This window comes from Rathayibacter tanaceti (assembly GCF_009834165.1).
Lineage (GTDB): Bacteria > Actinomycetota > Actinomycetes > Actinomycetales > Microbacteriaceae > Rathayibacter > Rathayibacter tanaceti.
The window spans coordinates 452,571-509,788 of sequence record NZ_CP047186.1 but is presented as its reverse complement, the minus strand read 5'-3'; the positions used below and the strand labels follow the sequence as shown (position 1 = coordinate 509,788).

Genomic DNA, 57,218 nt, shown 5'->3' with positions numbered 1-57,218 from the left:
GCCTAACCGTGACGCTCGCATGGCTGACACCAATTGAGCCGAGCTCACGCAAGTACCGAGGAGTAAAGCTCACACTTAAGGATCCGGACACAAATATTATCGGGGCGAGCGCCTCACAAGCCGATTATTGGCCCAGCCTAAACGGCACCGTCCAACAACATGTACTGGACGGATCTGCGGGTGTGAACTTTGGCGAGAATGGAGTCATTCGGCTAGACGTTGACGCGCATTCAGACGCTATTAAAGATTCGACTCCAGTTCGCTTTGCGCTCGTTACCTCCCTTGAAGTGGCGCCCAGCACATCCGTCAATGTATTTGACCAAGTTCGTGCGGGCTTACGAATTCAGGCCTCGGCCCGGACCGCCGCTCAAGTTCGCACGCGGTAGACCACCACCCTCGACTATTGACACGCGTTCGAGCAAATGGTTGCCGTCAGTTTTTGAACCAAGTGAAAGCAGGGCGCCCGTTCGGCATTTCCTGACTTAGCTCCAGAAGCCAAAGCGGAATAGGTTGCCCTTTAGCGTGTAAAACGGAGACCCAGAGTTGCGCTGCTGCGACCTCATATTCTTCGGCCATGATTCACCTACACTCGATGCGGTTCACGCACGCCGTTAGTCTCTTGTGGGGTCGTACAGCTAGCCTCGGCGGCACTGTCTTACTATCCGCCGTAGTCCTGTTTGCGGATCGGAGAAAGCACGCCGTCAAGTTGTCTCTTGCGTTCTGCGCCTGCTCGACCCCGCTCCTCAGCCTTCAGTCGCGCTGCCGACCGAGGACGCACACCCTCGTCTCGCATCGCCTTCGCGGCTCGACCGACGGCCCCGCTGAAATCGGTGAGGTCGAGGAGCGCCAGCGATGGCAGACCGGCGAGGATCACCTCGATGTCCGGCTCGTCGCTTAGTAGCGCCGTCAACGCGTCGACGTTCGCCTGTCCGTACCTTCGCGGAATGCCCTGAGGCGTCGCCTCCTGCGCTCGCGCGAGATCAGCCATGACGGGGCGCGGCTGGTGGAAGCGATGGGCGTATGCGGTCAGCAAGGCCCGCAGATCAGTGCTCGCCCGAGCGACCTTGTGCGCGTCGGATACGGACATCCGCAGCAGGTCCTGAACGTCACGTGGCTTCTTCGGCCAGACGAGGCCGTCCAGATGCTGCCCGTTCCGCAGGATCTTGCGGTTCAGCGCATGCACGGCCTCCACGACAGGAACGGGAACAAGTCCCCACCCGCCGAGTGGCTCCGAGTCATCGAGGTCCGCCATGCCTCCAGTCTTGCGCACGCGCATCGGGTTCGCACATCGGATCTTGCTTCGCTCTTGCGCTTGACATACACAAATGTGTACGTTGGCCGCAGCGGCGACCCGGTTGGACGGCCTCGGATCCATGCGTGCCGCTGATCCTCGAAAATTTCCGGCGCTCGACCGGTCAATCAAGAGATCAATCAAGGGTCGCTGAGGATCGTCGATCCGGAACCCAGAGCGTGCGCACCCCGCGCACCGAGACCAGGAGGAACAACATGCCCGTCAAGAAGACCGGACTTCCCGTCATCAGCGAGACCTACTTCGGAGGACCCGCCTACGCCGTCGGCGAGGTCGAGCAGCTGATGGAGTTCGAGAACGGCCAGGCCGTCAAGCAGCAGCACGACCCGAGGACCAACAAGCCAATGTGGACCGTGCGCGTCTTCGATGCCGATCCCGAGGCACCGAAGGGCCAGGGCGAGGTCACCGTGAAGATCGTGTCGGCCACCCACCCGACACTCCCGCCCGAGCTGCCGGGGCTCCCCTTCCGCCCTGTCATCTTCGATGACCTCGTGGTCGTCCCGTACGTGAAGGAGGGGGCCGGCCGCCCTCGCGTCGCCTACTCGCTCCGAGCCGGCGGGATCCGGCCCGCCATCGTGAAGAAGGCCGGCGACTCGTGATCGTCGCCGAGCTGCGCAACTACGCCTTGGCTCTCTGGGCACTGGTGCGGCGGCACAAGCGCATCACGCTGCTGCTCGCGGTCCTCGGGCTACTGCTCGGACAGTGGCGGCCGGTCCAGGGCCTCTTCGCGATCGTGGCCGTCGCACTTGTGAGTGCAGGACTCGTGTGGCGTTATCGCGACGGGAGGTCGCTCGAAGCCCACGAGTTCGGCAAGTGGCAGCGAAGGAGCCGTGCCTTCATCCGCTCCGCCTGGCCCGAACTCATGATCCGCCTCGGACTCTCGGTTCGGTCGGCAGCAGCGTCCTCGGAGATCCCCGCCATCAGCGCGGCCGAGTGGAACGGGTACTCCGTGTCGCTGCTGGTCCGCTTCCCGCTGGGCATGACGAGGGAGAACATCACCGCTGCTGGGCCCGCCATCGCGGAGTCCTTCGGCGCTGTGTCCGTCACCGTCGATGCTGCACCAGGTGGAGCGCTCGTCGTCGTGAACTACGCGGATCCTCTTCGCGAGCCGATCCCACTCGGAGATCCCGGGGATCACGTCGACCTCCGTGCCGTGCCCATGGGCGTGCAAGCGTCCGGCGCTCCGTGGGCCTTCCGTGTGGGGCCGCACACCCTCGTGGCCGGGTCCTCGGGCTCGGGCAAGGGCTCGATGCTGTGGAGCCTCCTCATCGGGCTGGGACCGGCGATCCGTAAGGGGCTCGTGGAGGTCCGTGGCATCGACCTCAAGGGCGGCATGGAGTTGGCGATGGGCGAGGGCCTCCTCACCCAGTACGCAACCGAGCCGGAGGCCGCGGTGATCCTGCTCGAGCGCGCCTGCTCGGACATGCGGGAGCGCGCCGCCCTCCTGGCGGGCAACGTTCGCGAACACACCGTGAGCATCGAGAGCCCCCACGTCCTCGTCGTCATCGACGAGCTGGCAGCACTGACGGCTTACCAGACGGACCGCGATCTCCAACGTCGAGCGAATGCGGCACTCGCGCTCCTGTGTTCGCAAGGTCGCTCTCCCGGCTTCACGGTCTTCGCGTGCTTGCAGGACCCCCGCAAGGAGACGTTGCCTGTTCGCGGACTCTTCACCCAGACCATCGGCCTCCGTCTTCGCGACGCATTGGAGACCTCGATGGTCCTCGGCGAGGGCATGCGAGAGAAGGGCGCGCTCTGCCATCAGATACCGGCGACGCTGCCCGGCGTGGCCTTCGTCGCACCCGAGGACGGCGGGGTCCCCATTCGCGTCCGCGCTGCTTATGCCTCCGACGACGTCATCCGATATGCCGCCGCCACATACGAGGCACCGCGGCATGAACTCATTCGGACTCCCGCCCCGGCAACCGCCGAGACGGACCACACGTCGCCGCGCTCGCCCCGAGCGCGACGCAACCGTAAGACAGGAGAGGAATCATGAAGATCTCGACCCGAACTCGTCTCACCGTTGGCATCGTCGGCGGAGTAGTCGCAGTCGCCGCCGCAGGAGCGGTCGGCTTCGAGGTAGCAAGCACGACAGGTGAACCGTTCTCGCGTGGATACGAGGCGGGCATCACCACGACCCGGTTGGACTTCTGCAACCTCCAGTTCAGAGGAAAAGCCGGGAAGCCAAGTGCAGACGATCCGCGCACCTATAGCGGCCTGCCCGCGAACCTCATCGTCGCGGATCGCGCATGCTCCCCGGAACTCGTGAGCGCCTGGAACCAGGGGCAGGAGGACGCCGGGTCAGACAAGCGCGCATGCACGCTCGATGACCAGCTCACCGCACTAGTCGGTGCCTACGTGTGCACCGTGACGACGACCACGAGCTACTGATGCCGACCCTCGCCGACACCGTCACCGACCGCGTGCGGCGCCCCGACTTCGAGGAATGGATGAAGGGCGCAGCCGCCACCGGCTACTGCGCCAACCCCGTCCGCCTCGTCGGGTCGTCTCACGTGGTCGATGCGGTGTCCGGCGAGGTCGTCTCGTCGTACGAATCCGCGCGGCAGCCGGATGGAATCACCTACGTCCGTTGCGGCAACCGCCGCGCCGTCCGGTGCCCCTCGTGCAGCCACGAGTACAAGGGCGACATGTGGCACCTCGTGGTCGCCGGGGCTGCCGGTGGGTCCAAGGACGTTCCCGAGTCGGTGGGCACCCACCCGCTCGTGTTCTTGACCCTCACGGCTCCGTCCTTCGGAGCGGTCCATGCGTCGAAGAAGGCACGGGGATCCGGCTCGACGCGCTGCCGCCCCCGGTCGAAGAAGGAGCTGTGCCCGCACGGCCGACCGGGCGGATGCATGAGCGTGCACGATGCCGACTCGCCTCTCGTCGGAGAGCCGATCTGCCGTGAGTGCTACGACTACGTCGGGCACATCGTCTGGCAGTGGCACGCGCCTGAGCTGTGGCGGCGCTTCACCATCGCGCTCCGCCGTCGAATCGCCCAGTCGCTCGGTCTCAGTGAGTCAGCGACGCGGAAGCTCGTGCGGGTGCAGTTCGCGAAGGTGGCGGAGTTCCAGAAGCGCGGTCCCGTGCACTTCCACGCGCTGATCCGTCTCGACGGTGACGCTCGCCCGGATGATCCGTATCCGGTTCCGTCGGTGCTCATCTCCTCGTCCGATCTGTCGCGCATGGCCATCGAGAGCGCGGCAGCGGTCCAGGTGACGGCCGCCCCTGTCGTCCCCGGCGAATCCCCTCGCTCCCTCCGGTTCGGTCGCCAAGTCGATGCTCGCGCCGTCGTTCGCCACCACGCGGAGAACGATGGCGAGCTCACGGATCGAGCGGTCGCGGCCTACATCGCGAAGTACGCGACGAAGGCCACCGAGGAGGTGGATCCCTCGGCAGTCGCAAACGGCCCTCGCCCGCATGTCGCGCAGCTCAAGCAGACCATCGAGGACCTCGCACGGATCACGCGCCTCGGCCCCGAGGACGACTACGCGCTCCTCGGCAAATGGGTCGGGATGCTCGGATTCCGCGGCCACTTCGCCACCAAGTCCCGCCGCTACTCGACGACGCTCGGGAAGCTCCGCTCCGCCCGCCGTCTCTGGCAGAAGCGCATCTCCGCCAAGAGGGACGCGACCCATGGCGTGGAGAGCGACGAGGAAGACGACGAACTCGACGACGAGACGACCCTCGTCGTGGCCCAGTGGAGCTTCGCCGGGATGGGCTGGCTCACCAACGGCGACGCCGCTCTCGCAGCAGAGGCAGCCGCTCGCGCGCGCGAATGGAACGACCAGCGCCGCGAACAGATGAAGACCAACAAGAACAAGGAGAGGTGAATGTCATGGAGAAGCTCATGCTCACTCCGGAGGAAGTCGCGGACGCACTCGGTGTGGGTCGTTCGACCGTCTACGACCTGATGCGGCTCAAGATCCTGCCGAGCGTCCGCATCGGCCGCTCGCGTCGCGTCCGCGTAGAGGATCTGCGCGCCTACGTGGGCACGCTCATGGAAGCCCCGGTGCCGCAGTGAGCAAGCGCGCCAACGGCGAGGGATCCGTCTACCAGCGGAAGGACGGTCGGTGGAGTGGGGCGACGTACGTTCTGCAACCCGATGGAGGCCGCCGCCGTCGACAGGTCTACGGCGCCACTCGCACCGAGGTCTCCAAGCAGCTCGCGGAGTTGAAGGCCAAGACCGACCGGGGCATTCCGGCCTCGATCAGCACATGGACGGTCGAGAGCTACTCCGCGCACTGGCTCGCGAACACCGCGCACGGGTCGTTGAAGCCCGCGACCGTCGCGAACTACTCGTGGATGATGCGGAAGCACATCGTTCCCGCGCTCAGCCGCGTTCGTCTCGACAGCCTCACCCCTGCGCACGTCCGCGAGCTGCACACGAAGGTCGGCGCGGCCGGCGTCTCCTCCCGCACCGTCCAGCTCGCCCATGCGGTGCTCCGCACGATGCTCTCCGAGGCCATGCGCGAACAGGTCGTGGCGCGGAACGTGGCGTCGCTCGTCCGGACCCCACGCGTCGAGAGGACCGACGTGTCTCCGTGGACGCCCGACGAGGCCGCGGCCTTCCTCGATGCGAACCGCGGCGATCAGTACGTCCATCTGTACTCGACCGCCCTGGCTCTCGGGATGCGGAAGGGCGAGCTGCTGGCGCTCCGCTGGGCCGACGTGGACCTCGATGCCCGGGAACTCCGCGTGCGCCAGACCGTGCAGCGTCTCGGAGCCGGTCAGGGCATGGTCATCGGCACCCCCAAGACCGCCCGCTCACGCCGGACGATCCCTCTCCCCCAGCTCGCGATCGACTCCCTCATGGCTCGTCGACGAGCGCAGCTCGTCGATCAACAGCTCGCCGGTGACCGATGGACCGACAACGACCTCGTGTTCACGACCAGCATCGGCACCATCATCGAGCCGACCAACCTGCGACGGAGCTTCGATGCGGCCATCGCGCGGGCCGGCGTCCGCCGCATCCGCTTCCACGATCTGCGGCACACGTGCGCGTCGCTCCTGCTCGCCGAGGGTGTGCCCATGCGCGTGGTGATGGAGATCCTCGGGCACTCGGCGATGGCGATCACCTCCGACATCTACTCGCACGTGATGCCCTCGGCGCTGACGAACGCCGCGGCCGCCATCGACAAGGCGTTCACGAGGGCGGACTCATGACGGGACCCGGGCCCTACGAAGCTGCGGAGAGCTACCGATGCGGCGCAATCAGCCGCGAAGAACTCGTGCAGATCCTGACCACCTGGCGCTACGTCCCGGGCGAGCAACGCACCGCCGGGCTCCACGACGACCTGCTCAACTTCGTCCCGGGCTCCTTCGACGAGGTCGCGGCGGCCTTCGACGGCGAACTCATCGACGGAGAGCTCTACGACATCGCGCACGAAGCGCTGCGCTCCCAGAACGCGCCGCCGTGAGACGAGAACCGGGGGCGTTGCTGTCGCGGTTGCTGTCAGCGTCCCGCCACGACCGAGATCGGCAGGCCGACGCCGTCAGCTCGTCCCTCCCAGATCCACCCGCCAAGAGAGGAAAACCCCAGATGAAGCACCAGAAAAACGAAAACGGCCCGCTTTCGCGGACCGTTTCATTCTGTCTCAACCAGAGTGCGCCCGGAGGGATTCGAACCCCCAACCTTCTGATCCGTAGTCAGATGCTCTATCCGTTGAGCTACGGGCGCAGTGCATCGCGTGGCCTGGGAGGGCACGCAACGAGGTACGACTATACATGGCGCCGACCGCGTCCGCGAATCGCCGGGAGCGTCCGGCCGGCGCCGAGCGAGTCACCCGTCCGCGCCGGCTGGCCGTCCGAATCGGCCGGTCGACTCAGGCAGTCCGAAGAGCCGCACCGGCCCGGCGCGGTCACGGAAGCGACCCCCGCGGAGACGCGTACCGTTGCTCCCATGGAGGCCGCAGCGATCGAGCTCGAGCGATTCGTGGTCTCGCCACTGCACCGCTACGAGGGCCGACCCCCTGACGGGCCGATCACCTTCGAGGGCAACGAGCAGCCCGAGCGCATCGAGGTCCGTGCCGGCCTCGGGATCGTCGGCGACCGCTTCTTCGCCCAGCGCGCCCACCGCTCTGCAGCGATCACCCTCTTCGCGATCGAGACGCTCGAGCGCATGGCCACCGATCTGCGGACCGATCCGTTCGACCCCGCCGACACTCGGCGCAACATCATCGTTCGCGGCGCCGACATCGATGCCCTGGCCGGCAGAACCTTCGCGCTCGAGCAGGACGGAGAGCGGATCGAGTTCCAGGGCGGCCGGCCGGCCAACCCCTGCGCCTGGATGGACGTCGTGCTCGACCCCGGAGCGTTCCACGCGATGCGTCGTCACGGAGGCGTCCGGGCGGCACCGCTGACCAACGGCGTCCTCCACATCGGCCCTGCGCGTCTCCTCCTCCACAGATCCGACGACATGCTGATCTGACCCCGACGGCGAGCGCCTAGGCTCTGTGCGACCGACCACCCTGAACGAAGGAGGCCCCGTGCTCCGCCCGAGCGACCTCCTTCCCACCCTGGCGTCGACCCTGCGCCGCGGCCTGCGCGATGTGTTCGCAACCACACGCTCCCGCCGCCGCGATCCGCGCCGCCGCTACCGCAGCACCGACGTCTCGGTCCAGCGCGTGCATCATCGCGACGTCTGGGCCCGGGTCAGCACCGTCGGTCGCGAGGGCGAGCGCACGTTCGTCCTGGTGCCCGGCATCGGAGTCGCGGCGACCTACTTCGAGCGTCTCGCTCCAGCGCTCAACGAGTTCGGCCCGGTGCACGCCCTCGACCTTCCCGGCTTCGGCGGCGTACCGCACCCGGTCGACGCGCGGCGGATGGACATCGGCGACTACGCCGAGCTCGTCGGCGCTGTGATCGACGAGCTGAATCTCGACGACCCCGTCGTCCTCGGCCACTCGATGGGCACGCAGGTCGTCGCCGAACTCGCGTCCCGGCGTCCCGAGCTGACGACGATCGTCCTGCTGGGCCCGGTGATGAACCGCCACGAACGGCGCATCCCGATAGCGGCGCTCCGATTCGCCCAGTCGAGCGTGCGCGAACCCGTGAAGGTCGCCGTGATCGCCGCCGGCGCGTACCTTCTCTGCGGACCACGCTGGTTCTCGCGCGTCCTCCCCGAGATGATGCAGTACCGGATCGAGGACACCGTGCCCCGGATCCTCGCCTCGACGCTGATCATCCGCGGAGAGCACGACAGGCTCGTGCCGCGCGAGTGGGTGGAGGAGATCGCCGACGCCGTGCCGCATGCCCGCGCCTGGGAGATCCCCGACGCCTCCCACTCGGTGATGCACGCCCACGCCGAAGAGGTCGCCCGCCTCTGCGTCGAGCACGCACGCGCTCCGCGACCCGATCGAGAGGAGGCAGCCCTGCGCCGCTACCCCGACTCCGAGGTCGACCGATCCGAGGAGGATGCACCCGTCGAGGATCCGATCGGCGCCCTCCGCGGCCGCCTCACCGAGCTCGCCGGCATCCTCGTCGACGACGACTCCCTCATCGCCGAGGGCAAGACCCAGCACGCCGAAGCGAGCGACCCCGCAGCGCTGCGCGAGGTCGCTCCCGACCCGGGCGAGGGCGAGATCGTCGACGACGGGCGCACCGAGCACTAGACCCGGAAGAAGGAGGAGACGTACCGACGACGTCAGTGCCGAGGCCGTCGCGGTTCAGGACTCCTCGCCCAGAATCTCCTCGCGGATCCGCCGGAGGTCCTCCGCCAGGGCGCCCAGCAGGATCCAGTGCTCCGGATGCGGAGCGACGATCACCAACGGCGCGGTGAGGGCCGGCAGCTCGTCGGTGATCGCCTCCGGCTCGGGCACGGCGACGGAGGTCTGCACGAGCAGCCGCAGGTCGTGAGCTGCACGATGCAGCTGCACGGCGATGTCCGCGATGGTCGGCTCGCCGACCAGTTCGTCGTCGTAGAGGTCGTGCACCGTCCGGGTCATGCCGCGCACCCGGGTGACGATGCGCCCGAGGCGAGGCATCACGGAATCGAGCGCCAGCAGCCGATCGCGGTGACCGGAGCGGCGTGGATTGAAGCGCAGCGACTCCTCGCCGGTCGCGATCGCCTCCTCCGCCTTGCGCTGCATCGTCTGCAGGAGCCGCGCGTTGATGAGCATCTCGTCGAGGCGCCGCCGCGGGACCGGGGACTGCAGCGCATCGGCGAGGTCGTCGAGACCGGCCGCGAGCTGCGCAGTGAGGTCGCCGACCGCCCGCTCGGCCGGGGCGAGCGCGACAGGGGGCACGATCGCAATGTTGACGACGACTCCCACCGCTGCGCCGACGAGCGTCTCGAGGATGCGGTCGAGCGCGTAGTTCGGGGTCACCGCGCCGACCGAGAGCACGAGCATCGCGCTGATCGGGATCTGCACAGCGGAGGCGGGAGTCAGCCGGACAACCCAGCCCACTGCGATCGCGGCGACGATAGCGAGCAGCACGATGAGGCTGTCACCGCCGAGGACCGTGCCGATCACCGACCCCACGATGACGCCGATGATCACGCCGACCGAACGCTCCATCGCCTTCGAGAACGACTGATTCACGCTCGGCGCGACGACCAGCAGCGCAGCGATCGCGCCGAAGACCGGCAGCGTCCCGGGAAAGATCAGGGCGGCGAGGAGCCAGGTGACGACCGTGGCCGCCGCCGTCTTCACCAGTTGCAGCACCGGCGGCCGCGAGGGCACGGTGAAGCTGGAGGTCAGGCGCATGCACCCACGGTAGCGATCCCGTCCGAGCTCACCGGTGCGCGGCCGTCTCGACGCTCGCGAGGACCGCGCGCAGCGAACGGGACGCCTCCGCGCCGCGTTCCTCGGACACGCCGGCCAGCAGCTCCCGTTCGATCGCGAGCACCTCGGGGAAAGCCCGGTCGACCAGCTCCTCCCCCGCCTCGGTAAGGGCGATGAGCGTGCTGCGGCCGTCGGCCGGATTCGCCGAGCGCCGCAGCAGACCACGTCGCTCCAGCGAGTGCACCCGCTTGGTGATCGCGGGGGCGGAGGCGAGAGCGATCGTCCGCAGAGACGTGGGCGATTGAGCGGTTCGGGCCCGGCGCAGGGTGGTGAGGATGTCGAACTCGCCGCGGGTCAGCCCGTGCTCCGCGAGAAGCGCTTCGGTCGCCCGCACGATCAGGGCCGATGCGCGGATCACCCGCCCGACGACGTCGATGGCGGAGGTGTCGAGCTCGGGCCGTAGCGCCGCCCAGCCAGCGCGGATCTCGTCGACGGCGTCCACCGGGCGACCCTCGGAGTCATTCATGGGTAAAGTATATCTGCTTCACGCGTGAAGCATGTTTCCGGCCAGAGCCGCTCGGATCGTCCGCCGATCAGAGGAACCGATGCCCGCCACCACCTTGCCGCACCCCCGCGAACTCGTCGCTTTCGGACCCCATGCGGGCGCCCACCGTGTCGCCGTCCGCGCTGGGATGTCGATCGCCGCGCCCCTCGTCGCCCTCTGGGCCGCCGACCGCACCGACCTCGCCCTCTACGCGACATTCGGCGCCTTCACCGCGCTCTACGGACGCCAGCACACACACCGGCCGCGCCTCGGGATGCAGCTCTCGGCCGCAGCTTTCCTCGTCGCGTCCGTGACGATCGGCTCGGCTGTCGCCCTGTCACCTCAGCGGGAGTGGCTGATCATCCCCGTGGTGGTCGCCGTGACGGTCGCCGCCGCCTATCTCAGCGACGCACTGCACTGGCACCCGCCCGGACCGCTCTTCCCCGTCTTCGCTGTCACGGCCTGCGCCTCGGTGCCGACCGAACCCGCGCGCATCCCGCTCGCCTTCGCACTCGCGGCCGGTTCCGCCGCGTTCGCCCTTCTCGTCGGAGCGAGCGGATCCGCGCTCCCCCGTGCGCGACGACTCACGCCGACTCCGTGGCGCACCTCCTTCCGCGCCGCCGCGACCCGCCCCGCCACCCGGTCCGCGATGCTCCGCTTCGGATCCGTCGTCCTCCTCGCCGGCACCATCCCGACGGCGACCGGCCTGGGCCACCCCTACTGGGCGATGGTCTCCGCCGTGGCTGCGGTCTCGGGAGTCGACGCAGGCGCCCGCCTCGTCCGCGCCGGGCAGCGGATGCTCGGCACCGTTGTCGGGGTCCTGATCGCGGCCGGACTCCTCGCCCTCCCCCTCCCGCCGCTCGCCGTCATCGTGGTCGTCGTGCTGCTTCAGATGACTGCCGAGCTCTTCGTGGGCCGAAACTACGGCCTGACCCTCGCGTTCGTCACCCCGCTCGCGATCCTGATGGTCGAACTCGCGCACCGCACCGACGAGCTGGTGCTGCTGCGCGACCGTGCCCTCGAGACCGCGCTGGGAGTACTCGTCGGAGTCGCATCGACCCTGATCGCACACTCGGCGTCGCGGAGAGGCCAGCGGATCGCTCACGGGGAGGCAGAGAAGCCCGGAGGACAGTGAGCGCCCCGGACGGATGGCGACCCGATATGAACGGGTGCAGCCAGCGACGGAGACGACACGACGTCGAGTCGGTGCCGCCGCTCGATGCCAGAACAGGTCCTCTCAGCACGAGCCGAGGCGGCGGTCCCGGAGGACAGCGAAGGCCCCCTGCTTCCACGAAAGCAGAGGGCCTTGTCACTGGCGGTACCGGTGGGATTTGAACCCACGGTGGACGCAAGCCCACACATGTTTTCGAGACATGCTCCTTCGGCCGCTCGGACACGGTACCGGGGTCGAGTGTACGCGACGGCCTGAGGTCGCGCCAATCGGCGGACGTCAGGCGGGCAGCAGGAAATCGAGCACGCGCCGCCACTCAGGGACGACCAGCAGGTGGCCGCGGCCGGGGACGAGTTCGAGGCGCGAATCCGGTAGACGCTCGGCGTACCACTCGGCGTGCCGGCGGCCGATGAGCGCGTCCTCGGCGCCGTAGAGGAGCAGCGCGGGCGATGCGACCGCCTCGACCGCGAATCCCCACTCCTGCACGCCGTAGCCCACGAGATCGGCGGCCAGGCCGAGAGTGCCCTGCTCGACCGAGCGTTCGAGCATCCGCTCGAGGCGCTCACGCGTTCCAGGCGTGTCGAGCACGGATGCGTCCGCCTCACCCGTCGAGAGCATCCCGAGCAGCGCATCGAGCTCCGGCGCGCCGCCGAACGCCGCATCGAGCGTGGTCGTCAGCGAGCGGACGGCCTCGCCGGGAGGAAGCCCGGCGAGCGCGTCATACGCGACGCGGTTGTCGCTGCCGACCCAGGGAACCGCGTCGTCGGGCGCAGGGGTGGCGATCACGGCCAGGCGCTCGACCAGCCCTGGGTAGTTGGCCGAGAGGGCGAGCGCGACGCGCCCCCCGGCCGACCAGCCGGCGGCGCTGACGGAGGCGATTCCGACGCTCGCGAGGTACTCGGCGATGTCGGCGGCGGCTTGCTCGGGATTCGCGCCGGCTCCGGCGCCGGCGGGATCGAGGTCGGTGAGGAGGGACGACGCACCGTAGCCCGGCCGGTCGAACGAGAGGAGGCGCACTCCGTCGCGTGCGGTGGTCAGCGGATCGGGATCGAAATCGGAGGAGCCGGGAGCCGGATGAGCGAGTACGACGGTGTGTTCTGCAACCTCGGCGCCCGACCAGCTCACGCCGAGCCTGCGACCGGACTTGAGGACGTGCACTGTCGAGGGCATGGCTCCAGTCTTGCTCAGACCACTGACACCGACGCGGCGGCACTCGGATCGAAACACTCTCCACAACCGACGCCTCGCCACATCTCTCCCCAGAGCTGGCGTGGCCGGACGTCGACGTCGGGGGTCGACGCTACAGTCGAAGACACGTTCGAACGAACACCCGTGTCGGGGGTCACCCGTAGCGTCTCGCTCATCGCCCCCTCCCGCCTCGAAAGGACCTCATGGCCTCCTCCAAGACGCGCACAGCCGCATACCGATGCTCGGAGTGCGGGTGGACGACCGCGAAGTGGGTCGGCCGCTGCGGCGAATGCCAGCAGTGGGGCAGCGTCGTCGAGAGCACCGAACGCACGGGGCTGGTGCGCGCGGTCGCCGCCGTCGCTCCTGCCGCCGGTCGGATCGCCCGGCCCATCACCCGGATCGAGACCACCTCCGCCGCGCACCGGCCTACAGGAGTCGGCGAGCTCGACCGGGTGCTCGGTGGAGGCATCGTCGCCGGTGCGGTCGTTCTGCTCTCGGGCGAGCCGGGAGTCGGCAAGTCCACACTGCTTCTCGAGGTCGCGAGCAGAGCTGCAGCCGAGGGCCAGCGCGTCCTCTACGTCAGCGCGGAGGAATCGGCTGCGCAAGTGCGCATGCGGGCCGAACGCACCGGCGCGATGCACGACAGCCTCTTCCTCGCGGCCGAGACCGACCTCGGCACGGTACTCGGCCAGATCGACGAGGTCCTGCCGGACCTCCTCATCGTCGACTCGGTGCAGACCGTCGCGAGCGACACGATCGATGGACTTCCCGGCGGTCCGAGCCAGGTCCGCGAGGTCGCGGCGACCCTCATCCGCGTCTGCAAGGAGCGCGGTCTGCCCCTCGTGCTCGTCGGCCACGTAACGAAGGACGGCTCGATCGCGGGCCCCCGGCTGCTGGAGCACCTGGTCGATGTGGTCTGTCACTTCGAAGGCGATCGTCAGACCGCCCTGCGCTTCGTCCGATCGCTCAAGAACCGCTTCGGCCCGACCGACGAGGTCGGCTGCTTCGAGATGACGGCCGAGGGCATCGCTGAGATCCCCGACCCCAGCGGTCTCTTCCTCAGCCGCACCCGCTTCCCCACTCCGGGGATCTGCGTCACGGTGGCTATGGAGGGGCGCCGCGCACTGCCCGTCGAGATCCAGGCGCTCGTGATCGCGAACGACGGCGAGCATCCGAGACGCGTCACGAACGGTGTCGATGCGTCCCGGGTCGCAATGATCCTCGCCGTCCTCGAACGCCAGGCGGGCATCCCCCTGCGCCGCTGCGATGTCTACGTCTCGACCGTGGGCGGGGTGAAGCTGATGGAGCCGGCGGCCGACCTCGCCATCGCGGTCGCCATCGCCTCCGCCCACGCCTACACGCCCCTCCGCCCCGGAATCGCGGCATTCGGAGAGATCAGCCTCTCCGGCGACATACGCCCCGCCTCCGGTGCGAAGCAGCGGGCGAGCGAGGCGACGCGGCTGGGGCATGCCTCACACCTCGACTCCAGCGCTTTCACACTCTCGAGCGCCATCACCCACGCGCTCGTCCCGGTGCCCGAGCGGATTCCCGCAGGCTGAGCATGCGGATTCGCACCGGCACCCGCCCGCTGACGCCGTCAGCGACCCCTTCATCACAGACCGAGCACTCCTTCGCGCGGCACGCTCAGACGCCGAGCCGGCCACAGGTTCCCAGCGGACGTCTACACGCCTCCACCACCGCCACCGCCTCCGCCACCGCCCGAGCTGCCGCCGCCCCCTGCGCCGCCGCTCGACGAACTCGCCGACGAGCATACGAAACCGGCTGCAGACGACGAGAACGACGACACACTCCCCGCGAAGACCGCTGCTTGGAAACCCCCGCTACCCGAGTACCAGACCGGCGCCTGCCCGGTCTGCTCGTAGGCGGTCGCGAGCGCCCGCGCCCACTCCTTCTCGAGCCCGAAGAGGACGGCCCACGGCAGCAGCCGTTCGGTGACCTCCACCACCTCGACCGAGCCGAGCATGCGCCGATCAGCCCCGCGGGGAGACTGCAGCATCGCGAGCCGGTCGGCTTCGGCGAGCCGGATGTAGAGCTCCAGGCCGCGGAGGTGATCGCGCAGCTCCGCGCCCGCGCGCGTCATCGGGACCTTCGCCACGAGCGCCACCGCGATGACCGCAGCAGCGAGCGCCATCAGCATCAGCAGCACCGGCAGCAACCCGCCGAAAGAGTTGCTGAGCAGCACGACACCTCCCACGAATGCCGCGGCGAAGCCGAGCAGTGCGGTGACGGCCACCGCCACACTGCCAACCACCGTGCCCGGCCGCGTGAGGCCCGCCTCCGCCACCCGCTTGCCGAGCCCCAGCTGGAACTCCGACACCAGCTTGCCGAAAGCCTTGTCCTTCGACGACAGCACCCGCACCGCGCCCGACTCCGTGCCGAAAGCGATGTCGAAGAATCGGCGGTCGTCGGAGGCGACCGGCCGGGGTCTACCCGCCCGATGCGGCGGTGCGGCGGCCGGGTCGAGCACTCGCACCGCGTAGTCCGGCTTGCCGTCGTCTCCCGTCTCCTCGATCCGGACGAGCCCGCGGACCGCAGCGTCCAAAAAGGCGGCGGCAGGGGCCTTCGGCGCCTTCCCGAGCAGAGCGGCCGAGAGGAACAGACCCTCCTCGGGCGGGTCGTACTCGGCGACCACCGCCGGTCGACCGGGGGCGTCACGGAGTACCGTCCGCCGCCGGAGCGAGGCCAGCACCAGCGCGATCAGCACGAGCACCGCGCCCGAAAGCTGCACCCAGGACCAGGCCGAGGCGGTGTAGCGATCGTCGCGCGGGGTGAAGGTGCCGGGGGCGAAGCCGATCGCGACCGTGACGTTGTCGCCCGGAGCCAGGGACTCGCCGGAAGCGGAGATGACCGCGCCGTCGCGGTCGATCGCGCACTCCTGCGTCGACGTCTCGGGGCCGCGATAGCACCTCATGGCACCCGTCGCCGCAGAGGACAGACCGGCCCCGAGCTCGACGCGGACGTCGTAGCGGTCGAACGGCTGCCCCCAGGCAGTGCCATTCGCGTCCCAGACGAACTCATCCTCGCCGCTCGTCGTGACGGAGCCGGGGAGCGTCACGTTGTGCTGCGTGTAGGTGAAGACGTAGGTCTGACTCCCGCTCACGAACCCGTCAGCGGCCGACGTGACGACGAGGAATCCGTCGTCGGTGTCGGTGTCGACCGGTCGCGGCGCACCGTCGCCGTCGGTGACCGACACCAGCTCGACGTCGGTCGGGTGGCCCTCGTAGTCGAGCGGGATCGCTCGCCGCATTCCGCGGTTCTGCTCGGGCGGGAACTCGGCGACGAACGTCTCGACGGTCGTCAATGTCGAGCGGCCCTCAGCGTCACGATCGAGCCGGAAGGCGGCAGAGTACCGCGAGAAGCGGTAGTCCTCGACGTCGATCCGCACCATCGCACGCGAGGCGAGGACGGCATCCGCAGCGTCCCCGGCGCCAAGACCTGCAGTGTCAGGACGGCCCCCTTCAGAACGGCGGGAGTCAGAAGCGCCAAGACCGGAATCCGCAGCTCCTCCCATGACCGCACCCGCACCGGCAGAGACCGCACCGGCACCGGGCATCGGCACGGACACTGCGGCGCCAGCTGCCGGCACCGGCAGCACGAGCACGGTCACCAGCGCCACCACCAGCGCAACGGCAACCCGGCGCCACCGCTTCACCACGTGCCACCCGCGAACCCCGAACACGGTCGAATCGTCCATCCCCACATCCCCGAGATGTTACGGGCGGGCCGCAGCCGGCGCGTCCTCCGAGCGGCTACTCCAGCACGAACTGCGTGGTCGAGCCCGACGCGATTCCCGCGACCGACACAGAGAGGTCATAGGCTGCGCCGCCGGCGGCGGCCGACTCCCGACCTCCCGAACAGGTGTCGGCGGAGGACCGGGTGCGGTCCCAGATCAGCGCGCTGCCGCTCACGGAGCTGCCCGCCTGGAGGAGGACGTCCAGATCGGCGGCGGCGGTCTGGCAGTCGGTCGAGGTCCAGATCCGATCGGAGCCGCTCGAGATGGTGAAGACCTGCTGGCCGGTGCCGGCGTTGATCACACAGTCGGCGCTAGAGGTGTTGGTCAGTGAGAGCGAGAGCTGCGGATCCACACCGCGCGCGTAGCTCGAGGCGTCCGCGACGGCGGTGACGGACACGGCCTCGGCGGTGCACCTCGGAGGAGCGTCCGGCGCGGAATCGGGCGACGTCGTCGGGTAGAGGGTCTGCAGCGCACTCGGTGTCGGCGTCGCGCTCGGAGCAGAATCGAAGGCCCCGGCCCACGGCTCCAGGGAGACCAGGGTCACGATCCCTGCGACGATGACCGCCAGCGCCAGAAGGAGCCCCGCTCGCCGGCGCCGGTAGACGCGGGGCGGCAGACGGGGCGGCGGAGTCACCCCGACAGGCTACGACGTACCGGCTGTCAGAGCATCTTGAGCATACGAGTGTTGCCGAGGGTGTTCGGCTTCACGCGCGCGAGGTCGAGGAACTCGGCCACACCCTCGTCGGGTGAGCGCAGCAACTCCGCGTACACCTCGGGATCGACGACCTTCTCGCCGATCGGGTGAAAGCCGTGCCGGGCGAAGAAGTCGATCTCGAAGGTCAAGCAGAACAGGCGGGACAGCCCGAGTTCACGGGCGTCGTTCTCGAGCCGTTCGAGGATGTGGTGACCGACCCCCTTGCCGAGCCACTCCTGGGCGACCGCGAGAGTACGCACCTCCGCGAGATCGTCCCACATCACATGCAGCGCGCCACAGCCGATGGCGTTGCCCTCGCCGTCCTCCGCGATGCGGAACTCCTGGACGGCCCCGTAGAGCACCACACGATCCTTGCCGAGGAGGACGCGCTCGTTGACGAGCGGCTCGCTCAGCTCCTGAATGAAGGGGACATCACTCGTGCGCGCCCGGCGCACCGGGTACTTCCAGTCAGTCACCCCACCACCCTAGGCCGCCGGGCAGACCGGAGCAGCACTACCCGTCGCGCAACGACCATCACGCCCTGCTCCGCCTGCCGGACGACCACGGCCCCGCCTCGAACGACAGCGTGCCCGCCCCTCCGAGGAGGGACGGGCACGCCGGGCAACGGACTGCTACGCCATCAGGTCGGGCGTCGCCGGGCCGGCCGTGGCCGCTCCCGACGTCGCGCCGGCGCTGATCGAGATCAACCGCGGCGTCGTCGTGAAGACGAAGGCGCCCTCGGCGAAGTCCACGTGGATGTGGTCTCCGGCGCCGAGCTCGCCGTGCAGGATCCGCTCGGACAGCTGGTCCTCGATCTCTCGCTGGATCGCGCGACGCAGCGGGCGTGCTCCGAGCGCCGGGTCGAACCCGACCTCGATGAGGCGCTCCTTCGCCGACTGCGTCAGCTCGACGGTCATGTCGCGATCGAGCAGACGGTCGCCCAGGCGCTTGATGAACAGGTCGACGATCTGGAGCAGCTCCGGCTTCGACAGCTGCGGGAAGACGATGACGTCGTCCACGCGGTTGAGGAACTCGGGCTTGAAGTGCTTCTTCAGCTCCTCGTTGACCTTGCCCTTCATGCGGTCGTAACCGGTGGCGTTGTCGCCCTCGATCTGGAACCCGACGGGGCCACCGGCGATGTCACGCGCACCGAGGTTGGTGGTCATGATGATGACGGTGTTCTTGAAGTCGACGACGCGCCCCTGGCCGTCGGTCAGACGACCCTCCTCGAGGATCTGGAGGAGCGAGTTGAAGATGTCCGGGTGGGCCTTCTCGATCTCGTCGAAGAGGACCACGCTGAACGGCTTGCGGCGCACCTTCTCGGTGAGCTGTCCGCCCTCCTCGAAGCCGACGAACCCGGGAGGGGCACCGAACAGCCGCGAGACCGTGTGCTTCTCGCCGTACTCCGACATGTCGAGCGAGATCATCGCGTTCTCGTCGTCGAAGAGGAACTCGGCGAGCGCCTTGGCCAGCTCGGTCTTGCCGACGCCCGTGGGGCCGGCGAAGATGAACGAGCCGGAGGGGCGCTTGGGGTCCTTGAGGCCCGCGCGGGTCCGGCGGATGGTGCGCGAGAGGGCCGCGATGGCCTCCTCCTGGCCGATGACGCGCTGATGAAGCGCCTTCTCCATGAAGACGAGCCGCGACGACTCCTCCTCGGTGAGCTTGAAGACCGGGATGCCGGTCGCCTGGGCGAGGACCTCGGCGATCAGGCCCTCGTCGACCACGCCGGTGGCCTTGACGTCTCCGGACTTCCACTGCTTCTCGAGGCGCAGGCGCTCACCGAGCAGCTGCTTCTCCTCGTCGCGGAGGGAGGCGGCCTTCTCGAAGTCCTGGTCCTCGATCGCGGCCTCCTTCGCTGCACGGACGACGGCGATGCGGTCGTCGAAGTCGCGGAGCTCCGGGGGCGCCGAGAGGATCGAGAGGCGCAGACGCGCGCCGGCCTCGTCGATCAGGTCGATCGCCTTGTCGGGGAGGAAGCGGTCGCTGATGTAGCGGTCGGCGAGGTTGGCCGCCGAGACGATCGCGCCGTCGGTGATGGACACCTTGTGGTGCGCCTCGTAGCGGTCGCGCAGCCCCTTGAGGATGTTGATCGTGTGGGGCAGCGACGGCTCCGCGACCTGGATCGGCTGGAAGCGGCGCTCGAGTGCGGCGTCCTTCTCGAAGTGCTTGCGGTACTCGTCGAGGGTCGTCGCACCGATGGTCTGGAGCTCGCCGCGGGCGAGCAGCGGCTTGAGGATCGACGCGGCGTCGATGGCGCCCTCCGCGGCCCCTGCGCCGACGAGGGTGTGGATCTCGTCGATGAAGGTGATGATGTCGCCGCGGGTGCGGATCTCCTTCGTCACCTTCTTCAGGCGCTCCTCGAAGTCTCCGCGGTAGCGCGAGCCGGCGATGAGCGACCCGAGGTCGAGCGTGTAGAGCTGCTTGTCCTTCAACGTCTCGGGCACGTCGCCGCGCACGATCGCCTGGGCGAGACCCTCGACGACGGCGGTCTTGCCGACGCCGGGCTCGCCGATCAGGACGGGGTTGTTCTTGGAGCGGCGGGAGAGGATCTGCATGACCCGCTCGATCTCCTTCTCGCGCCCGATGACCGGGTCGAGCTTGTTGTCGCGCGCCGCCTGCGTGAGGTTGCGTCCGAACTGGTCGAGGATCTGCGATCCCCCCTGAGGCTGCTGCTGCTCACCGCCCACCGCGACCTGCTCCTTGCCCTGGTAGCCGGAGAGCAGCTGGATGACCTGCTGGCGCACGCGGTTCAGGTCGGCGCCGAGCTTGACCAGCACCTGGGCCGCGACACCCTCGCCCTCGCGGATGAGGCCGAGCAGGATGTGCTCGGTCCCGATGTAGTTGTGGCCGAGCTGCAGCGCTTCGCGCAGGGACAGCTCGAGGACCTTCTTCGCCCGGGGCGTGAAGGGGATGTGGCCGGTCGGCTGCTGCTGCCCCTGGCCGATGATGTCCTGCACCTGCTCGCGGACGGCGTCGAGCGAGATGCCGAGGGACTCGAGCGCCTTGGCGGCTACTCCCTCGCCCTCGTGGATCAGACCGAGCAGGATGTGCTCCGTGCCGATGTAGTTGTGATTGAGCATCTTGGCCTCTTCCTGGGCCAGGACGACGACGCGCCGCGCGCGATCGGTGAATCTCTCGAACATGCTGTCACTCCCTACAGAACCCGCAGGGGTGGGCTCCGATACGACGACTGTAACCAGCGGTCACCCCGCTGCGGAGGCCTGTTCGCCCTGGGCGTGAGAGGGGATCGGACGAAGGCCGTCCGATGGTCGGGACCGTCGGGAGACGACTGGTGTGCGGAGCCAGGAGAGTCGGGGTCACGGACCCGCCGTCTCGTCGCCGCAGGCCGGAGCGGCTCCCGAGCCGGCCTGCGGCGTCCCCTGACCCGCCCCGACTTCATGCGAAGGCATACACTTCGCGCATGAGCAACCTGGAGGAGCACCCGGACGAGCTTCCCGTGACAGACGAGCCGCGTCCGCGCCCCCGGGGCGGCGTCGAGGTCCTGGAGGCGCGCCTCGTGCCGCTCGGCGGGCCACGCGCGCTCGAGGTGCGCCGCACTCTCCCTCAGCGCTCGCGCTCGACCATCGGGGCGTGGTGCTTCGTCGACCACTACGGTCCGGTCCGGGTCGACGAGGGGGCGCGGATGGACGTCCCTCCGCACCCGCACATCGGCCTGCAGACGGTGAGCTGGCTGTTCGAGGGAGAGATCGAGCACCGCGACAGCGTCGGCAGCCGGGCGCTGGTGCAGCCCGGCGAGCTGAACCTGATGACCGCCGGGCGCGGGATTTCGCACTCAGAGGTCTCGACCGGCTCGGTGCCGGTGCTGCACGGTGTGCAGCTGTGGGTCGCGCTGCCCGAGGAGGCGCGCCGTGCCGATCCGATCTTCGAGCATCACAGCGGGGTGCCGGTGCAGCTGCCCGGCGCGCTCGTGCGGGTGTTCGTCGGCGGCATGCTCGGCGCAGCCGTGCCCGCGAGCGTCTTCACTCCGCTGGTCGCCGCCCAGATCGACCTCGAGCCCGGAGCCCGGGTGGAGCTGCCGGTCGAAGCGGGGTGGGAGTACGGCGTGCTCGTCGACGCTGGGCCGGTGGACGTCGAGGGGCATCCTGTCGATCGTTTCGCGCTCGCCTTCCTCGCTCCGGGGAGGGAGCACATGGTGCTGACCGCGGGACCGGAGGGTGGACGCGTCGTGCTGCTGGGAGGTGAGCCGTTCGCCGAGGACCTGGTGATGTGGTGGAACTTCATCGGCCGCAGCCACGACGAGATCGAGGCAGCACGCGACCGGTGGCAGTCGGAGGTGATCGCGGGCGACGACGCGTCCGGACGATTCGGGACGGTCGTCGGCTACGACGGGCGCCCGCTGCCCGCTCCCGTGCTGCCGACCGTGCGCCTGCGCCCGCGCGGTCGCGGCTGACTCGCCTCCTCGGGGCTGACCGCGGCGAGTGCACAGAGGTCGCGGTGGTCGCGATCGACTGCCGCGACGTCTGAAGGCAGCGAGGCGGACGCACACAGGAGGGACCTCAGGCGGGGTCCTTCTCGGCAGCCGCAGCGGCGGCTCGATCGGTCGCTTCGGCCGTCTCGCGGAAGGCGCGACGCGGATCCTGGAGAGCGCTCATCGGCGAGAGGTCGCGCGGAGCGATAGCGTCGGCGAGCCAGCCCGTGATGACCCGCCACTTGCGGTCCAGGGTCGGCATCGCCGCTCCGTGGTAGGCGCGATGCGCGAGCCAGGCCGGGACCCCGCGCAGCTTCACGCCCTTGATCAGGCCGGCACCCTTGCCGATGCCGTACTCGGCGACCGTGCCGACGGAGGCGTGGCGGTACTCCTCCACCGTCCCGCCCGTGAGATCGGCGACGATGTTGCGCGCGAGCAGCTTGGCCTGCCGAACGGCGTTCTGAGCGTTCGGCGGGTAGTAGGCGGGCTGCCGGGCGGCGGTGAGGTCCGGCACCTGCGCACCGTCGCCCGCCGCCCACGCGCCGCCGACCGGCTCGCCGTCGTCGCCGACGACCCGGAGGCGAGCATCCGCCGTCACGTGGCCCTTCGGCCCGCGCGGCGCGTCGGTCTCGTCGAGGATCGGATTGGGCTTGACGCCGGCGGTCCAGACGATGGTGGCCGAGGGAATGCGCTCACCGGAGGAGAGCTCGACGACGCCGCCCTCGCACGAGGGCATCGTCGTCTTCAGGTGCACGTGCACGCCGCGGGAGCGGAGGTGGTCGAGGGTCCACCTCGAGAGCTCGTGGCCGACCTCGGGCGCCACGCGGTCGAGAGCCTCGACGAGGTGCCAGGTGACATCTCCCATTGAGAGCGAGGACTGGGCCGCGAGGGTGCGCCGGCTGAGGTCGAGCAGCTCGCTCAACGCCTCGACTCCCGTGTAGCCGCCGCCGACGAAGACGAAGGTGAGCAGGCGGCGGCGTTCGGCGGAATCGCTGGTGAGCGCTGCCTTCGCAATGGTCTCGATGACGCGGTCGCGCAGGTGCGCCGCCTCCTCCACCGTCTTGAAGCCGATCCCGTGCTCGGCGAGCCCCGGAGTCGGGAAGGTGCGGGTGACGGCTCCGAGCGCGAAGACGACCTGGTCGAACCCGATCGTGCGAGTAGAGCCGTCCATCGCGGCGACCGTCGCGGTGCGTTCGGCGAGGCTCACTCCCGCGACGGATCCGCGGATGACCCGCGTGCGCTTCAGCGCCGAGACGAGCGGCACCGTCACGTGCCGCGGCTGGACGTGGCCGCCGGCGACCTCCGGGAGAAGCGGCTGGTAGGTCATGTAGGGGTTCGGCTCGACGAGGGTGACCTCCATCGGCGCCTCCCCCCGTCTCTTCTCGAGCCCCCAGGCGGTGTAGAGGCCGACGTAGCCGCCGCCGAGGATGAGGATGCGCGTCGCACGGGATGCCGTCATGTCCGTTCCCTTCTCGGACCCGGAGCCGCGCGGGCGGGACCGGGTGGTTCTGAGGACGGTCCGACGCTACGCGCGGCTCCGGCGTGCGACCAGGCCCTTGCGGGCCGCGGCCGAGGGCGCAAGCAGCACGGTCGGAGGAAAGGCCGGCGAGGCTGCTCAGCCTGCTTCGAGGGTGCCCGGATGCAGCCGGCGCCGGTACTCGGTGGGCGAGAGGCCGGTCTCGGCGGCGATCGCCCTCCGGAGCCGATCGGACGAGGAGAAGCCCGCACTGCGGGCGATGTCGGCGAGGGGGACCTCGGCGCCGGCAGCGGCGACCAGACGAAGCGCGTTCTGGGTGCGCACGGTCGCGATGAGATCGCGCAGCGTCGTCTGGCGCTCTTCGGCCATCGCCCGCTGGAGCGAGCGGAGGCTGACCCGGCAGCGGTCGGCGACGGCACCGGGGTCGAGCAGCGGGTCGGCGTAGTCGGCGAGGATCACCTGCACCGCCGCCTCGACCATGTCACGGATGCCGACCCGCGTGAGGCCGTCCTCCTCTCGCTCGGCCCCGAGCAGCCGGCCGAGGCGGAGCACCGTGCCCTGCAGGTACTCGGACTGCACAGGATGCTCGATGTCGAGATCGGCGAGGAACGCGCGGAGGACGGTGCGGGCGGTGGCGATGACCGAGGACGGCGGGAGGCGGCGCGAGATCTCGACGCGGTGCATCCGGTCTCCTCCGGAGGCGTCGATGCAGAGCAGGAGGAAGCGTGAGGGTCGTACCGACCGGACCACGACGGCCTCGTCGGCGGCGAGCGCCAACCCGCCGTCGGAGACGGTGAAGCAGCCTCGCGACGACTCGAGCGCGAGCGCCCCCTCCATCGGCAGGAGGAACACCGAGGAGTCGCCCGTGCACTCACCGGGCCAGCGCACGGCGAAGTCGGAGCTGACGACGTGCATCACCCGGACCCGGTCGGTCGAGCCGATCAGCAGGTCCATCCGGAAGCCGAGGGGGAGGTCGACGGAGAGATCGACCGTGCGGCGGACCGCCGCCAGACCGTTCGTCCCGCGCAGGCGGACCGAGCGCAGCCCGGCGATCAACGGAACGCTCACAGGATTGAGAAGGGTCGGGCGTAGGACCACGATGACGACTCCGTTCGAGACGCGGAGCGTCACGCCCCGTGGGCCGAGCCTACAAGACGTGAGACATACTCGTAGGCACCTCGTTAGGGGGACAGCTACCGCAGGGGACGGCTACTGCAGCGCCGAGGTGAGCCGCGCCAGGTTGTCGAGCAGTGTCGAGCGGAATGGCTGCTGCCGCCACTCGCGCAGAGTCAGCTCACGGGAGTGCTCGCGGTAGTCCTGCTGCACCTGTCGCAGATCCTCGACGAACTCGGCCCCCCGCACCATCAGCGAGACCTCGAGATTGAGGGTGAACGAGCGCATGTCCATGTTGCTCGACCCGATCACGGCGACGTCGTCGTCGATCGTGAAGTGCTTCGCGTGCAGGATGGTGGGCGTGCGGTACATCCAGATCCGCACACCCGCCGTGAGCAGCGTCTCGTAGTACGAGCGCTGCGCGTGGTACACCACGGCCTGGTCGCCGATCTCGGAGACGAACAGCTCCACGTGCACCCCCCGCCGGGTCGCCGTCGTGATCGCGTAGAGCATCGCCTCATCCGGCACGAAATAGGGGCTCGTGATGATGATGGACTTCTGCGCGGAGTAGAGGAGCGTCAGAAACAGCCGCAGATTGTTCTCGCCGTCGAACCCGGGGCCGCTCGGCACGACCTGGCAGTCGATGGTGTCGCGCTGCTGCAACGCCTCCATCGGCTCCGATTCGCGCAGGAGCAGCTCGTCGGTCTCGCTGTACCAGTCGGTGATGAAGATGGCGTTGATGCCCTGCACGACGGGGCCCTCGAGGCGCACCATCAGGTCGTGCCAGTGCAAGCCGCGCCGGATGTTGCCGCGCTTGTTGTAGCTGGAGTCGACGACGTTCTGGGAGCCCATGAAGGCGGTGTTGCCGTCGACGATGAGCAGCTTGCGGTGATTGCGCAGATCGGGCCGCTGGTACTGGCCCCGCCAGGGCCGCACGGGCAGCATGTACGACCAGGACGCTCCGGCCTCCTCGAGCGCGCGGAGGCGACGGTGGGTGCCGTGGTAGTAACCCGGCACCCGGATCGACGCGATGTGGTCGAGGAGGATGCGCACCGTCACTCCCCGGCTGACGGCGCGGTCGAGAGCGTCGAAGAAGGGGGCCGTCGTCGTGTCGGCGGCAAGGATGTAGAACTCGCAGTGCACGTAACGCCGAGCGCGGTCGATCTCGGCGGCCATCGCATGGATCGTCTGCTCGTAGTCGCCCTGGAGACGTGCGTCGTTGCCTCCGACGAGCGGCATCGCGCCGAGGTTGCGGTTGAGGGTGACGACCGACTCCAGCCACTGCGGCCAGGAGTGCTCGCGGGCCACCCGCTCGACTCCATCGGTCGAGTCGAGAATGAAGCGGTTGATCTCCTGCTGCTTGCGACGGCGCTTGCGCGGCAGCCGGTTGCTCCCGATGAAGAGGAACAGGAGGATACCGACGTAGGGGATGAGGAAGATCGCCATCAGCCAGGCCAGGCCGGTGGTCGGTCGGCGGTTGCGCGGAACCACGATCACAGCGACGACGCGGATCACGAGCTCGACGACGACAGCCGCGATGGGCAGGATCACCGACCAGTCGGGCACCGCGCCTCCTCGTGCGTCGTGCGGGGCAGGCCGCCGCTCGAGCGGCCCTCCCTCGGGGCGGCGGTGGTCAGGAGGCGTCGCGCGGCGGCAGGCCGCGGCGCGCTCGCTCGCGCGCCTCGATGCGGTCGTAGGCGCGGCGCTCGTTGCGGTCCGAGCGGAGGACGGCGCGCATCACGAACCAGAAGATCAGCCCGACCGTCACAGTCGGCAGGAGGGCCCACAGCCCCTGATTCCACAGCTCCCAGTCCATGGGGCGATCCTACCCGTGGCAGCAGGGAGGCCGCCCCTGGTCGGCGCCGCGGTGCGCGGAAGGCTTCGGCGTCCTGCTATCGGCTCTGGACCGATTTGTTCAGGGCCGCCGCATCGGCGTTCAACCCCTCGAGCTCGGAGCGCAGCGCGTCGTAGCCGGCGATGTCGGCGTCGATGGCAGCCCGGGTCGCATCGACGGCCCGGCCGCGCTCGAGCAGATCGGCACGCTCGGCCTCGAACTCGGCCGTCGAGCCGAAGTCGCCGCTGTCGGCCCGAGCATTGAAGGCATCGATCTCGACGTTGAGCGCGTCGTACTCGGCGTTGTTCGCGTCGACCCGCGCCGTCAGGTCTGTGTAGGCGCTCTCGATCCGGGCGACGAGATCGTCGATCCGGTTCTCGAGGCCGGTGAACACGGCCTCGTAGCGCGCGTTCAAGGCGACGACGGCGGAGCGGTCGTCGAAAAACTCCGCGTAGTGCTGCTCCAGCGCCGGCGGCAGATCGGCCACCTCCGTGCCCAGAATGGAGTGCAGCTCGTTGACCCGCTCGCCCAGCCCGCCCGTGCGGTAGAGCTCGAGCCGCTCCGCGATCGGACCGTCCTGCGGGAGGGTCGCGTACACGGCCTCGAGCTCGGCGCCCAGCGCTGCCTGCTCGGCGGAGTCGAGCCGCACCCACGCGGCGTGCAGCATCTCGTGGGCCGCGGTCACGTCGCGCACGCCGTCGAGGTCCGGGTTCGAGACGTCCGAGATGAAGATGTCGGTGCCGGTGTAACAGCCGAGCACGATGTCGTCGGACGCGCCGTAACCGCATCGATCGTTGAATCCAGTGGTCGGCTCGACCGAAGGACTCGACGCGTAGTAGAGGGCGCGGCCCCGCTGCGACATGCCGGTGCGCTCGGCGAAGCCGGCGATCGTGTCGTCGGGCGTGAACGCCTCCGCTGCCCGCCGGTCGGCCAGTGCGGTGCCGACATCGCCGGAGGAGGTGAGGACCGAGGCGGCGATCGAGGCACCGACACCGAACTGCGCGGCCGTGAGGATGCCCGCCGCGACGACCGCGACGACGCTCGATGCCCTGGCCATGTCTCTCCTCGCAGGCGGAGCCGCACGCGTGCGGCTCCTGCGACCCTACTTGACGAGCGGGAACAGGATCGTCTCGCGGATGCCGAGGCCGGTGACCGCCATCAGCAGGCGGTCGATGCCCATCCCCATCCCGCCGGTCGGGGGCATGCCGTGCTCGAGGGCGCGGAGGAAATCCTCGTCCAAGCGCATCGCCTCGTCGTCGCCCGCGGCGGCCTGGCGGGCCTGCTCGACGAAGCGCTCGCGCTGCACGACCGGGTCGACCAGCTCGGAGTATCCGGTCGCCAGCTCGAAGCCGCGGACATAGAGGTCCCACTTCTCCACGACGCCAGGGATGCTCCGGTGCGCGCGCACGAGCGGCGAGGTGTCGACGGGGAAGTCCATGACGAAGGTGGGGCGGCTGAGCGAGCCCTTCACGAAGTGCTCCCACAGCTCCTCGACGTACTTGCCGTGGGTGGGCACGTGCACCTCGACGCCCTCGCGAGCGGCGAGCGTCTCAAGCTCGACCAGCGGCGTCTCGGGAGTGATCGCAAGGCCCGCCGCGAGCGACAGGCTCTCGTACATCGAGATCCGGTCCCACTCGCCTCCCAGATCGAACTCGGTGCCGTCGGCCCACATGACGACATGCGAGCCGGCGACCGCCTGCGCAGCGTTCTGGACCAGCTCCTGCGTGAGATCAGCGATCGCGGTGTAGTCGCCGTACGCCTGGTAGGCCTCGAGCATGGCGAACTCGGGCGAGTGCGTGGAGTCGGCGCCCTCGTTGCGGAAATTGCGGTTGATCTCGAAGACCCGGTCGATGCCTCCGACGACCGCGCGCTTGAGAAAGAGCTCCGGCGCGATGCGGAGGTAGAGCTCGGCGTCGAACGCGTTCGAGCGGGTGGCGAACGGGCGGGCGGAGGCGCCGCCGTGCATCACCTGGAGCATGGGGGTCTCGACCTCGAGGAAGTCGTGGGCCGCGAAGGTGCTGCGGAGGGAGGCGTTCACCCGCGCGCGCGCCACGACGGTCTCGCGGGCCTGGGGTCGCACGATCAGGTCGAGGTAGCGCTGACGCATCCGGGTCTCGTCGCCCAGCTCGTTGTGCAGGTTCGGCAGCGGCAGGATCGCCTTCGCGGCGATCGTCCACTCCGACACCCAGACACTCAGCTCGCCGCGCTTGCTCGAGACGACCTCGCCCTCCACGAAGAGGTGGTCGCCCAGGTCGACGAGCTCCTTCCACGCCGCCAGCGACTCGTCACCGACGTCGCCGAGCGAGACCATCGCCTGGATCCGCTCGCCGTCGCCCGCCTGGAGCGTCGCGAAGCAGAGCTTGCCGGTGTTGCGCTGGAACACGACGCGTCCGGCGAGGCCGACGCGCTCGCCGGTCTTCACATCGGGCTCGATCCCCTCATGGCGGGCACGGACGGCGGCGATCGTGTCGGTGACTCCGACGGCGACGGGGTAAGCACCGCCGCCGAGGTCATCACCCGCGAGCTCGAGCAGACGCTCGCGCTTGGCGAGGCGGACGGCCTTCTGCTCGGACGCCTCACGGTCGGCGACCTGCTGCTCAGTGGGCGTCCGCTCGGCCTCGGGCTGCTCGGTCGGGGGCACGGGGGCGGCGGAGGTGTCGGCCATGGCGGATCGCGATGCTTTCGGTAGGAGACGGGCGGCCGGGATCAGTCGAGCAGGATCGGGCCGTTGTCGAGGAGGCGGGTGGTGCCGACGATCGCGGCGACGAGCACGAGGGCCGGACCGCGATGGTCGGCGTCGACCGGGAGGAGTGTCGCAGGGTTCACGACGACGAGGTAGTCCAGCTTAACAAGCGGTTCGGACTGCGCGACGGCCTCGGCCTCCTCGACCGCGGCGGCGGCACCGCGGTCGGCGGCTCCGGCGGCGGCGGCGAGGAGGCGCGGCAGCGCGAGACCGGCGCGGCGCTGCTCCTCGTCGAGGTAGCGGTTGCGGCTGGAGCGGGCGAGTCCGTCCTCCTCCCGCACGATGTCGACGGCCTCGATCACGACGGGCAGGTCGAGGTCGCGGACCATGCGGCGCACGAGGAAGAGCTGCTGCGCGTCCTTCTGCCCGAAGAGCGCGACGTCGGGCTGCGCGATGTTCAGGAGCTTCGCGACGACGGTGAGCATCCCATCGAAGTGGCCCGGCCGCGCGCGGCCCTCGTAGAGCGCGCCGACCTCCCCCGCGACCACACGCGTCGACGACGGACCATCCGGGTACATCTCGACGGCTCCCGGGGCGAAGACGACGTCGACGCCCGCCGCGTCGAGCAGCGCGGTGTCGCCCGCAAGGTCGCGCGGATAGCGGTCCAGGTCCTCGGTGGGACCGAACTGCAGCGGATTCACGAAGATCGACACGATGACGAGGTCGGCGAGCTCGCGAGCCCGCTCGACGAGCGCGAGGTGACCGGCGTGCAGAGCGCCCATCGTCGGCACAAGGGCGACGCGGGACCCGACTCGCCGCGCCTCCTGGACCGTCTCGCGGAGGACGTCGATGCGCTGGAGGGTCCTGATCACCCGTCGATGCTACCGGCGCAGCGGAGGCCCCGGGCGGGAACGCCTAGAGAACAGGGACCCTGGCACCACTCCGTACGGGGACTCCTGTCCATGAACGATCGGACGTCCGCCACCAGACGGCGCCAAGAATCCACGTCGCTGATCGGCCCCTCTCTCGAGCCGATTGAGCGGGGCATGCCGATTAGCATCGAAACGATCGTTTAGCGCGCTGAGTGCGGGCGGTGTCATAGCGTCGTAGCAACGGAGGGGGTTGCTGGTGGTGCGTCGGCAGTTGTCGTTTGAGGATCGGGCTCAGATCGCGGTCGGGATCAAGCAGGGGCTGAGCGATCGGGAGATCGCCGAGTTGATCGACCGCGACCGGACGGTCGTGTGGCGTGAGCGGAGCCGGAACTCGCTCAAGACCCGCGGGTATCAGCCCGTCTCGGCGCAGACGAAGGCTCGCAAGCGGCGAGCCCGTCCGCAGGAGCGACTGATCGATGCCGATTCTGTGCTGTCGGCGCGGGTTCGAGCGGATCTGAAGCGTTCGCGGACGCCGCGGCAGATCGCGGGCCGGTTGCGCCTGGAGGCGGCGGACGCGAGCGTTGACACGATGACGCATTCACCCGACGCCGCAGGCCGCACCGTGTCCCACGAGGCGATCTACCGATGGATCTACGCCCACCCCAAGGGCGAACTCGCCCGCGAAGGCATCCTGTTGCGCTCGAAACAGACGACCCGCAAGCGACGCCGGCCGCTCGGGGAACGCACCGGCGGACGCATTGTGGGCATGGTTTCCATCGATGACCGGCCCGAGGAGGCGTCGGACCGGCGTGTTCCCGGCGCGTGGGAGGGAGATCTGATCATCGGAGCGCACGGCAAGACCGCGGCGATCACCCTGGTGGAGCGGCACTCGCGCTTCGCGATCATCCTGGGACTACCCGACGGAAAAGACTCCGACGGCGTCGCCGACGCTCTCATCGACCGGGTCGACGATCTGCCCGCGCATCTGCGCGGCTCCCTCACATGGGACCAGGGCACCGAGATGGCCCGGCACGCGCAGCTCACCCTCGCCACCGAGCTGCCCGTCTACTTCGCGCACCCGCGGTCCCCGTGGGAGCGGCCCTCGAACGAGAACACCAATGGTCTGATCCGCGAATACCTCCCCAAGGGCATCGAGATCACCAACCACCAGCCCTACCTCAACGCGATCGCCGACGAACTCAACGACCGACCCAGGCAGACCCTCGGCTTCCGAACCCCGCGCGAAGTCTTCGAGCGGCTACTCCTCGACGAAGCCGTTGCTTAGACGACTTGACATCGCCGCGGGTTATTCACGAGTCTAGTCCGAATTTATCGGCGAGCCCCGCACGGGCGGCCGGTCTTTCGTGAGAAAGTTTAGCTACCAGACTGGATTCATAGAAAGAACGGGCGCGCGAAAAACATACAACAAGCATGACTCTGAGGAAAGCAATGATCTCGCCGAGCGGATTCTTCACTGCGTCGCAGCATCGGGGAAGGCGCCCGGTTGGCCACCGATCCTCGGACTTTTCGGTTCTCTCGTCGTCAGGTTGATGCACCTGCGCCGCAAATCGGCTCACGTGGAACTCGCCGAACGGTGCGGCGTCTTGCAGTCAACGATCTCCCGGGCCATCTCGTCGCTCACCGCATGGATCGCCGCGACGGTACGCGACGACGCTCCTACCGCAGACGACCTCGACCCCAATGGTCAGTACACCGTCGACGGAACCCTGTTGCCGTGCTGGTCTTGAGTGGACCGGCCAACGCTGTGGTCGGGCAAGCACACGACCACCGGGTTCAACGTCCACGTTGCGTGCAACGTCAGCGGTCCCGTCGCCTGGATCTCCGATCCCGTGGACGGACACCGCCACGAGGTCGCAGCGTCCGCGCCAGCGGCGCACTCGAAGGTCTCGACCCCGCGAACCGGGTCGGAGACAGAAGACACAGCGAGCCATGAATGATCACCCCACCCGCAAAAACCCCGACCGCGACCTGCTCGAGTGGGAACATGAACTCAACAAACACGTCAACTCAATCCGATACCAGGAGGCTTATGCAAAAATCGATTGACCCAGTATAAATTAGTGCGTGTCGGTCACGAAAAACACCGGCTGATCCGCTTTGCTTGAAGAGCAACTTCCAACAGAAACTCTTCGCAAAGGAACCAGCCGGTGCAGAAGCAGACTACTACAGGGATGACGACCGAGCAATATGCGATTCTCGCCGAACGGATCGAAAACGAATTCCTGTGGCAGCGGCGGCGAGGACGGCCACGCAGACTGTCGCTCGCCGGGGCACTACAGGTCACTCTTCTCTACTATCGCCACAACGTCACCGAACAGTTGATCGCCGATGTGGTCGGTGTCAGTCAGTCGACCGTGTCGCGAACAATCGCGCTAGTGGAAGCGATGCTCACTGTCGTGACCGACGACGAGCAGCCGGACGTCGAGGCTGCGGTCGGCGAGACGACGGCCGTCATCGACGGGACCCTCCTCCCGTGCTGGTCCTGAGCAGACGCGCCCGAGCTGTACTCCGGCAAACACAAGACCACGGGGCACACCTGCCAGGTCCTCGCCGATCTCTCCGGTCGGCTGATCCACATTTCGGATCCGATTCCGGGCAAACACCATGATGCTCACGCATTCCGAGAATCACACTTGGCCGACATCATCAACCTCTCGAATACTTTGGCCGACAAAGGCTACCAAGGCGCCGGAATGATCACACCAATAAAAAGGAGACCCGGCGAAAAACATTTGCCAGAGCACGCGAAACAGCACAACCGTTTCGTGAACACTCACCGCTACGTGATCGAGAGAACAATCGCTAACATTAAAACCTGGCGAATCTTCCACACCGACTACAGACGACCACTGCACACTTTCCCAGACGCCTTCAACGCCGTCCGCGGACTAATCTTCTTCACCCAGAACGAAACCAATTTTGCATAAGCCTCCAGATCAAACGCGCCATCGCCCACCTCAAGAACTGGAGAATCCTGCACTCCGACCACCAATGACCGACGACCACCTTCGCTCTGACCGGCTCAGCAGTCATACGGCTCGACTTTCTCAAACCAGCCAGCTGAACAACCCTCCCGGATCTATCACCTCCAAACGTGTTTTGCATAAGCCTCCATAACGCCGGCGATCCTGCGGCATACCTCGTCACCGATCCGCAGAGGCTTGCTCGCACGTTCCGCACTGTCGTTGATCACAAACGAAAAGCAAGCGAGTTGCATATAGCCTGTAGAGTAGCCATGCCGCGCTGACCCGGCCAATTGCGTGACCTCCGACCGCCTCGTGCACCAGGGATTTGGGTTGTGTGAGGCCAGGAAAGCACGCCTCCATCGAGATGATCCTCCTGGCCGCTCTGTGGATTGACAGGAGAGCCGTACGGCTGCCCTTCACATACCACCATCGCACGCCACGGTGGTCACTACGCTACTCTTGAACGATGGGGACAAACCAGTTCACGATAACCTGGGGTGCAGGGGTGCTCGTCGGCCTACTTCTGCTATCTGGTTGCAGTAGCCCGCCGACGGGAGGCGGGCTGTCATCGGCTGGGGCTGAAGCAACGAACACTAACCCGGCACAATCATCCGATCCTGTAAAGACCGATGCTCCCACCCTGAGCGCTTTCGAGCGGCAGCTCCCCCTGCGGGGCGACTTCGTGAGCCAGCAGACCGAGACGACCGGTTCGGTTCTGATCGAGCGCCGTTCGGACGGGTCGACCTGGGCGACGCTCACTGGATTCTCGACCGGCCATTCGACCAACCTGCGGCTCCAGCTCAAGGAGGGCGCCCTGGAGCAGGACGACTCCGGGGCCTGGGTCGACACTGCGGGCTACTCGTTTGACATCGCTGCCCTGGATCCGGCGCAGCCGGACCAAGAGGTCACGATTCCCGCGGCGCACACGATGCCGGCGATAAATACGCTCACCGTGACGGACTACGTCAGCCCCAATTTTCCGTCCTTCGGATCCGTCGCCCTGTCGAGGTAACCTCCGTCCGACGCACACCTCATGTAGTCCATCATCGGACGGTCGCCTCGCACGGATAAGTTGAGCTCACCGTCCAGACAGTGCCCGCGCTCTCGAATCGCCGACACAGAGAACCGCATGCCCCTTAGAACGGCCGCTGCCACCTCACCGCGAAAGCACCTGAAACGCTTGGGCGCGCAAGCGCGTCCCTCTTGCGCACTCCTGCCGAACGCACTCCGCTGGCTTCGTCTAAGAAAAGGATAACTCGCGGTTCGTATCTGCAGCAAAACAGTCGAGTAGGTGACCGGACCGCGTGTGCACGGGGCCGTAGCTTTTCACCGACGGGACAACAGCTTGCCCTCGAACGCACATGGCGCCTACTTTCAACCTGCCAGTCATGGTCCTCGCCCGCCAGGCAACTTCTCTGGCTCTTCGCAATTGAGGGTGTAGCGGTGCGGGTGTGAGGTTGGCGCGTCGGGGCCGGGGACGAGGTCGAGGTCTCCCGAAGATGGAAGTTCCTACACACCCATCCGAAAGACCTGGACGTGCTCCACGCTCCCTTCGGCGGCCCTGACTTCATGATCTTCTGCTGCTTGGGCGAGCTCGGCCTACGCGCCGTCGGCGAATGCCTGGAACTGGACCGGGTGGTCCTGGAATGCCGCGTCGCCGAACCGGACCCGTGGTCCCGGAAATGTGGCGCGCAGGGCGTCGTTCGGGACACTGTCACGCGGGGCCTCGCGGACGAACCGTTCGGCTGGCGGCCCACGATCCTGCTGATCCGGATTCGCCGCTATAGTTGCGCCGGCTGCGGGAAGGTCTGGCGGCACGACACGGCGGCGGCGGCCGAACCGCGAGCGAAGATCTCCCGCCGCGGCCTGCGGTGGGCGGTGGAGGGCCTGGTCGTGGGACACCTCACCGTCGCCCGCGTCGCAGCTGGTCTGGGGGTGTCCTGGCATACCGCGAACGACGCCGTCCTCGCCGAAGGGCGACGGGTGTTGATCGATGACCCGACCCGGTTCGACGGGTCACCACGATCGGGGTCGACGAGTACGTCTGGCGACACACACGCCACGGTGACACGTCCGTCACCGTGATCATCGACCTCACCCCGATCCGCGCAAAGGCGACGCTCTGGATCGCTGCCGCCAACGCATCCAACACGCGACCATGGGTCACCGTAGTCGTTCCGGCGACCCGCTCTACTCGGTCCGGCGCACCCTGCACACCGGGCTGAAGCTGCTCACTGAAAAGCAACGCGCCCGCCTGGAAGCCCTCTTCGCCGCCGAGGAACACGTCGCGGTCGAGATGACCTAGGGGATCTATCAGCGCATGATCGCCGCCTACCGCGACCCCGACCGCGCCGCGGGAAAGACCGCGATGCAGGCCCTGATCACAACGATCAGCAGCGGCGTCCCGACAACACTCGCCGAGCTCATCACCTTGGGCCGCACGATGAAGAAACGAGCCGCAAACATCCTCGCCTACTTCGACCAACCCGGCACCTCGAACGGTCCCACCGAAGCAATCAACGGCCGCCTCGAACACCTCCGCGGCTCCGCCCCGGGCTTCCGCAACCTCACCAACTACATCACCCGCAACCTCCTCAAAACCGGCGGCTTCAGACCCCAACTACACCCTCAATTGCGATGAGCCACTTCTCTCCTGATCAAGGAGCTCGGTCGACCAGATAGCGGCGCCGTGGAAAGAAGTCCTCGGACGCGAGCACTTAGTCTGGCCTAACTGGCATACCGCTCACCTCGTACGGAATAACGCGAAAATCGACGTACGGGTAACTAAGGACAAGCAGGCGAAAATTGGAACTAGCGGCATCTTGTCTCGGATGTGAACGCGGCGCGACACGATGACATCGAGGACGCATGCCACCGCAGGAGAGAACCAGACGCTTCCGGCGAACGAAGCACACCACCACTGCGCGTTACAGCCACCACCAGCGCCGCCGAGAACAATCTGCTGATAGTAGTGTGCAGACACGTATACTGCCACCGCACAAGTGGGCAAGAGAGTAATTGACCCAAGCAATGCGGTGACTCTTCGGAAGACCAACCAGCGACTCGAGGACATCCACTTCCCCGAAAAAACCATAATCAGGGCCACGGCGAGTAGGATTTGAAATAGAACCTTGAATCCATATTCAAGCAGAGCACGGCCTAATAGAGGAAGGCATGTGTAGTACGCGACTGGCGCCCACGTGGGGTATAGGGCGACGAATGCAACGCCTAACCCGACGACGGCGATCGCGGGTACAACAAGACTGTCAGCTCGACTCGACGACTTCACGATCGTAGTGTCCAGCTACGTCCCGCTGCGATCAACGCGTCCGCTCAAGCTCTGCCGACGGTATCGGCCTCTGTCGTCCGGACTGCGGCGCGAGGCGCTCCTGTACCGACGGCGCCCGGGGCCCGTTCACCCTTCAGGAGAGCCGAGGCCGCACTACCGTCCCACAGTGGCCACGCTTCGGTGAAGACAGATTTTGCTACTGCCACCGCGTGAGTGCGGTGTGAAAACCTACTGAGTAGAAGCTGCTTCGCGGCCCGCCCCGGATCAGCATTGATACTAAGCATCATGGGTGCGAATAATGGCATCGAGTCGCTCGGGATTCGACACAATCAATCGAGCAGCGAGCACATGACCGACTGCCTCCGCACGGAGGCATCGATAGAGAACTGATTTGTAACGCGTCTGACTTCTTGATGTGCGTTCGTGAGTACTCGCCAGAGCTATCTGGCCAGAACAACGAGCCAGGGTCCCCACTTCGCTGGCCAGCGTCTCGAAGCTCTTCTACCGCTTGAACAGGAACTCGACAGAATCAAAGATATTTGACTTTCCGACAGCATGACGACCAACATACCTGGTGGAGGCATGGTAATCCGTGCCACTGCGGCGCGCCACACCGATCGACACCCCGTGGACTTCCTGGCGTTCGCCGCAGGGCATCCTGCGGCACCGGGCCAGTACCCTCCCGCAAACCGCTGTGGAGCTCTTACGGACGACCCTGCCTCTCGCGGGTCGCACGGCAGCTGTCCCCGATCACGCCGCAGGGCCCGTCTCCTCCCTCCTCGTTGCACAGAACCCACTGACGACCCTCGTGACGAGTCGCCACGGCACCGTGAATCCGCGGTCCTCCGCGAGAAGGCGCCCCGCTGAGCGCTCAGCCCGCCGCGCGGCGCAGGGCGTCGTCCACGGAGGAGCGGACGAGGCTGGAGAGGAAGAAACCCGGCTTCTCGATGCCGATGCCCGCCAGCAGATCGGCTGCCTGGTCGACGATCGCCGTCGAGAACGTGGTCGCCGTCGAAACGGCCTCCGCGTAGGCGGCGCGGTCGGCCTCGGTGATCGTCACCGGCTCGCCTCCCATCTCGACGACGAGGGCCTGGGCGATCGGCAGCACCGGGCCGGGCGCCGAGACCGCGAAATACGTCTCGGCGAGGCGGGCGAGATCGAGGCTGGTGCCGCTGAACGCCATCGCCGGATGCACGGCCAGCGGGATGACTCCCGAGGCGAGCGCCGGCGCCAACACGCCGTAGCCGTGCTCGGGCGCGGTGTGCAGGACCAGCTGTCCAGGCTGCCAGGCACCGGTCGCGGCGAGTCCCGAGACGAGGGCCGCGATCTCCGATCCGGGAACGGCGACGATCACGAGCTCGCTGCGCTCCACCAGATCGGGGATCGCCAGGACCGGCACCCCCGGGAGCAGCGCATCGGCGCGCTCGCGGCCGGTCTCACTGGTGGTCGCGACGCCGATGACGGCGTGCCCGGCGCCGGCCAGCGCGGCGCCGAGCACCGGACCGACTCGGCCGGCGCCGATGATGCCGACGCCGAGGCGTCCGTCCCGGCGGTTCTCAGGCATACGGGTCCCCCTCCGGAGCGGGCCAGGTCACTGGTCCGCCAGCACGCCGCCCCCACAGGTGGCTGGCATCGCGCCCGGCAGCGCGCACACCCGAGACCGCGAGGCTCTCGAAGAACGCCAGCGCATCGACGACACTCATCACGGGCACGGTCGGAGTGACGGGTCCGGCCACGGTGTGCACGCGCGCCGAGGCCAGCCCCAGCAGCCGCTGCAGCGGACCCTGCTGTACGCCGATGCTCTGCATGCGCGCCAGCGGCACCACGGCGACCCGCCGCCAGACCGCCCCGCTGCGCAGGATCGCCGCCTCGTCGGTCAGTCGGTAGCCCGTCCTGCGGAAGGAGAAGGGCCGCAGCCACACCGCCGAGCGCGGTGCGCGGGTGAAGCCGGCCGCGTCACGGTGCCGCAGCGCGTCGCCGACCGGCGTCGACTCCGCTCCCTCACGCGTACCGGGCAGCAGCAGGCCGAGCACGCGCTCGACGGCCGCGAGATCGCCGACCGGGAGGATCGTGGTGTTCGGCTCGCCGTTCGCTCCGCGCGATGCGGCGTGGCCCGCGCGATCGATCTTGACCTGCCACCAGCCGAACGGGCGCCAGAGCAGCGGCTGGGTGATCTCGACCGCGTGGATCCGGCCCGGGGGCAGCGTGTCGCTGCTGGTCGAGAGGACGCCGTAGCCGACGCGCACGCCGTCGGGCGTCGCGGCGATGGAGTAGCGCAGCGAGCGCACGAACTGGCGGACGTAGTAGCTGCCCGAGCCGATCAGGCCGGGCAGGATCGCGAAGAGCACGAACGGCGAACCGTAGACGGCGACGAACACGACGGCGGCGGCCGACGCGGCCAGGAACAGCGTGAATCCGCTGAACACCAGCGAGCCGAAGAGCCGAGACGGCGGGATCGAGACGACCGATTCGGGCGGCGAGTCGTCCACCGGCTCGCCGAACTCCTCCAGTCGCCGCGCGAGGAACCCGCCGGAGGGCCCCTCCCCGGCGACGGCCTCACGCTCGCGTACCCCGGAGGCGAGTCGCAGGATGTCACGCCGCAGGGCGTCGACCAGGCGCGACCCGAGGTACGAGAGCTGCACGTTCGCGTCCTGCCCGGCGACACTCACCTCGAGCTTCGCTGCGCCGAAGAGCCGGGCGAACAGCGGCCGCTGCACCGCGATGCCCTGGATCCGGTCGAGCCGTGCCCGACGGTTGGTGCGGAAGAGCACGCCGGAGCGGACCTCAACGACCTCTTCGGTGATGCGGAAGGTGTGCATCCGCCACGACAGCCAGAAGGCGAAGACGGCCACCGCGAGCCCGACCGCCACCACGAGCAGCGCCCAGCCGACCAGCCCGCGACGCAGCAGCTCGTCGACGGGATCTCCGCTCTCGAATCCCTCCGGCCCGGGCAGGAAGAGCTCGACCAGGCGCTCGCGGAGGTTCGTGACGATGATGCCGAGCACGACGAGCAGGCCGATCCCGCCCTTGAGGACGGGCGTGGCCGGATGGAGACGGTGCCACTCGCCGTCGGCGAGATCGGTCTCGACCGCCGGGGCGGCGGGCTCGGTCACAGGCCGGCCCGACGCGACTCGGCGAGCTCGACGAGCCGGTCGCGGAGCTCCTCGGCATCGCCCTCGGTGAGCCCCGGGATGCTGACGCCCGTCGCGGCGGCGGCAGTGACGAAGCGGAGGTCGGCGAGGCCGAGCGCCCGGGCGAGCGGCCCGCGGTTGACGTCGATGAGCTGCATCCGACCGTAGGGCACTGAGACGAAGCGCTGGAACATGATGCCGCGGCGGAAGAGCAGATCGTCATGCCGCAGCAGGTAGCCGTACGCCCGAGCCCGGCGCGGCGCCACGATCAGGAGGGTCGCCGCGAGCACCGCGGCCGCGAGCACCAGGATCCACGCCCAGTCGACCCCGACCAGCAGCAGCACCACCGGCACCGCCAGGAGGACGACACTGGACACGACCGCCGAGACGACTTCGACAGCGACGTACCGCGGCGAGACCCGCCGCCACTCCCCCGCGACCTCCAGCCGGTCCTCGCTCCGCGAGCGGGTCTCGCGGCGGGTCTGGCGAGCGCTCTGCGCCGCATCCTCTGGCTGGTCGGGCATGGTGTCGTCCTCCCTGCCCGCATCCGATCGGGTGTCGGCGTCAGGCGTGGTTCACCTCGCCGACGGCGCTGTCGTCGTCATCGCTCGGTGGGATGGTGCACAGGTGCTCGGCGACCAGGCCGGCCACCAGCAGCACGAGCGCGCCCACGATGGTCGCGACGTCCTGCCACACGGAGCCTAGCGAAGGGATCGCCCTGCTCAGGAGGTAGACGAGGACGCCGCCCGAGGCTCCCAGCAGCAGTGCGCCGACGTGGCTGGACGCTTTCGCGAGCACCACCACCCGCATCGCCCGGAACGGATCGATCGGCCGGCGCACTGCTCCCGTGGTCGCCCGGTGGATGGGGATCGCGAAGCCGAGGACGACGGCGCCGACCACGACGAGGGTGACCGGCACGGTCAGCGGAGGGATGATCACGGGCCGGCCGGCCGCGGCGATGGCCAGGTCCAGGAGGAAACCGACGACGGCTCCGGCCAGCCCGAGACCGAGGAGGGTGCTGATGCGGGTGCGCCTCACGGGGTCCTGCTCTCGGGGTCGGAGTCGCTGCGCCGTGTCCAGGACAGCGCCGCGGCGTGGTCGGTCACCCGGTCGGTCGCCCGCGCGCGCAGCTCGGCCACCGGTCCGTGGCCGGGCAGCACCGCCGCGGGCTCGATGTCGAGCCAGGGGTCGAGCACGAAAGCGCGCTCGGCAGCCCGCGGGTGCGGGAGGGTAAGGCGGGCGTCGTCGCGGAGCACCCCTCCGACCGCGATGACGTCGATGTCGAGGGTGCGATCGCCCCAGCGCTGCTCGCCCTCGCCGCGGAGGCGTCCACCGGCCAGCTCGATCGCCGCAGTCGCCTCGAGCAGGTCGTCCGGGTCGAGCGTGGTCGAGCCGGCGACCACCGCGTTGAGGTAGCCCGGTGCGTCCGCGTCGACGCCCCCGGGCTTCCACGCCGGCGACTCGACCACTTTGGAGACCGCCTCGATCCGCAGACCGGGAGTCGTCGCGAGCGCCCGCACCGCCTCCTCCAGGTGCGCGAGCCGGTCGCCGAGGTTGCTGCCCAGAGCCAGCACCACGTGTCGCGCCGGGGCCAGACGCTGCTGCCGCGGCCTCACGAGCGGGCCCTCGTGATCTGCACGGCGACGTCCTCGAACGGCAGCGGGATCGGGGCGTCCGGCTTGTGCACGGTGATCCGCACGACGTCCGCCGCCGCGAAGCCGAGGGCGACGCGCGCGAGGCGCTCGGCCAGGGTCTCGATCAGGTCGACCGGATCGCGGGTCACGGCGTCCGCCAGCGCGATGGCGAGCTCGCCGTAGTGCACCGTCTCGCCCAGGGCGTCGCCCTCAGCCGCGGCCGCGGTGTCGAGCCAGACGGTCGCGTCGATCACGAAGTCCTGGCCGTTCTCGCGCTCGAAGTCGAAGACGCCGTGGTGGGCGCGCACCCGCAGGCCGGTGAGGGTGATGGAGTCGCGCAGGGCCAGGGCGGCGGAGTCGGGCACGGTCACGGGGTCTCCTCCTGGAGTCGGGCGGCGAGCGCGAGGGCCCGGGCGGACGAGCGGACGTCGTGCACGCGCACGCCCCAGGCTCCGTGCTCGGCGGCGAGCAGACTCAGCATCGCCGAGACATCGTCCCTCTCGGCGGCGGACGCGCCCGCGGGGGCGAACGGAGCGAGGAAGCGCTTGCGCGAGTGCCCTACCAGCACCGGGAATCCCAGTGCCACGATCGCCTCGAGGCGCGCCAGCAGGGCCCAGTCGTGCCCACCGTTCTTAGCGAAGCCGAGGCCCGGGTCGAGCACGAGGCGGTCGTCACGGATCCCCGCCGCGCAAGCGGCGTCCGCGCGGCGCTCCAGCTCGTCGCGCACGTCCGTCACGACGTCGACGTAAGAGGCGAGGCTGTTCATGCCTGCGCTGTGACCGCGCCAGTGCATCGCGATGTAGACGGCTCCGCGCTCCGCGACCAGGGGCAGCATGGCCGGGTCGGCGAGTCCGCCGGAGACGTCGTTGACCACCACTGCTCCCGCGTCGAGCGCGGCGCCCGCGGTGGAGGCGCTCATCGTGTCGATGCTGACGCGCACGCCCTCTGCGGCGAGGGCCCGCACCACGGGCAGCACGCGGCGCTGCTCGGCGGTGGAGTCGATACGCACCGCGCCCGGGCGGGTGCTCTCACCGCCCACATCGACCAGGTCTGCGCCGAAAGAGGCGGGGCCGTCGCCGACCGCCCGGGTCATCTCAAGGCCGTGGCGCACCGCGTCGTCGAGCGAGAGCCACCGGCCGCCGTCGCTGAACGAGTCCGGAGTGACGTTGAGGATCCCGAGGAGCGCGGCGCGTCCGGCCGGGACGAGGTCGGCGACGGAGGAGAGCACGTCACTGCCCCCGCGGAGCGCCGATCAGCGCGACGATCTCGGCACGGGCGGCCGGCTCGGCGAGCGAGCCCCGGGCGGCGACCGTGACGGTGGAGCTCGCGGTCTGGCGCGGTCCGCGCATCCGCACGCAGCCGTGCTCGGCGTCGACGACCACCAGCACGCCCTCGGGCGCGAGGCCCTCGACGAGGGCATCGGCGATCTGCTCGGTCAACCGCTCCTGGAGCTGCGGGCGGGAGGCGACCGTGTCGACCACCCGCGGCAGCCGGCCGAGCCCGACGACGCGCTCCCGCGGCCGGTAGGCGATGTGCGCGAAGCCCAGGAACGGCAGGAGGTGGTGCTCGCAGACCGAGCGGAAGGCCAGATCGCGCACGATCACCGTCTGGTCGAGTGCCGACTCCTGCCCGCCCTCGACCACGGCGAACGTCTCGGTCAGCTGCTCGGCGGCGTCAGCGCCGAACTCGCCGAAGAACTCCTCGCAGGCCTCGGCGACCCGGCGCGGGGTCGCCGCGAGACCCTCGCGACCCGGGTCGTCCCCGATGGCCGCGAGGATCTCGGCGACGGCCGCCTCGATGCGCGCCTTGTCGACGGGCACGCGCGCGCTACGCCGTCGCGGGGCGCGGGTTGATCAGCGGCGGGCGCTTCGGCGCGACCTCGTCGGCTCCGGCCGAGGTGACGCCTCCGTCGGTGGCACCCGAGTCGATCGGAGCCTTGGCGACCGGGACCGCGATGGGCGGCAGATCGGACAGCGGACGCTTGTCGCTCGAGAGCCACTGCGGGCGCTCGTCGATCTTGCGGACGTCCTTGAAGATCTCGGCCAGCTGGTCGTGGTCGAGGGTCTCCTTCTCGAGCAGCTCGGTCGCGAGCATGTCGAGGATGTCGCGGTTGGCGTTGATGACCTGCCACGCCTCGTCGTGCGCCTGCTCGATGAGCTGGCGGGTCTCGGCGTCGACCGTCTCGGCGATCTGCTCGGAGTAGTCGCGCTGGTGTCCCATGTCGCGGCCGAGGAACATCTCGCCCGAGGACTGGCCCAGCTTGACCGAGCCGATGTTCGCCGACATCCCGTAGTCGGTGACCATCTTGCGGGCGATCGAGGTCGCCTTCTCGATGTCGTTCGAGGCTCCCGTGGTCGGGTCGTGGAAGACAATCTCCTCCGCGACGCGGCCGCCCATGGCGTAGGTGAGCTGGTCGAGCAGCTCGTTGCGGGTGGTGGAGTACTTGTCCTCCAGCGGAAGCACCATCGTGTAGCCGAGGGCACGGCCGCGCGGGAGGATCGTGACCTTCGTCACGGGGTCCGTGTGGCGCATCGCCGCCGCAGCCAGGGCGTGGCCGCCCTCGTGGTAGGCGGTGATCAGCTTTTCCTTGTCGCGCATCACACGCGTGCGGCGCTGCGGCCCGGCGATGACGCGGTCGATCGCCTCGTCGAGCGCGCGATTGTCGATGAGTTGCGCGTTGGAGCGGGCGGTGAGCAGTGCGGCTTCGTTGAGCACGTTCGCCAGGTCGGCTCCGGTGAAGCCCGGCGTCTTGCGGGCGACGACCTCGAGGTCAACTCCACCGGCGAGGGGCTTGCCGCGGCCGTGCACCTCGAGGATCTTCTTGCGGCCGAGCAGGTCGGGGGCGTCGACGCCGATCTGCCGATCGAAGCGGCCGGGGCGCAGCAGCGCCGGGTCGAGGATGTCGGGCCGGTTGGTCGCCGCGATCAGGATGACGTTCGTCTTGACGTCGAAGCCGTCCATCTCGACGAGGAGCTGGTTGAGAGTCTGCTCGCGCTCGTCGTGACCGCCGCCCATGCCGGCGCCGCGGTGGCGGCCGACGGCGTCGATCTCGTCGACGAAGATGATCGCGGGCGAGTTCTCCTTCGCCTGCTGGAAGAGGTCGCGGACGCGGCTGGCGCCGACTCCGACGAACATCTCGACGAAGTCGGAGCCCGAGATGGAGTAGAAGGGCACGCCTGCCTCACCGGCGACTGCGCGGGCGAGCAGGGTCTTGCCGGTTCCGGGAGGGCCGTAGAGCAGGACGCCCTTGGGGATCCGCGCGCCGACGGCCTGGAACTTGGCGGGCTCCTTGAGGAACTCCTTGATCTCGTGCAGCTCCTCGATCGCCTCGTCGGCGCCCGCGACGTCGCCGAAGGTGACCTTGGGCGACTCCTTCGAGACCAGCTTTGCCTTCGACTTGCCGAACTGCATGACGCGGTTGCCACCGCCCTGCATGCCCGAGAGCATCAGCCAGAAGAAGGCGCCGATCAGGAGGATCGGCAGGAGGAAGCCGAGCGCCGACAGGAACCAGTTGGTCTGCGGGACCTCGTCGTTGTAGCCGTCCGACAGGTTCGCCTGCGTGACCGCGTCGACCACCTCGGTGCCGCGAGGAGCGACGTAGTAGAACTGCACCTGGGTGCCGTTGTCGCCGTCGGCCTGCGCCAGAGTGAGGTCGACGCGCTGCTCGCCGTCGACGATCTTGGCCGACTGGACCTTGCCGTCGTTGAGGAGGTCGAGACCCTCCTGCGTACTGACCGGTCGGAAGCCGGACATCGTGATCAGCGAGGAGCCGATCCACACCGCGACGATCGCCAGGACGACGTAGAGGAGAGGACCCCGGAAGATGCGCTTGACGTTCATGAATGTTGCGGGTGCGACACCCGGCGCCTTTCTGACGAGGAAATGTGAGTGACAGGCTACCTCCCGCTCTCTGAGCGGCGCCCACGCGTTCGCCCTGGGCCGAACGGTGTCGGATGGCGGGGATGCGGCGGGCCGCATCCCCGCTCGCAGTCGGCTTCTCGACGGGGTGCGTTCCGCAGAGCGGGTCGCGTCGGACTGCCGAGAAACGCTGGCACGCGTTTCTCGGTCCGCGTCCTCTGCCTTGCGGGGCCAGGGCGGGCGCGGGGGCGTCAGGCCGACTCGAGGAGGGGCTCGGGGTCGCGGAGGGCCGGCGTCAGGCCGCGGCGGCGGCGCGCGGCGGCCAGCACCGTCACCGCGAGGGCACCGACCAGCCACAGCACGAGGACCAGGACCGCGTGCGCGACTCCGATGGTGCCGCCCGCGATCAGCGATCGGAACGCCTCCACCGTCCAGGTCAGCGGCAGCACGCCGTGGATCACCTGGAAGAAGGCGGGCGCCGTCTCGACGGGGTAGGTGCCGCCGGCCGAGGAGAGCTGCAGCACGATCATCAGCAGCGCCAGGAACCGGCCGGGCGCGTCCAGCAACGCGATCAGCGCCTGGTTGACCGCCACGAAGGTGAGGCTCGTCAGCACGGCGATCCCGATCAGCCCGGGCAGATTCGAGGCCTCCACCCCGACTCCGAAGCGGATGGCCAGTGCCGCCAGCACACCCTGGGCGACGGCCATCAGCGCACCCGGCAGGTAGCTGCGCAGCGCGATCACCCAGGCGGGGCGTCGGGCGGCGAGCAGGCGTGCGCTGAGCGGGGCGCTCATCAGGTAGAAGGCGAGCGCACCGACCCAGAGCGCGAGCGCCATGAAGTACGGCGCGAGCCCGTAGCCGTAGGACGGCACCCTGTTCAGACGCTCCGCGTCGATCCCGACGGGAGCGGCGGCGACCGCGCTGAGTTCATCGGCCTGCTCGTCGGTGTAGCTGGGGACGTCGGCCGCGCCGTCGGTCAGCTTCGTGTCGAGAGTCCGCGATCCGGAGGCGAGCGAGTCGATGCCATCGGCGAGATCGCGCGAGCCGGTGGCGGCGTCGGCGGAGCCGGTGGCGGCGGAGTCCGCTCCCTCGGCGAGGTCTGCGGCACCGGTGGCCAGCGCGGCCGTGCCGGACGCGAGGTCCGATGCTCCCGAGGCCGCAGAGGCGATACCGCTGCTGAGCGGGCCGACCGCGCCCGAGAGCGTGTCCACTCCGCCCGCGACCTGTGCCGCGCCGCTGTCGAGCGAGGCCGCTCCCCCCGCGAGGGTCTTCGCGCCACCCGCGATCTGCTGTGCGCCGCCGTCGGCGGAGGCGGCTCCTGTCGCGAGCGCGGACGTGCCGGTCGCGAGGTCAGCGGCTCCGCTCGACACGGTCGCGGCGCCTGCGGTCAGCGCTGTCAGTCCGTGCCCGTCGTCGCCGACCAGCGCCGTGACCCCCGCGCCGAGGGTCTGTGCGCCCGCGTCGGCTTGCGCCGCTCCGGTCGCCACCGTGGCGGCGCCCTTCTCGAGAGTGGTCAGCGCGGCGAGGCGCTCGGAGTCGCTGAGCGAGCCGTAGCGCGACAGCAGAGAGGCGAGTCCGGAGTCGACTCCCGTCGCTCCCGCGGCGAGATCCGGAGTCGCGGACGCCAGCGTCCCGGCACCGGACGCGAGCGCCTGCGCGCCGGTGAGAGCCTTCTGCGCTCCGTCGGTCACCGAGGCGGACCCGGTCGCGAGCGCCTGCGCGCCGGAGGCCGCGGTGGCCGCGCCGTCTTTCAGCGCCGCCGTCCCGGACGCGAGGTCGAACGCCCCGGAGGCGAGCGTCGCGACCCCGCCGTCGAGCTGCCGGGCGCCGTCGGCGACGGTGCGAGCGCCGGAGTCGAGTTCTCCGGCCTGCTGCGGCAGCTGTCCGGTCTTCTCGGCGATCTGCTGGAGTCCCGCCGAGAGGGTCGCCGCGCCGGCCGCGGCCGTCCCTGCCCCCGAGCGGAGGGAGTTGGCACCCGTCGCGAGCCGCGCCGTGCCGTCCTGGAGCTGCGCGAGCCCGACGACCAGCTCGGAGGAGCCCGACGAGGCCCGGTCGGCGCCGTCGGCCAGCTGTGCCGCACCGTCCGCCGCCTGCTCCAGACTCGTGTGCACGTCGGTGAAGCCGACGTAGACGTTCTTCAGGTAGGTCTCGCCGACCTTCTCCTCGAGCGTCTGCGTCACGGTGCTGCCGATTGTGCTCGCGATGTTGCCGACGATCAGGTTGGCGCTGTCGTTCGTCTCGACCGAGAGTTTCGCCTGCACGGCGGCCGCCGGGTCGTCGCCGCCCACCGAGGCGACATCGGCCGAGAATCCGGCGGGGACGGTCAGCACGGCGTAGACCTCGCCCGAGGCGAGCTGGCGCGCCGCGTCGGCGGCGCCTTTCTCCGTCCAGGCGAAATTCGACTCCGACGTGCTGGAGGTGAGCTCGTCGGTCAGGTCGTGGCCGAGCGCGAGCGTCGATCCGTCCGAGGCGGTCGCGCCGGTGTCCTCGTTCACGACGGCCGCCGGCACGGTGTCGAGGTGGTGCGTCGGGTCGAGGTTGGCCGACGTCAGCAGTCCCGCGTAGATCAGCGGGATGAGCGCGATCGCCGCGAAGACGACGACGAGACGCGGATTCACGGCGCGCAGGGCGCGGCGGAGCACAGTCATGGTCAGGGTCCTTCTACTTCGAGGAGTGCAGAGCGGCGAGGCGCTGCGACGCGACTCCGGTGACGAGGAGCTCGGCGATGTCGGCGGAGGCCTCGGCGGCCGGCCGGCGGGCGTCGCCGTCGAGCAGCCAGCCGACGACGAGCCAGGTCGTGCCGGCGGCCAGCAGCGTGGCGAAGCGCTCGACGCGGGCGTGGTCGCCTCCGCCAGGGGCGCGCTCGGCGAGCGGAGAGAAGGCGAGGAGGCGCCGCACGAGGAACGCGACGACCGACTCCTGCACGGCCCGGGCCGTGCCTCCGCTGAGGACACGGCGGTAGAAGTTGGCGTGCACGAGCAGGCCCTCGAGCAGCTCGCGCACGATCCGCGGGACGGTGCCCTCCCAGTCGACGGCGGCGACGCCGGGCACGACGTCACCGAAGAGGGCGTGCATCCGCTCGACAGCGGCGGCCTCGATCAGCGAGGGGACGTCGCCGAAGTGCTGATAGAACGTCGGTCGGCTCACGCCCGCCGCCGCGCAGAGCTCGGTGATCGAGGGCTGGTCATCGCCGGGCCCGTCGAGGGCGGTCGTGATGGCGGCGATCAGCAGGTCGCGCGAGCGGGTGGGCCGTGGGTCGGTCACGTCGTCCTCTCCGGCGCACAGAGGCACCTTCTTTACGTTCGTCAGATAACTTACAACCGTAAAGGAGGCAGTGCAAGCGTCAGGAGGCGGACTCCACAGGGAGCAGCGTCGCTATCGCCGAGGTGTCGACCATCACCGAGTCCCGCGGGGTGAGTCCGGGGCTGCGCGGAGTCGGGACGGGCAGTCGCACCACCAGCGCGCCGGGATCGACGCCGAACCGCCCCGACGACGTCCGCCCAATCGGGTCCCCGTCGAGTTCCGCGAGCACCGCCTGGTCGAGCTTGAACGTGAACTCGCGCCCCGGCCACTGGTGGAGCGAGGCGAGTCCGTTGCGATTGCCCGTCGCCACATCGAGCGCGAGGCCGAAGCGGCGGCGCAGCAGCACCAGCTCGAGGTCGCCGTCGTCGAGCACGGCTCCGGTCGCGAGCTCGATGTTGGCCACCACGGAGCTGCAGTTGCAGGCGAGCACCATGAAGCAGCGCTGCGGAGGCTCCTGCTCGCCGTCGATCGTGAGAGTCGCCTCGAAGCCGGCCTTGAACATCGCCGGAGCTCCGGCCGCGAAGTACGCGCCCCAGCCCACCCGCTTCTTCAGCTCCTCGTCGGTCTTGTCCATGATCTCGGCGTCCAGCCCCACGCCGCCCATCACCGTGAACACCCGCTCCTCACCGTCGTCGAAGGTCGCCGTGCCCACGTCGATCGGCCGGTCCTGCCCGAGCAGGGCGATCTCGACCGCGTCGGAGAGCGACCCCAGCGGGATCCCGAGGTTCCGGGCGAGGAGGTTGCCGGTCCCACTCGGCAGCAGTCCGTACGGCACCCCGGTGCCCCGGAGGACCGTCGCCACCGCCCGCACCGTGCCGTCCCCGCCCATCGAGCAGACGAGGTCGGGCTCGGCGGCCAGAGCGGCGCGGGCCGCGGCGGCACCGGAGTCGTCGGGCCTGGTCTCGAACCAGAGCGGCTCGTTCCAGCCGTGCCGGCGGGCGATCGTCGCGACCAGGTCCTCCGCGGCGCCGACGTCGTCGAACTTGCTCGGATTGATGACGACGGCCACGGTCGGCTTCTCGGGTGCGCTCACCGTCTCAGTCTGGTGCGCCCGAGGAGCGCTCGAGTACCGCGGCCGCCTCCACCGCCAGGACGGCGCCGATCTGAGCCGACAGCGTGGCAGGCAGGGACGCAGGCGCGTCCCAGCGCGGCCCGGCCAGCAGCACCCCGCGACGCTCGCCCGAGCGCTGCAGCGCGGCGACGCTCCCCGAGACGAAGCCGCCGACGCGCTCGGCGACCGCGGGCGGGACTCCCTCGGTGGTCGCGAGATCGACGAGGTGCCGGTAGGCGATGCCGCCGAACAGCGCGCCGTCGCCCGTACCCTGCTCGACGAACACGCCGTCGGGGGCGAGCCGGTCGAGGAGGTCCACGGCGGTCAGAGAGGCGTGCGCGACAAGGCGCTGGTCGGGCCGCAACCGGTGCAGCGCGAGCGCCGCTCCGATGTAGACGCCGTGGTTGTAGCTGAACGCCCAGTCGTCGCGGGCGGTGCCGCCCTCGCGCCCGATGCCGTCGGCGACGAAACCGGTCGCATCGTCGCGCAGCCGCACGTGCATCCAGTCGAACGCCGCGCGCGCGAGCCCCTCGCGGCCATCGGGCCGGAGCCGTTCCAGTCGCGCCCCGAGGATCGCGAACGGTCCGTTGGCGGGGGCGTTCTTGTAGTCGAGCTGGCGCCTGCGCCACGCAAGGCTCGCCCCGTGCCGGAGATTCCAGCCCTTCTCGGCCGCGACATGCCAGAGGTGGTCCGCTCGGTCGAGCCAGCGCTCCTCCCCTGAGACCTCGCCGAGCCGCGCGAGAGCTCCGCCGAGCCACATCATGTCGTCGAAGTAGCCGTTCACCAGGCGTCCGCCGTTGCGGAGGCGGATCGCCCGGTGGAGCCGGCCCGCCCGTGCGAGGTGCGCGTCGTCACCCGTGCGCTCGAACGCGTCGACCGCCGCGTCGATCGCGTGCGCGAGCCACCAGTAGTTGAACTCGAGGTCGGCCCGCAGCGAGGTCGGGTAGCTCATGTGGTAGCCGAGCAGCGGCACCGCGAAGAGCCTGTCGAGGCTCGACTGCGCGGTGTCGGCGAGGCTACGCGTAGACGTGCGGGGCGAGGACGGCGACATCGCGCAGGTTGCGGTAGCGCTCGGCGTAGTCGAGCCCGTAGCCGATCACGAACTCGTTGGGGATGTCGAAGCCGACGTAGGAGACGTCGACCTCAATCTTGGCCGCGAGCGGCTTGCGGAACAGGGCGCAGATCTCGACCGACTCGGCACCGCGGCTCCGCAGATTGCCCTGGAGCCACGAGAGCGTCAGGCCGGAGTCGATGATGTCCTCGACGATCAGCACCTTGCGGTTCGTGATGTCGGAGTCGAGGTCCTTCAGGATGCGCACCACACCGGAGGACTTGGTGCTGCTCCCGTAGGAGGACACCGCCATCCAGTCCATCACGATGTCGAGCTTGAGCTCGCGGGCCAGATCGGCCATCACCATCACGGCACCGCGGAGGACTCCGACGAGGAGCAGGTTCTCGCCCGCGTAGTCGCGCTCGATCGCGCGGGCCAGCTCGCGGATCCGCTCGTGGATCCGGGCCTCGGTGTAGAGGACCTCGGTGATGTCGTCGGCGATGTCGGCTGCTTCCACCCGGCCACTCTACGGGTGGTCCGGCCCCGGCCCCTCTGCGGAACGAGCGGCGGGGGCGAAGACGAGGGTGGTGCCGGAGCGGGTCGCGACCACCCCGGGCAGATCGACGCCCTTCTGCCCGTGCCAGTCGGTGACCAGCGCGGCGACGGCCAGCGTCTGCGTGCGCGAGAGCGCGACTCCGAACTCGTTGGCGACCACCAGGCGGATGATGCGCTGCCGCAGCGCCGGCGGGTCCGCCGCGAGCCCGCGCGCGTCGACGGTCACGTGACCGGCCTCGTCCTGCCCGACCAGCTCGAGCGCCCAGTCGAGCGCGAGCGCGTCGAGCGCGTCACCGTCCTCGCGCAACTGCTCGGCCGTGCGCGCCAGGGCCTGCGCCACCCCGGGGCCGAGCTCGTCCTCGAGCACGGGCAGCACACGGGTGCGCACCCGCACCCGGGAGTACCGCGGATCCGCGTTCTGGGGATCGTCCCAGAACGCGAGCCCCTGGTCGGCGCAGGCACTGCGGGTCGTCTCGCGGCGCAGCCCGAGGAGGGGTCGCAGCAGCGGCCCGCTGACGGCAGCCATCCCGTGCAGGGAGGCGGCTCCGGCGCCGCGAGCCAACCCGAGCAGCACCGTCTCGGCCTGGTCGTCGAGGGTGTGCCCCAGGAGGATCGCCGCGGCTCCGGTCGCGGCCAGCGCGTCGTCGAAGGCGCGGTAGCGCGCGGTGCGGGCCGCCGCCTCCGGACCGCCCTCGCCGGTCGCCGCCACCGAGACCACCTCGCGGAGGACCGGAGCCAACCCGAGCGCCTGCGCCTGCCCGGCTGCGTGCGTGGCGACCGCGGCCGACGCCTCCTGCAGCCCGTGGTCGACGATCACCGCACCGGCGCGTCGGCCCCCCCGCGGCGCCTCGAACGCGACCGCGGCGGCGAGAGCGAGCGAATCGGCGCCTCCGCTCAGCGCGACCAGCACCAGGGCGCCGGGAGCGAGCCGGTCCAGGCTCGCCCGCACCGCCCGCCGCAGGTCGGCGACGGCAGGGGTCAGGCGGGGGCGATCGGGCACATCAAGTAACGTTAGGCCAGCGATCCGGCCTGCGAACGCGCGCACGTGCACGAGCGCATCTGGGCGCAGCACCACTGCCGATGCGCCGTTCCGGCGCCACCGACTCAAGGAGAGAGCATGGCCGCATACGACGTCGTCGTCGAGATCCCCAAGGGGAGCCGCAACAAGTACGAGGTCGATCACGAGACCGGTCGCGTGTACCTCGACCGCGTGCTCTTCACCTCGTTCGTCTACCCGACGGACTACGGCTACTTCGAGAACACCCTCGGCCTCGACGGCGACCCCGTCGACGCGCTGGTTCTGCTCGAGTACCCCGTCTTCCCGGGCGTGGGAGTCTCGGTCCGCCCCGTCGGCGTGCTCAACATGAGCGACGAAGCCGGCTCGGACGCCAAGGTGGTCGTGGTCCCGGCGAAGGACCCGCGCTGGCAGCACATCCAGGACATCGACGATGTCCCGGAGCAGACCAAGAACGAGATCAAGCACTTCTTCGAGCGCTACAAGGATCTCGAGCCCGGCAAGTGGGTGAAGGTCGAGGCCTGGGGCGACGCGGCCGAGGCCGAGCAGATCGTCCAGGACGGCATCAAGAAGCTGGCCGACGAGGGGCACTGACCCCTCGATACGAACGAGCGAATCCCCTCCCGTCGCCGGACAGGAGGGGATTCGCTCGTTCGTATCGAGGCGCGTGGCCGCTCAGGCCGCCGGCCGACCGACCATGCCTGCGGGGCTGCCCCACGTGTTCCAGATGCGCACGGGCTTGCCGTAGTCGGCCGCCTCGAGGATCTGGTTGTTCCCCAGGTAGATGGCCACATGGTAGTAGTCGCCACCGCCACCCCAGAAGATCAGATCGCCGCGCTGACGCTGGCTGTACGGCACGAGCTTGCCCGCGTTGGCCATGGTGTTGTACTGGTTGGTCGCCGAGTGGGTCCCGATGTAGATCCCGGAGGAGGCGTACGACGCCTTGGTCAGGCCGGAGCAGTCCCACTGGTCGGGTCCCATGCCGCCGAGCACGTACTCCTCGCCGAGCTGCGCCATCGCGTACGAGATCGCGTTCTCGACCTGGTTGCCCTGGGGGACGAGGACGGGTGCGGGTGCGGCGACAGGCTGCGGGAGCGGCGCTGGAGCGGGGGCCGGTGCAGGAGCGGGGGCCGGAGCCGGCTGCGCAGCGGGCCGGGCGGGTGCCGGAGCGGGCGCGGGCGCGGCCGCCGGCTGAGGAGCCGGTGCGGCGGGCTGCGGCGCGGTGGAGCGCGCGGCCTGTGCCTCCGCCTGGGCTCGGGCGTCGGCCTGGGCTTTCGCCTCGGCCTGAGCCTTCGCCTGGGCGTCGGCCTGAGCCTTTGCGTCGGCCTCCGCCTTCGCCTGAGCGGCCGCAGCCGCGGCGGCGGCCTCCTCGGCCTTGCGCTTCTCCTCGCCTGCGAGGTAGGCCGTCTCCACCTCGACGGACGAGTCCTTCAGCATGGCGAGCTGAGCGACGAGCTCCTGGGACTTCTGCTCCTGAGCCGCCAAAGCGTCCTGCGCAGATCGCGCCGCGGCGTCGGCGCTCGCGCGCGCCTCATCAGCCTCGTCCGAGAGCCTCCGGTGCTCGGTCACGGCGACATCGGCCTGCTTGCCGAGCGTCTCGGCGTTCTGCTTGTCGGCGAGGGCGTCCGCGTAGACCTTCTGCGACTGCTCCGACAGCTGCGTCATCGCGCCGAGCTGATAGAGGAGGTCGCCCGCATCCTTGCCCTTCGCCACCAGGCTCGCCGAGAGGTCGCCGCCGGCAGCGCGCGACAGGTGGGCGGCGAGCAGGCCGGCGCGCATCTTCGAGGTCTGCGCCTTGGCGGAGGCGTCGCTCGCCTTCGCCTCGAGCTCGGTGACGGCGTTCGCGGCGGCATCGAGAGCTTCCTTGGCTTGGCGCCAGGCCTCGGCCTTCTTCATCGCGGTGATCGACTTCTCGTCGACGGTGGTCTGGAGGCCCGAGATCAGTCCGGTGATCGAGTCGATCTCGGCCTGCTTGCTCGCCTCGTCCTTCTTCGCGTTCTGCACGTCGTCCCACGAGGGGTACTTCGCATCCTCGGCGACAGCGGGCGTGATGCCGAGGGAGGCGGTCACGGCGGTGACGGCGAACGCTGCCGAGACGGTGAGCGGGAGGCGTCCCTTCCAGGCGCGCTCCCGCGGGGCCGGGGTGAAGCTGCGGGCGGTCGTCTGAGCATCAACCAAGGGTGACTCCTCGCGTGGCCATGAAGGGTTGAGCGTCGACGGCGGAGCCGTTGACGCGGGTCTCGAAGTGCAGGTGGCAGCCCGTGGACGCGCCGGTGGTGCCGACGGCCGCGATCTGCTGACCGGCCTCGACCGTCTGGCCGACCTGGACATAGATGCCGCCGGGCATGATGTGCGCGTAACCGGTGCTGATCCCGCTGCCGTGATCAATGAGGACCCAGTTGCCGTAGGTGCCGTTCGGGCCGGCGTAGGTCACTGTTCCGCTGTGGGCGGCGAAGATCGGGATGCCGCAGCCGCCGGCCATGTCGGTGCCGCGGTGGAACGAGGCGGACGAGCCTCCACCGGTGGAGATGCTGCCGCGCGGGCCGTAGGTGCCCGAGATGCGGCCGCTCGCGGGGCGGACCCAGCCGGAGTCGCTGACCGCGGTGGATGCTCCGCCGCCGGACGGGGCGCTGTAGCCGCCGCTGGAAGCGCTCGATGCCCGCGCCGCCGCCACGCGCTCGCGCTCGGCCTGGGCCGCGGCCTCGCGGGCCGCCGCCTCCTCGGCGAGCTTGCGCTGCCGCTCGGCCTCGCGGGCCGCGACTCCGGCCTCGTAATCGGCGACAGTCTTCGACTCGGTGTCGCGGAGCGCGGCGAGCTGCTGCTCGAGCACGACGCTCTGCTGCTGCTGCTCGGCGAGCGCGGCTTCTGACGCCTGCTGCGCCGCAGTGGCCTCGGCCAGCTTCTGCTCGGCGGCGACGCGGAGGCGCTCGCGCTCGGTCTGCGCGACCGCGGCCTGGTCGGCGAGCGACGAGGCCGTGTTCCGCGCGGCGCTGGCCTGCTCATAGATGGCCGAGGACCGCTCGACGAGCTTGGTCATGTTGCCGATCTTCGACAGCAGCTGGTCGGCCTGGCCGGCCTTCTGGTCGAGGAAGATGTTGACCGAGAGGTCGGTGCCGGTGCTGCGGTAGAGCTGCGCGGCGAGGAGGCCCGCCTGCTGCGATGCGGCGTCGGCCTCGGCGGCGCTGGCGCTGGCCTTGCCGTCGAGTTCCTTCGCGTGGTCGGACGCGAGGTCGAAGGCCTGCTGCGCGGCGAAGTGCTCGTCGCCTCGCTGCTGAGCGAGCTGCTGGGCCGCGGCGACCTGGGTCTGCAGGTCGCTGATCAGCGAGGTGATCCGGTCGACCTGGGCGGCCGCGGCGGCAGTGTCGCCCTTGGCCGCCTCGACGTCGGCCCACGTCGGGTAGTCGATCGCCTGGGCGGGAGTCGCGACGAGGAGCCCGCTGACGAGCGCGAGGACCGCAGAGGCCAGAGCCGCGCTCCGGAGTCGTCCGAGTCGTGGCGCGCCCGATCGGCGTGCGGGACGCGGGCGGCGCAGAGAGTAGGGCATAGGACCTCGGGGGTTCGGGGGCCCTTCCTTTACGGCAGTGCGGCGCGGGGGCGCTGAGGAAGGGCAATTCCGCACTACCCTAACCTCGCTCCTACCCGTTCTCCTAGACCCGGTCTGCCCCGGACGGGGTTCGCGCGACGCGCGGAACCGTCGGTTTTGCATCCGAGGTCGTCTCCCCCTATGCTTGCGTGTCGGTAGTCATGGGGGGTCGGCCGCAGGGTCGCCCCGCGAGCTCCCGGCCCCATCGTTTAGTGGCCTAGGACACCGCCCTTTCACGGCGGCAGCACGGGTTCGAATCCCGTTGGGGTCACGGATGGGTCTGGTCACACGGATTGGGTCTGGTCACGGAGAGGTCTACCGGCAAGTGCACCGGCTCGCGAGAGTCGGGGCGTGAAAATCGAACAGCCTCGAAGACGGTATGCTTGTCTTCGCAACGAGGCCCTGTAGCGCAGTTGGTTAGCGTGCCGCCCTGTCACGGCGGAGGTCGCGGGTTCAAGTCCCGTCAGGGTCGCAAAGGGGCCCTTCCGAGAGGAAGGGCCTTTTTCAGGAGATCACCTCTCCAGCGGCGTCTCGCCGCAATGGCTCTGTAGCTCAGTTGGTAGAGCGCACGACTGAAAATCGTGAGGTCACGGGATCGACGCCCGTCGGAGCCACGGAAACCCTCGCCTAGCTTCTACATGGCGGGGGTTTCTTCGTACCCGGAGGCCTGCGCGAGGTGGGCTCGCGCTCCGGGCGCCAGACCGGACCTCTTCTCGACCGCGGCGCGACGGGCAGCCACCGGAGTGCATCCAGGCGGCCCGCGTAGGGTGGCCCGGACATGGAACCCGCCGCCTTCCCGCCGCCCGATCCCGCGACACTCGAGCCCGACGGCGCGCTGCCGACGCCGTGGTCCGCGCCGGACGCTCGGCGGTTCGCACCCCCGACGGGAGCACCGTTCGACGCGGCCGACACCGGCCGGCCCGTCGCCGCAGCGCAGCCCTCCGAGCCGCGACCGTCCGTCGACGCGCCCTACTCCTCCCTCCTCTATCTGCCCGACCCGCGGGTGCGCTGGGGTCTGCCGACCGCGGTGCTCACGATCGTGGGGATCGTGCTGCCGCTCGCGATCCTGATCCTGCTGCTCGGGTTCGGGGTGCTTCCGTACTCACCGGGCTTGGTCTTCGCCGGATCGCTCGCGAGCTACCTGGTGGCCCTGGTGGTGCCGTTCGCCGCTTCGCGCCTGCGCGGCCTGCGGTCGCTGGCGGCTGACTTCGGGCTGCGCTTCCGCTGGGTCGACGTCCCGATCGGCATCGGCCTCGGGCTCGGCGTGCGCGCCGCGATCCTGACGGTGTTGACGGCCTTCCTTCCCTTCCTGCAGGACGCGCAGAGCAATCTGACGAGCGAGCCCGACCCGCTGTGGTTCGTGCTGAGCACCGTCCTGATCCCGGTCGTCGTCGCCCCGGTGGTCGAGGAGATCCTCTGCCGCGGAGTCGTGATGCGGGCGGTGCGCAACCGGATGCTGCGGCGGCCGGCCGGATCAGTGCCGCCGTCGCACGGTCAGCGCGCCTGGGCGATGCTGTTCAGCATCCTCGCGTCGACCGCCGTCTTCGCACTGCTGCACGGCCACCAGATGGTGAACCCGGCGACGGTCGCGACCCTCGGTGTGACGACCGTCCTGGCCGGGCTCGCGCACGGCTGGATCGCGACGGTGACCGGCCGGCTCGGAGCGGCGATCGTCTCGCACGCGACGCTGAACGCCTCCGCAGTGCTGCTGGTGGCCCTGCTGCCGCTGTTCTCGCCGTAGGGCGTCAGACGTCGTAGGTGCGCCGCACCGGCAGCTCGCCGCGCACCTGGTGCTCGCCGCGCACCTGGTGATGCAGCCGCTCCATATCGGCGTCGAGCGCTGCCGCGGTGCGCGCCGCGTCGGCGAGTCCGTCGAGCAGCTCCTGCGGCACCTGGCGCTCGTACTTGTAGTAGATCTTGTGCTCCAGACTCGCCCAGAAGTCCATCGCGATGGTGCGGAACTG

52 protein-coding genes, 5 tRNA genes and 1 pseudogene (2 of these 58 cut by a window edge) are annotated in these 57,218 nt (G+C 69.4%); 23 read left to right on the top strand and 35 right to left on the bottom strand.

All coding sequences use genetic code 11. The features are described 5' to 3' along the window. Positions 1 to 386: the 3' portion of a S8 family peptidase gene (locus tag GSU10_RS02385; RefSeq protein ID WP_132504812.1), read on the top strand. Its footprint begins 2,035 nt before the window's first position; the window shows 386 of its 2,421 coding nt (coding positions 2,036-2,421); its start codon lies beyond the left edge, outside the window; it ends in the stop codon at positions 384 to 386. A gap of 272 nt (positions 387 to 658) precedes the next feature. Here GSU10_RS02385 and GSU10_RS02380 read toward each other — a convergent pair whose 3' ends face one another. After that, on the bottom strand, positions 659 to 1,252 hold the full coding sequence (locus GSU10_RS02380; RefSeq protein WP_068208070.1) for a hypothetical protein: 594 nt from the start codon (positions 1,250 to 1,252) through the stop codon (positions 659 to 661). Between the two features lie 254 nt (positions 1,253 to 1,506). Between GSU10_RS02380 and GSU10_RS02375 the strand changes: the two genes are divergently transcribed. From GSU10_RS02375 to GSU10_RS02345, 7 genes are all read left to right on the top strand, one after another. After that, the gene (locus tag GSU10_RS02375) at positions 1,507 to 1,908 is read left to right on the top strand and encodes a plasmid replication, integration and excision activator (protein ID WP_104271850.1); all 402 of its coding nucleotides are present in this window, start codon (positions 1,507 to 1,509) and stop codon (positions 1,906 to 1,908) included. Beyond that, entirely contained in the window at positions 1,905 to 3,308 is a 1,404-nt protein-coding gene (locus GSU10_RS02370; protein WP_068208073.1) for an FtsK/SpoIIIE domain-containing protein, read from the top strand. The genes GSU10_RS02375 and GSU10_RS02370 overlap by 4 nt, the downstream gene beginning before the upstream one ends. Then, positions 3,305 to 3,703: a hypothetical protein gene (locus tag GSU10_RS02365; protein WP_068208076.1), complete on the top strand. Its 399-nt coding sequence runs from the start codon at positions 3,305 to 3,307 to the stop codon at positions 3,701 to 3,703. The genes GSU10_RS02370 and GSU10_RS02365 overlap by 4 nt, the downstream gene beginning before the upstream one ends. Next, positions 3,703 to 5,145, top strand: coding sequence for a replication initiator (locus tag GSU10_RS02360; RefSeq protein WP_132504814.1), 1,443 nt, complete (start codon positions 3,703 to 3,705; stop codon positions 5,143 to 5,145). Before GSU10_RS02365 ends, GSU10_RS02360 begins: the two co-directional genes overlap by 1 nt. Before the next feature lie 5 nt (positions 5,146 to 5,150). Further along, positions 5,151 to 5,336: a helix-turn-helix domain-containing protein gene (locus tag GSU10_RS02355; RefSeq protein ID WP_068208082.1), complete on the top strand. Its 186-nt coding sequence runs from the start codon at positions 5,151 to 5,153 to the stop codon at positions 5,334 to 5,336. Further along, a complete protein-coding gene (locus tag GSU10_RS02350; RefSeq protein ID WP_068208086.1) occupies positions 5,333 to 6,478 on the top strand; it encodes a tyrosine-type recombinase/integrase in 1,146 nt (381 codons plus the stop codon). The genes GSU10_RS02355 and GSU10_RS02350 overlap by 4 nt, the downstream gene beginning before the upstream one ends. A gap of 65 nt (positions 6,479 to 6,543) precedes the next feature. Further along, on the top strand, positions 6,544 to 6,732 hold the full coding sequence (locus GSU10_RS02345) for a hypothetical protein (RefSeq protein ID WP_132504816.1): 189 nt from the start codon (positions 6,544 to 6,546) through the stop codon (positions 6,730 to 6,732). Between the two features lie 187 nt (positions 6,733 to 6,919). Here the strand turns inward: GSU10_RS02345 and GSU10_RS02340 are convergent. Continuing rightward, positions 6,920 to 6,992, bottom strand: a tRNA-Arg gene (locus GSU10_RS02340). A gap of 222 nt (positions 6,993 to 7,214) precedes the next feature. On the opposite strand from GSU10_RS02340, the gene GSU10_RS02335 reads away from it, so the two are divergent. Beyond that, positions 7,215 to 7,742, top strand: coding sequence for an MOSC domain-containing protein (locus GSU10_RS02335; RefSeq protein ID WP_068208092.1), 528 nt, complete (start codon positions 7,215 to 7,217; stop codon positions 7,740 to 7,742). A 58-nt stretch (positions 7,743 to 7,800) separates the two neighbouring features. Further along, the gene (locus GSU10_RS02330; RefSeq protein WP_158286096.1) at positions 7,801 to 8,925 is read left to right on the top strand and encodes an alpha/beta fold hydrolase; all 1,125 of its coding nucleotides are present in this window, start codon (positions 7,801 to 7,803) and stop codon (positions 8,923 to 8,925) included. Between the two features lie 54 nt (positions 8,926 to 8,979). On the opposite strand, the gene GSU10_RS02325 is transcribed toward GSU10_RS02330, so the two are convergent. Further along, positions 8,980 to 10,020, bottom strand: a complete 1,041-nt coding sequence (locus GSU10_RS02325; RefSeq protein WP_132504820.1) for an FUSC family protein — start codon at positions 10,018 to 10,020, stop codon at positions 8,980 to 8,982. Between the two features lie 28 nt (positions 10,021 to 10,048). Next, on the bottom strand, positions 10,049 to 10,564 hold the full coding sequence (locus GSU10_RS02320; protein WP_068208095.1) for a MarR family winged helix-turn-helix transcriptional regulator: 516 nt from the start codon (positions 10,562 to 10,564) through the stop codon (positions 10,049 to 10,051). A 79-nt stretch (positions 10,565 to 10,643) separates the two neighbouring features. Here GSU10_RS02320 and GSU10_RS02315 point away from each other — a divergent pair, with 79 nt between their 5' ends. Next, complete coding sequence (locus GSU10_RS02315) at positions 10,644 to 11,717, top strand: FUSC family protein (RefSeq protein ID WP_068208099.1); 1,074 nt, start codon at positions 10,644 to 10,646, stop codon at positions 11,715 to 11,717. A 178-nt stretch (positions 11,718 to 11,895) separates the two neighbouring features. On the opposite strand, the gene GSU10_RS02310 is transcribed toward GSU10_RS02315, so the two are convergent. Further along, positions 11,896 to 11,985, bottom strand: a tRNA-Ser gene (locus GSU10_RS02310). A gap of 47 nt (positions 11,986 to 12,032) precedes the next feature. Further along, positions 12,033 to 12,923, bottom strand: a complete 891-nt coding sequence (locus GSU10_RS02305) for an alpha/beta fold hydrolase (protein WP_068208101.1) — start codon at positions 12,921 to 12,923, stop codon at positions 12,033 to 12,035. Positions 12,924 to 13,144: 221 nt separating this feature from the next. Here GSU10_RS02305 and radA point away from each other — a divergent pair, with 221 nt between their 5' ends. After that, entirely contained in the window at positions 13,145 to 14,500 is a 1,356-nt protein-coding gene (gene radA / locus GSU10_RS02300) for a DNA repair protein RadA (RefSeq protein ID WP_068208104.1), read from the top strand. A gap of 122 nt (positions 14,501 to 14,622) precedes the next feature. On the opposite strand, the gene GSU10_RS02295 is transcribed toward radA, so the two are convergent. The 4 genes from GSU10_RS02295 to GSU10_RS02280 form a co-directional block, all read right to left on the bottom strand. Further along, entirely contained in the window at positions 14,623 to 16,350 is a 1,728-nt protein-coding gene (locus GSU10_RS02295) for a DUF2207 family protein (RefSeq protein ID WP_158286097.1), read from the bottom strand. A 361-nt stretch (positions 16,351 to 16,711) separates the two neighbouring features. Further along, positions 16,712 to 17,329 carry a hypothetical protein gene (locus tag GSU10_RS02290; RefSeq protein ID WP_068208107.1) on the bottom strand — a complete coding sequence of 206 codons (618 nt, stop codon included), beginning with the start codon at positions 17,327 to 17,329 and terminating at the stop codon, positions 16,712 to 16,714. Positions 17,330 to 17,355: 26 nt separating this feature from the next. Beyond that, on the bottom strand, positions 17,356 to 17,865 hold the full coding sequence (locus GSU10_RS02285) for an amino-acid N-acetyltransferase (protein WP_068208110.1): 510 nt from the start codon (positions 17,863 to 17,865) through the stop codon (positions 17,356 to 17,358). A gap of 156 nt (positions 17,866 to 18,021) precedes the next feature. Next, on the bottom strand, positions 18,022 to 20,532 hold the full coding sequence (locus GSU10_RS02280) for an ATP-dependent Clp protease ATP-binding subunit (protein ID WP_068208112.1): 2,511 nt from the start codon (positions 20,530 to 20,532) through the stop codon (positions 18,022 to 18,024). Positions 20,533 to 20,810: 278 nt separating this feature from the next. Between GSU10_RS02280 and GSU10_RS02275 the strand changes: the two genes are divergently transcribed. Continuing rightward, complete coding sequence (locus tag GSU10_RS02275) at positions 20,811 to 21,800, top strand: pirin family protein (RefSeq protein ID WP_068208114.1); 990 nt, start codon at positions 20,811 to 20,813, stop codon at positions 21,798 to 21,800. Positions 21,801 to 21,906: 106 nt separating this feature from the next. Here GSU10_RS02275 and GSU10_RS02270 read toward each other — a convergent pair whose 3' ends face one another. The 7 genes from GSU10_RS02270 to panC all read right to left on the bottom strand — a co-directional run bounded on the left by GSU10_RS02270 (position 21,907) and on the right by panC (position 29,797). After that, a complete protein-coding gene (locus tag GSU10_RS02270; RefSeq protein WP_132504824.1) occupies positions 21,907 to 23,277 on the bottom strand; it encodes an NAD(P)/FAD-dependent oxidoreductase in 1,371 nt (456 codons plus the stop codon). Positions 23,278 to 23,433: 156 nt separating this feature from the next. Continuing rightward, positions 23,434 to 24,426 carry an AraC family transcriptional regulator gene (locus GSU10_RS02265; protein WP_068208126.1) on the bottom strand — a complete coding sequence of 331 codons (993 nt, stop codon included), beginning with the start codon at positions 24,424 to 24,426 and terminating at the stop codon, positions 23,434 to 23,436. A 78-nt stretch (positions 24,427 to 24,504) separates the two neighbouring features. Next, positions 24,505 to 25,974 carry a cardiolipin synthase gene (gene cls, locus GSU10_RS02260; protein WP_068208138.1) on the bottom strand — a complete coding sequence of 490 codons (1,470 nt, stop codon included), beginning with the start codon at positions 25,972 to 25,974 and terminating at the stop codon, positions 24,505 to 24,507. Between the two features lie 67 nt (positions 25,975 to 26,041). Then, a complete protein-coding gene (locus tag GSU10_RS02255) occupies positions 26,042 to 26,224 on the bottom strand; it encodes a hypothetical protein (RefSeq protein WP_132504826.1) in 183 nt (60 codons plus the stop codon). A 76-nt stretch (positions 26,225 to 26,300) separates the two neighbouring features. After that, entirely contained in the window at positions 26,301 to 27,299 is a 999-nt protein-coding gene (locus GSU10_RS02250) for a hypothetical protein (RefSeq protein WP_068213472.1), read from the bottom strand. A gap of 45 nt (positions 27,300 to 27,344) precedes the next feature. After that, the gene (gene lysS, locus GSU10_RS02245; protein WP_132504828.1) at positions 27,345 to 28,907 is read right to left on the bottom strand and encodes a lysine--tRNA ligase; all 1,563 of its coding nucleotides are present in this window, start codon (positions 28,905 to 28,907) and stop codon (positions 27,345 to 27,347) included. 41 nt (positions 28,908 to 28,948) lie between these two features. Next, positions 28,949 to 29,797, bottom strand: coding sequence for a pantoate--beta-alanine ligase (gene panC / locus GSU10_RS02240; protein WP_132504830.1), 849 nt, complete (start codon positions 29,795 to 29,797; stop codon positions 28,949 to 28,951). 256 nt (positions 29,798 to 30,053) lie between these two features. On the opposite strand from panC, the gene GSU10_RS02235 reads away from it, so the two are divergent. The 5 genes and pseudogenes from GSU10_RS02235 to GSU10_RS02215 all read left to right on the top strand — a co-directional run bounded on the left by GSU10_RS02235 (position 30,054) and on the right by GSU10_RS02215 (position 35,425). Next, positions 30,054 to 31,082, top strand: a complete 1,029-nt coding sequence (locus tag GSU10_RS02235) for an IS30 family transposase (RefSeq protein ID WP_159316544.1) — start codon at positions 30,054 to 30,056, stop codon at positions 31,080 to 31,082. Positions 31,083 to 31,965: 883 nt separating this feature from the next. Then, positions 31,966 to 32,304: a helix-turn-helix domain-containing protein gene (locus tag GSU10_RS15290; RefSeq protein WP_208859921.1), complete on the top strand. Its 339-nt coding sequence runs from the start codon at positions 31,966 to 31,968 to the stop codon at positions 32,302 to 32,304. A gap of 15 nt (positions 32,305 to 32,319) precedes the next feature. Next, a complete protein-coding gene (locus tag GSU10_RS02225; RefSeq protein ID WP_208859924.1) occupies positions 32,320 to 32,745 on the top strand; it encodes a transposase family protein in 426 nt (141 codons plus the stop codon). Positions 32,746 to 33,466: 721 nt separating this feature from the next. After that, positions 33,467 to 33,796 (top strand): hypothetical protein, encoded by a 330-nt coding sequence (locus tag GSU10_RS02220; protein WP_068213759.1) that lies wholly within the window; start codon positions 33,467 to 33,469, stop codon positions 33,794 to 33,796. Positions 33,797 to 34,353: 557 nt separating this feature from the next. Next, positions 34,354 to 35,425 (top strand): annotated as a pseudogene (locus GSU10_RS02215) (transposase). Between the two features lie 1,519 nt (positions 35,426 to 36,944). Here the strand turns inward: GSU10_RS02215 and GSU10_RS02210 are convergent. The 15 genes from GSU10_RS02210 to tilS form a co-directional block, all read right to left on the bottom strand. Beyond that, the gene (locus GSU10_RS02210) at positions 36,945 to 37,637 is read right to left on the bottom strand and encodes a Rossmann-like and DUF2520 domain-containing protein (RefSeq protein WP_068212411.1); all 693 of its coding nucleotides are present in this window, start codon (positions 37,635 to 37,637) and stop codon (positions 36,945 to 36,947) included. Continuing rightward, positions 37,630 to 39,186, bottom strand: a complete 1,557-nt coding sequence (locus tag GSU10_RS02205; RefSeq protein ID WP_068212409.1) for a PH domain-containing protein — start codon at positions 39,184 to 39,186, stop codon at positions 37,630 to 37,632. Before GSU10_RS02205 ends, GSU10_RS02210 begins: the two co-directional genes overlap by 8 nt. Beyond that, positions 39,183 to 39,728, bottom strand: a complete 546-nt coding sequence (locus GSU10_RS02200; RefSeq protein ID WP_082845240.1) for a PH domain-containing protein — start codon at positions 39,726 to 39,728, stop codon at positions 39,183 to 39,185. Before GSU10_RS02200 ends, GSU10_RS02205 begins: the two co-directional genes overlap by 4 nt. A 40-nt stretch (positions 39,729 to 39,768) precedes the next feature. Then, positions 39,769 to 40,242 (bottom strand): DUF3180 domain-containing protein, encoded by a 474-nt coding sequence (locus tag GSU10_RS02195; RefSeq protein WP_068212407.1) that lies wholly within the window; start codon positions 40,240 to 40,242, stop codon positions 39,769 to 39,771. Beyond that, on the bottom strand, positions 40,239 to 40,820 hold the full coding sequence (gene folK, locus GSU10_RS02190; RefSeq protein ID WP_068212406.1) for a 2-amino-4-hydroxy-6-hydroxymethyldihydropteridine diphosphokinase: 582 nt from the start codon (positions 40,818 to 40,820) through the stop codon (positions 40,239 to 40,241). Before folK ends, GSU10_RS02195 begins: the two co-directional genes overlap by 4 nt. Further along, positions 40,817 to 41,209: a dihydroneopterin aldolase gene (folB, locus tag GSU10_RS02185; protein ID WP_236713670.1), complete on the bottom strand. Its 393-nt coding sequence runs from the start codon at positions 41,207 to 41,209 to the stop codon at positions 40,817 to 40,819. Before folB ends, folK begins: the two co-directional genes overlap by 4 nt. Further along, entirely contained in the window at positions 41,206 to 42,066 is an 861-nt protein-coding gene (gene folP, locus GSU10_RS02180; RefSeq protein ID WP_068212405.1) for a dihydropteroate synthase, read from the bottom strand. The genes folB and folP overlap by 4 nt, the downstream gene beginning before the upstream one ends. A 1-nt stretch (position 42,067) precedes the next feature. After that, a complete protein-coding gene (gene folE, locus GSU10_RS02175; RefSeq protein WP_068212404.1) occupies positions 42,068 to 42,658 on the bottom strand; it encodes a GTP cyclohydrolase I in 591 nt (196 codons plus the stop codon). Positions 42,659 to 42,665: 7 nt separating this feature from the next. Further along, positions 42,666 to 44,678: an ATP-dependent zinc metalloprotease FtsH gene (ftsH, locus tag GSU10_RS02170; protein WP_068212403.1), complete on the bottom strand. Its 2,013-nt coding sequence runs from the start codon at positions 44,676 to 44,678 to the stop codon at positions 42,666 to 42,668. A 269-nt stretch (positions 44,679 to 44,947) separates the two neighbouring features. Next, positions 44,948 to 47,344 carry a YhgE/Pip domain-containing protein gene (locus GSU10_RS02165; RefSeq protein ID WP_132505663.1) on the bottom strand — a complete coding sequence of 799 codons (2,397 nt, stop codon included), beginning with the start codon at positions 47,342 to 47,344 and terminating at the stop codon, positions 44,948 to 44,950. Positions 47,345 to 47,357: 13 nt separating this feature from the next. Continuing rightward, complete coding sequence (locus tag GSU10_RS02160; protein WP_132505666.1) at positions 47,358 to 47,960, bottom strand: TetR/AcrR family transcriptional regulator; 603 nt, start codon at positions 47,958 to 47,960, stop codon at positions 47,358 to 47,360. Positions 47,961 to 48,039: 79 nt separating this feature from the next. Further along, entirely contained in the window at positions 48,040 to 49,032 is a 993-nt protein-coding gene (locus GSU10_RS02155; RefSeq protein WP_068213117.1) for a diacylglycerol/lipid kinase family protein, read from the bottom strand. Positions 49,033 to 49,036: 4 nt separating this feature from the next. Next, entirely contained in the window at positions 49,037 to 50,023 is a 987-nt protein-coding gene (locus GSU10_RS02150) for a glycoside hydrolase family 76 protein (protein WP_159316543.1), read from the bottom strand. Between the two features lie 43 nt (positions 50,024 to 50,066). Then, positions 50,067 to 50,618, bottom strand: a complete 552-nt coding sequence (hpt, locus tag GSU10_RS02145) for a hypoxanthine phosphoribosyltransferase (protein WP_068213121.1) — start codon at positions 50,616 to 50,618, stop codon at positions 50,067 to 50,069. Positions 50,619 to 50,627: 9 nt separating this feature from the next. Next, a complete protein-coding gene (gene tilS / locus GSU10_RS02140) occupies positions 50,628 to 51,656 on the bottom strand; it encodes a tRNA lysidine(34) synthetase TilS (protein WP_132505669.1) in 1,029 nt (342 codons plus the stop codon). A 117-nt stretch (positions 51,657 to 51,773) separates the two neighbouring features. On the opposite strand from tilS, the gene ppa reads away from it, so the two are divergent. Beyond that, positions 51,774 to 52,265 (top strand): inorganic diphosphatase, encoded by a 492-nt coding sequence (ppa, locus tag GSU10_RS02135; protein ID WP_068213747.1) that lies wholly within the window; start codon positions 51,774 to 51,776, stop codon positions 52,263 to 52,265. A gap of 81 nt (positions 52,266 to 52,346) precedes the next feature. Here ppa and GSU10_RS02130 read toward each other — a convergent pair whose 3' ends face one another. Next, positions 52,347 to 53,849 (bottom strand): C40 family peptidase, encoded by a 1,503-nt coding sequence (locus GSU10_RS02130; protein WP_132505672.1) that lies wholly within the window; start codon positions 53,847 to 53,849, stop codon positions 52,347 to 52,349. Beyond that, positions 53,842 to 55,215 (bottom strand): M23 family metallopeptidase, encoded by a 1,374-nt coding sequence (locus GSU10_RS02125; RefSeq protein WP_132505675.1) that lies wholly within the window; start codon positions 55,213 to 55,215, stop codon positions 53,842 to 53,844. The genes GSU10_RS02130 and GSU10_RS02125 overlap by 8 nt, the downstream gene beginning before the upstream one ends. Before the next feature lie 237 nt (positions 55,216 to 55,452). Here GSU10_RS02125 and GSU10_RS02120 point away from each other — a divergent pair. The 4 genes from GSU10_RS02120 to GSU10_RS02105 all read left to right on the top strand — a co-directional run bounded on the left by GSU10_RS02120 (position 55,453) and on the right by GSU10_RS02105 (position 56,995). Beyond that, a tRNA-Glu gene (locus GSU10_RS02120) sits at positions 55,453 to 55,525 on the top strand. A gap of 127 nt (positions 55,526 to 55,652) precedes the next feature. Beyond that, a tRNA-Asp gene (locus GSU10_RS02115) sits at positions 55,653 to 55,726 on the top strand. 69 nt (positions 55,727 to 55,795) lie between these two features. Beyond that, a tRNA-Phe gene (locus GSU10_RS02110) sits at positions 55,796 to 55,868 on the top strand. A 164-nt stretch (positions 55,869 to 56,032) separates the two neighbouring features. Continuing rightward, entirely contained in the window at positions 56,033 to 56,995 is a 963-nt protein-coding gene (locus GSU10_RS02105; protein WP_068211701.1) for a CPBP family intramembrane glutamic endopeptidase, read from the top strand. 4 nt (positions 56,996 to 56,999) lie between these two features. On the opposite strand, the gene GSU10_RS02100 is transcribed toward GSU10_RS02105, so the two are convergent. Continuing rightward, positions 57,000 to 57,218, bottom strand: partial view of a GTP pyrophosphokinase gene (locus GSU10_RS02100; protein ID WP_132505741.1) — the end only. 402 nt of this gene lie beyond the right edge of the window; only the last 219 of its 621 coding nucleotides appear in the window; the start codon falls outside the window, past its right edge; the stop codon is at positions 57,000 to 57,002.

What these genes read in the sequence shown, in the direction of transcription:
- GSU10_RS02380 (WP_068208070.1), bottom strand. Translation starts at nt 1,252, where the DNA reads ATGGCGGACCTCGATGACTCGGAGCCACTCGGCGGGTGGGGACTTGTT.
- GSU10_RS02375 (WP_104271850.1), top strand. Translation starts at nt 1,507, where the DNA reads ATGCCCGTCAAGAAGACCGGACTTCCCGTCATCAGCGAGACCTACTTC.
- GSU10_RS02365 (WP_068208076.1), top strand. Translation starts at nt 3,305, where the DNA reads ATGAAGATCTCGACCCGAACTCGTCTCACCGTTGGCATCGTCGGCGGA.
- GSU10_RS02360 (WP_132504814.1), top strand. Translation starts at nt 3,703, where the DNA reads ATGCCGACCCTCGCCGACACCGTCACCGACCGCGTGCGGCGCCCCGAC.
- GSU10_RS02355 (WP_068208082.1), top strand. Translation starts at nt 5,151, where the DNA reads ATGGAGAAGCTCATGCTCACTCCGGAGGAAGTCGCGGACGCACTCGGT.
- GSU10_RS02335 (WP_068208092.1), top strand. Translation starts at nt 7,215, where the DNA reads ATGGAGGCCGCAGCGATCGAGCTCGAGCGATTCGTGGTCTCGCCACTG.
- GSU10_RS02325 (WP_132504820.1), bottom strand. Translation starts at nt 10,020, where the DNA reads ATGCGCCTGACCTCCAGCTTCACCGTGCCCTCGCGGCCGCCGGTGCTG.
- GSU10_RS02320 (WP_068208095.1), bottom strand. Translation starts at nt 10,564, where the DNA reads ATGAATGACTCCGAGGGTCGCCCGGTGGACGCCGTCGACGAGATCCGC.
- GSU10_RS02315 (WP_068208099.1), top strand. Translation starts at nt 10,644, where the DNA reads ATGCCCGCCACCACCTTGCCGCACCCCCGCGAACTCGTCGCTTTCGGA.
- GSU10_RS02305 (WP_068208101.1), bottom strand. Translation starts at nt 12,923, where the DNA reads ATGCCCTCGACAGTGCACGTCCTCAAGTCCGGTCGCAGGCTCGGCGTG.
- radA (WP_068208104.1), top strand. Translation starts at nt 13,145, where the DNA reads ATGGCCTCCTCCAAGACGCGCACAGCCGCATACCGATGCTCGGAGTGC.
- GSU10_RS02295 (WP_158286097.1), bottom strand. Translation starts at nt 16,350, where the DNA reads ATGGTGCGGATCGACGTCGAGGACTACCGCTTCTCGCGGTACTCTGCC.
- GSU10_RS02280 (WP_068208112.1), bottom strand. Translation starts at nt 20,532, where the DNA reads ATGTTCGAGAGATTCACCGATCGCGCGCGGCGCGTCGTCGTCCTGGCC.
- GSU10_RS02275 (WP_068208114.1), top strand. Translation starts at nt 20,811, where the DNA reads ATGAGCAACCTGGAGGAGCACCCGGACGAGCTTCCCGTGACAGACGAG.
- GSU10_RS02270 (WP_132504824.1), bottom strand. Translation starts at nt 23,277, where the DNA reads ATGACGGCATCCCGTGCGACGCGCATCCTCATCCTCGGCGGCGGCTAC.
- GSU10_RS02255 (WP_132504826.1), bottom strand. Translation starts at nt 26,224, where the DNA reads ATGGACTGGGAGCTGTGGAATCAGGGGCTGTGGGCCCTCCTGCCGACT.
- GSU10_RS02250 (WP_068213472.1), bottom strand. Translation starts at nt 27,299, where the DNA reads ATGGCCAGGGCATCGAGCGTCGTCGCGGTCGTCGCGGCGGGCATCCTC.
- lysS (WP_132504828.1), bottom strand. Translation starts at nt 28,907, where the DNA reads ATGGCCGACACCTCCGCCGCCCCCGTGCCCCCGACCGAGCAGCCCGAG.
- GSU10_RS02210 (WP_068212411.1), bottom strand. Translation starts at nt 37,637, where the DNA reads ATGCCTGAGAACCGCCGGGACGGACGCCTCGGCGTCGGCATCATCGGC.
- GSU10_RS02200 (WP_082845240.1), bottom strand. Translation starts at nt 39,728, where the DNA reads ATGCCCGACCAGCCAGAGGATGCGGCGCAGAGCGCTCGCCAGACCCGC.
- ftsH (WP_068212403.1), bottom strand. Translation starts at nt 44,678, where the DNA reads ATGAACGTCAAGCGCATCTTCCGGGGTCCTCTCCTCTACGTCGTCCTG.
- GSU10_RS02165 (WP_132505663.1), bottom strand. Translation starts at nt 47,344, where the DNA reads ATGACTGTGCTCCGCCGCGCCCTGCGCGCCGTGAATCCGCGTCTCGTC.
- ppa (WP_068213747.1), top strand. Translation starts at nt 51,774, where the DNA reads ATGGCCGCATACGACGTCGTCGTCGAGATCCCCAAGGGGAGCCGCAAC.
- GSU10_RS02125 (WP_132505675.1), bottom strand. Translation starts at nt 55,215, where the DNA reads ATGCCCTACTCTCTGCGCCGCCCGCGTCCCGCACGCCGATCGGGCGCG.
- GSU10_RS02105 (WP_068211701.1), top strand. Translation starts at nt 56,033, where the DNA reads ATGGAACCCGCCGCCTTCCCGCCGCCCGATCCCGCGACACTCGAGCCC.